This window comes from Burkholderia sp. Cy-637 (assembly GCF_011753175.1).
In the GTDB taxonomy this organism is placed as follows: domain Bacteria; phylum Pseudomonadota; class Gammaproteobacteria; order Burkholderiales; family Burkholderiaceae; genus Burkholderia; species Burkholderia gladioli.
Genome location: NZ_VWWC01000035.1, coordinates 1 through 50,643 on the forward strand (window position 1 = coordinate 1; position 50,643 = coordinate 50,643).

The 50,643-nt window shown below is 67.8% G+C and carries 47 protein-coding genes and 1 pseudogene; 17 read left to right on the forward strand and 31 right to left on the reverse strand.

Translation table 11 applies throughout. The features are described from left to right. On the forward strand, positions 1 to 676 hold a 676-nt coding region (locus F3J10_RS12545), incomplete at its 5' end, for an FAD-binding oxidoreductase (RefSeq protein ID WP_167242232.1). Between the two features lie 106 nt (positions 677 to 782). Here F3J10_RS12545 and F3J10_RS12550 read toward each other — a convergent pair. The 8 genes from F3J10_RS12550 to F3J10_RS12585 all read right to left on the reverse strand — a co-directional run bounded on the left by F3J10_RS12550 (position 783) and on the right by F3J10_RS12585 (position 7,777). Continuing rightward, positions 783 to 1,793, reverse strand: coding sequence for an inorganic phosphate transporter (locus tag F3J10_RS12550; protein WP_025097619.1), 1,011 nt, complete (start codon positions 1,791 to 1,793; stop codon positions 783 to 785). A gap of 10 nt (positions 1,794 to 1,803) precedes the next feature. Beyond that, positions 1,804 to 2,430 carry a DUF47 domain-containing protein gene (locus F3J10_RS12555; RefSeq protein ID WP_013698298.1) on the reverse strand — a complete coding sequence of 209 codons (627 nt, stop codon included), beginning with the start codon at positions 2,428 to 2,430 and terminating at the stop codon, positions 1,804 to 1,806. A gap of 137 nt (positions 2,431 to 2,567) precedes the next feature. Then, on the reverse strand, positions 2,568 to 4,991 hold the full coding sequence (gene dnaB, locus F3J10_RS12560; protein WP_167242233.1) for a replicative DNA helicase: 2,424 nt from the start codon (positions 4,989 to 4,991) through the stop codon (positions 2,568 to 2,570). Positions 4,992 to 5,142: 151 nt separating this feature from the next. Further along, on the reverse strand, positions 5,143 to 5,595 hold the full coding sequence (gene rplI / locus F3J10_RS12565) for a 50S ribosomal protein L9 (protein ID WP_025097617.1): 453 nt from the start codon (positions 5,593 to 5,595) through the stop codon (positions 5,143 to 5,145). A gap of 28 nt (positions 5,596 to 5,623) precedes the next feature. Continuing rightward, positions 5,624 to 5,899 (reverse strand): 30S ribosomal protein S18, encoded by a 276-nt coding sequence (rpsR, locus tag F3J10_RS12570; protein WP_006486248.1) that lies wholly within the window; start codon positions 5,897 to 5,899, stop codon positions 5,624 to 5,626. Positions 5,900 to 5,902: 3 nt separating this feature from the next. Then, positions 5,903 to 6,202 carry a primosomal replication protein N gene (gene priB / locus F3J10_RS12575; protein ID WP_166913170.1) on the reverse strand — a complete coding sequence of 100 codons (300 nt, stop codon included), beginning with the start codon at positions 6,200 to 6,202 and terminating at the stop codon, positions 5,903 to 5,905. 39 nt (positions 6,203 to 6,241) lie between these two features. Next, on the reverse strand, positions 6,242 to 6,616 hold the full coding sequence (rpsF, locus tag F3J10_RS12580; protein ID WP_013698302.1) for a 30S ribosomal protein S6: 375 nt from the start codon (positions 6,614 to 6,616) through the stop codon (positions 6,242 to 6,244). A 249-nt stretch (positions 6,617 to 6,865) separates the two neighbouring features. Next, complete coding sequence (locus F3J10_RS12585) at positions 6,866 to 7,777, reverse strand: LysR family transcriptional regulator (RefSeq protein ID WP_025097615.1); 912 nt, start codon at positions 7,775 to 7,777, stop codon at positions 6,866 to 6,868. 166 nt (positions 7,778 to 7,943) lie between these two features. Here F3J10_RS12585 and gcl point away from each other — a divergent pair, with 166 nt between their 5' ends. The 3 genes from gcl to F3J10_RS12600 all read left to right on the forward strand — a co-directional run bounded on the left by gcl (position 7,944) and on the right by F3J10_RS12600 (position 11,527). Beyond that, positions 7,944 to 9,719, forward strand: a complete 1,776-nt coding sequence (gcl, locus tag F3J10_RS12590) for a glyoxylate carboligase (RefSeq protein ID WP_025097614.1) — start codon at positions 7,944 to 7,946, stop codon at positions 9,717 to 9,719. Positions 9,720 to 9,806: 87 nt separating this feature from the next. Beyond that, positions 9,807 to 10,604, forward strand: coding sequence for a hydroxypyruvate isomerase (gene hyi, locus F3J10_RS12595; protein WP_025097613.1), 798 nt, complete (start codon positions 9,807 to 9,809; stop codon positions 10,602 to 10,604). 35 nt (positions 10,605 to 10,639) lie between these two features. After that, positions 10,640 to 11,527 (forward strand): 2-hydroxy-3-oxopropionate reductase, encoded by an 888-nt coding sequence (locus F3J10_RS12600; RefSeq protein WP_013698306.1) that lies wholly within the window; start codon positions 10,640 to 10,642, stop codon positions 11,525 to 11,527. A gap of 354 nt (positions 11,528 to 11,881) precedes the next feature. Here the strand turns inward: F3J10_RS12600 and F3J10_RS12605 are convergent, their stop codons facing one another. Continuing rightward, on the reverse strand, positions 11,882 to 12,904 hold the full coding sequence (locus tag F3J10_RS12605; protein WP_167242234.1) for an asparaginase: 1,023 nt from the start codon (positions 12,902 to 12,904) through the stop codon (positions 11,882 to 11,884). Positions 12,905 to 13,118: 214 nt separating this feature from the next. Here F3J10_RS12605 and F3J10_RS12610 point away from each other — a divergent pair, with 214 nt between their 5' ends. The 3 genes from F3J10_RS12610 (at position 13,119) to F3J10_RS12620 (ending at position 14,973) form a co-directional block, all read left to right on the forward strand. After that, positions 13,119 to 13,409 carry a PsiF family protein gene (locus F3J10_RS12610; protein ID WP_025097611.1) on the forward strand — a complete coding sequence of 97 codons (291 nt, stop codon included), beginning with the start codon at positions 13,119 to 13,121 and terminating at the stop codon, positions 13,407 to 13,409. Positions 13,410 to 13,645: 236 nt separating this feature from the next. Continuing rightward, positions 13,646 to 14,104: a hypothetical protein gene (locus tag F3J10_RS12615; RefSeq protein ID WP_166913167.1), complete on the forward strand. Its 459-nt coding sequence runs from the start codon at positions 13,646 to 13,648 to the stop codon at positions 14,102 to 14,104. A 281-nt stretch (positions 14,105 to 14,385) separates the two neighbouring features. Beyond that, entirely contained in the window at positions 14,386 to 14,973 is a 588-nt protein-coding gene (locus F3J10_RS12620; RefSeq protein WP_047836534.1) for a YSC84-related protein, read from the forward strand. 109 nt (positions 14,974 to 15,082) lie between these two features. Here F3J10_RS12620 and F3J10_RS12625 read toward each other — a convergent pair whose 3' ends face one another. From F3J10_RS12625 to mltG, 9 genes are all read right to left on the reverse strand, one after another. Further along, entirely contained in the window at positions 15,083 to 16,147 is a 1,065-nt protein-coding gene (locus F3J10_RS12625; protein WP_167242235.1) for a glycosyltransferase family 4 protein, read from the reverse strand. A 201-nt stretch (positions 16,148 to 16,348) separates the two neighbouring features. Beyond that, positions 16,349 to 17,518 carry an AAA family ATPase gene (locus F3J10_RS12630; protein WP_025100278.1) on the reverse strand — a complete coding sequence of 390 codons (1,170 nt, stop codon included), beginning with the start codon at positions 17,516 to 17,518 and terminating at the stop codon, positions 16,349 to 16,351. A 76-nt stretch (positions 17,519 to 17,594) separates the two neighbouring features. Next, a complete protein-coding gene (locus F3J10_RS12635; RefSeq protein ID WP_167230025.1) occupies positions 17,595 to 18,785 on the reverse strand; it encodes a mechanosensitive ion channel domain-containing protein in 1,191 nt (396 codons plus the stop codon). 135 nt (positions 18,786 to 18,920) lie between these two features. Further along, positions 18,921 to 19,277: a Rap1a/Tai family immunity protein gene (locus F3J10_RS12640; protein ID WP_013698314.1), complete on the reverse strand. Its 357-nt coding sequence runs from the start codon at positions 19,275 to 19,277 to the stop codon at positions 18,921 to 18,923. Between the two features lie 78 nt (positions 19,278 to 19,355). Then, complete coding sequence (locus F3J10_RS12645; RefSeq protein WP_013698315.1) at positions 19,356 to 20,087, reverse strand: ankyrin repeat domain-containing protein; 732 nt, start codon at positions 20,085 to 20,087, stop codon at positions 19,356 to 19,358. A gap of 43 nt (positions 20,088 to 20,130) precedes the next feature. Continuing rightward, complete coding sequence (locus tag F3J10_RS12650; RefSeq protein WP_017920195.1) at positions 20,131 to 20,910, reverse strand: TatD family hydrolase; 780 nt, start codon at positions 20,908 to 20,910, stop codon at positions 20,131 to 20,133. 39 nt (positions 20,911 to 20,949) lie between these two features. Beyond that, positions 20,950 to 21,978 carry a DNA polymerase III subunit delta' gene (locus tag F3J10_RS12655; RefSeq protein ID WP_025100281.1) on the reverse strand — a complete coding sequence of 343 codons (1,029 nt, stop codon included), beginning with the start codon at positions 21,976 to 21,978 and terminating at the stop codon, positions 20,950 to 20,952. Between the two features lie 23 nt (positions 21,979 to 22,001). Further along, complete coding sequence (gene tmk, locus F3J10_RS12660) at positions 22,002 to 22,622, reverse strand: dTMP kinase (RefSeq protein ID WP_013698318.1); 621 nt, start codon at positions 22,620 to 22,622, stop codon at positions 22,002 to 22,004. Then, on the reverse strand, positions 22,622 to 23,638 hold the full coding sequence (gene mltG / locus F3J10_RS12665) for an endolytic transglycosylase MltG (protein WP_167242244.1): 1,017 nt from the start codon (positions 23,636 to 23,638) through the stop codon (positions 22,622 to 22,624). The genes tmk and mltG overlap by 1 nt, the downstream gene beginning before the upstream one ends. 78 nt (positions 23,639 to 23,716) lie before the next feature. Here mltG and F3J10_RS12670 point away from each other — a divergent pair, with 78 nt between their 5' ends. After that, positions 23,717 to 24,757, forward strand: a complete 1,041-nt coding sequence (locus F3J10_RS12670) for a folate-binding protein YgfZ (RefSeq protein ID WP_096748710.1) — start codon at positions 23,717 to 23,719, stop codon at positions 24,755 to 24,757. Between the two features lie 88 nt (positions 24,758 to 24,845). Continuing rightward, the gene (locus tag F3J10_RS12675; RefSeq protein ID WP_017918817.1) at positions 24,846 to 25,691 is read left to right on the forward strand and encodes an NRDE family protein; all 846 of its coding nucleotides are present in this window, start codon (positions 24,846 to 24,848) and stop codon (positions 25,689 to 25,691) included. Positions 25,692 to 25,758: 67 nt separating this feature from the next. On the opposite strand, the gene F3J10_RS12680 is transcribed toward F3J10_RS12675, so the two are convergent. The 8 genes from F3J10_RS12680 to F3J10_RS12715 form a co-directional block, all read right to left on the reverse strand. Continuing rightward, entirely contained in the window at positions 25,759 to 26,211 is a 453-nt protein-coding gene (locus F3J10_RS12680; RefSeq protein WP_167242236.1) for a GNAT family N-acetyltransferase, read from the reverse strand. A 36-nt stretch (positions 26,212 to 26,247) separates the two neighbouring features. Next, positions 26,248 to 27,207 (reverse strand): alpha/beta hydrolase, encoded by a 960-nt coding sequence (locus F3J10_RS12685; RefSeq protein ID WP_167242237.1) that lies wholly within the window; start codon positions 27,205 to 27,207, stop codon positions 26,248 to 26,250. A gap of 149 nt (positions 27,208 to 27,356) precedes the next feature. Then, positions 27,357 to 28,355 (reverse strand): NADP-dependent oxidoreductase, encoded by a 999-nt coding sequence (locus F3J10_RS12690; RefSeq protein ID WP_167242238.1) that lies wholly within the window; start codon positions 28,353 to 28,355, stop codon positions 27,357 to 27,359. A 130-nt stretch (positions 28,356 to 28,485) separates the two neighbouring features. Then, positions 28,486 to 28,968, reverse strand: a complete 483-nt coding sequence (locus tag F3J10_RS12695; protein WP_013698325.1) for a PaaI family thioesterase — start codon at positions 28,966 to 28,968, stop codon at positions 28,486 to 28,488. Positions 28,969 to 29,295: 327 nt separating this feature from the next. After that, positions 29,296 to 30,474: an acetyl-CoA C-acyltransferase gene (locus F3J10_RS12700; protein WP_025100287.1), complete on the reverse strand. Its 1,179-nt coding sequence runs from the start codon at positions 30,472 to 30,474 to the stop codon at positions 29,296 to 29,298. A 54-nt stretch (positions 30,475 to 30,528) separates the two neighbouring features. Beyond that, positions 30,529 to 31,152: a bifunctional nicotinamidase/pyrazinamidase gene (gene pncA, locus F3J10_RS12705; protein ID WP_166913159.1), complete on the reverse strand. Its 624-nt coding sequence runs from the start codon at positions 31,150 to 31,152 to the stop codon at positions 30,529 to 30,531. A 20-nt stretch (positions 31,153 to 31,172) separates the two neighbouring features. After that, on the reverse strand, positions 31,173 to 33,257 hold the full coding sequence (locus tag F3J10_RS12710) for a 3-hydroxyacyl-CoA dehydrogenase NAD-binding domain-containing protein (protein WP_167242239.1): 2,085 nt from the start codon (positions 33,255 to 33,257) through the stop codon (positions 31,173 to 31,175). Between the two features lie 269 nt (positions 33,258 to 33,526). Next, positions 33,527 to 35,209, reverse strand: coding sequence for a 3-(methylthio)propionyl-CoA ligase (locus tag F3J10_RS12715; RefSeq protein ID WP_025100290.1), 1,683 nt, complete (start codon positions 35,207 to 35,209; stop codon positions 33,527 to 33,529). Between the two features lie 119 nt (positions 35,210 to 35,328). Between F3J10_RS12715 and F3J10_RS12720 the strand changes: the two genes are divergently transcribed. The 7 genes from F3J10_RS12720 to F3J10_RS12750 all read left to right on the forward strand — a co-directional run bounded on the left by F3J10_RS12720 (position 35,329) and on the right by F3J10_RS12750 (position 40,106). Further along, on the forward strand, positions 35,329 to 36,894 hold the full coding sequence (locus F3J10_RS12720) for a protein adenylyltransferase SelO (protein ID WP_017918820.1): 1,566 nt from the start codon (positions 35,329 to 35,331) through the stop codon (positions 36,892 to 36,894). 34 nt (positions 36,895 to 36,928) lie between these two features. Further along, entirely contained in the window at positions 36,929 to 37,357 is a 429-nt protein-coding gene (gene msrB, locus F3J10_RS12725; RefSeq protein WP_025100291.1) for a peptide-methionine (R)-S-oxide reductase MsrB, read from the forward strand. 156 nt (positions 37,358 to 37,513) lie between these two features. After that, on the forward strand, positions 37,514 to 38,044 hold the full coding sequence (locus F3J10_RS12730; protein ID WP_013698332.1) for a septation protein A: 531 nt from the start codon (positions 37,514 to 37,516) through the stop codon (positions 38,042 to 38,044). Continuing rightward, positions 38,041 to 38,355 carry a BolA family protein gene (locus F3J10_RS12735; RefSeq protein ID WP_013698333.1) on the forward strand — a complete coding sequence of 105 codons (315 nt, stop codon included), beginning with the start codon at positions 38,041 to 38,043 and terminating at the stop codon, positions 38,353 to 38,355. The genes F3J10_RS12730 and F3J10_RS12735 overlap by 4 nt, the downstream gene beginning before the upstream one ends. Before the next feature lie 25 nt (positions 38,356 to 38,380). After that, the gene (locus F3J10_RS12740; protein ID WP_025100293.1) at positions 38,381 to 39,160 is read left to right on the forward strand and encodes a peptidylprolyl isomerase; all 780 of its coding nucleotides are present in this window, start codon (positions 38,381 to 38,383) and stop codon (positions 39,158 to 39,160) included. 179 nt (positions 39,161 to 39,339) lie between these two features. Further along, on the forward strand, positions 39,340 to 39,822 hold the full coding sequence (locus tag F3J10_RS12745; RefSeq protein WP_167242245.1) for a DUF2778 domain-containing protein: 483 nt from the start codon (positions 39,340 to 39,342) through the stop codon (positions 39,820 to 39,822). Between the two features lie 20 nt (positions 39,823 to 39,842). Continuing rightward, the gene (locus tag F3J10_RS12750; protein WP_240155551.1) at positions 39,843 to 40,106 is read left to right on the forward strand and encodes a hypothetical protein; all 264 of its coding nucleotides are present in this window, start codon (positions 39,843 to 39,845) and stop codon (positions 40,104 to 40,106) included. Positions 40,107 to 40,252: 146 nt separating this feature from the next. On the opposite strand, the gene F3J10_RS12755 is transcribed toward F3J10_RS12750, so the two are convergent. The 4 genes from F3J10_RS12755 to purL form a co-directional block, all read right to left on the reverse strand. After that, the gene (locus tag F3J10_RS12755; protein ID WP_167242241.1) at positions 40,253 to 40,867 is read right to left on the reverse strand and encodes a hypothetical protein; all 615 of its coding nucleotides are present in this window, start codon (positions 40,865 to 40,867) and stop codon (positions 40,253 to 40,255) included. Continuing rightward, positions 40,864 to 42,021: an AAA family ATPase gene (locus tag F3J10_RS12760; protein WP_167242242.1), complete on the reverse strand. Its 1,158-nt coding sequence runs from the start codon at positions 42,019 to 42,021 to the stop codon at positions 40,864 to 40,866. Before F3J10_RS12760 ends, F3J10_RS12755 begins: the two co-directional genes overlap by 4 nt. Positions 42,022 to 42,525: 504 nt before the next feature. Beyond that, positions 42,526 to 44,385: a dihydroxy-acid dehydratase gene (gene ilvD, locus F3J10_RS12765; protein ID WP_025100296.1), complete on the reverse strand. Its 1,860-nt coding sequence runs from the start codon at positions 44,383 to 44,385 to the stop codon at positions 42,526 to 42,528. A 371-nt stretch (positions 44,386 to 44,756) separates the two neighbouring features. Then, the gene (gene purL / locus F3J10_RS12770) at positions 44,757 to 48,827 is read right to left on the reverse strand and encodes a phosphoribosylformylglycinamidine synthase (RefSeq protein ID WP_167242246.1); all 4,071 of its coding nucleotides are present in this window, start codon (positions 48,825 to 48,827) and stop codon (positions 44,757 to 44,759) included. A 298-nt stretch (positions 48,828 to 49,125) separates the two neighbouring features. On the opposite strand from purL, the gene F3J10_RS12775 reads away from it, so the two are divergent. Next, on the forward strand, positions 49,126 to 50,430 hold the full coding sequence (locus F3J10_RS12775) for an FAD-dependent oxidoreductase (protein ID WP_167242243.1): 1,305 nt from the start codon (positions 49,126 to 49,128) through the stop codon (positions 50,428 to 50,430). A gap of 87 nt (positions 50,431 to 50,517) precedes the next feature. Here F3J10_RS12775 and F3J10_RS12780 read toward each other — a convergent pair. Continuing rightward, a pseudogene (locus F3J10_RS12780) lies at positions 50,518 to 50,643 on the reverse strand (EscU/YscU/HrcU family type III secretion system export apparatus switch protein); the annotation flags it as partial.

Below are 50,643 nucleotides of genomic sequence, written 5' to 3' on the forward strand. Positions count from 1 at the left end.
TCTGCATGGCGGCACGCCCGTGCTCGGCCTCGAGCGCGAGGGTGCCGGCTGGCGCCTGCGCACCGCGCAGGGCGCGACGATCCGCGCCGCCCAGGTGCTGATCGCGACCAATGGTTATACCGACGGCCTGTGGCCGGGGCTGCGGCAGTCGATCATCGCGGCCAACAGCTTCATCGTCGCGACCGCGCCGCTGCCCGACGAGATCGGCCGCGGCATCCTGCCCGGCGGCGAGGTGGCTTCCGATTCGCGGCGCCTGCTGCTGTATTTCCGCAAGGACGCCTCGGGCCGCCTGCTGATGGGCGGGCGCGGGCCGTTCAGCGAACCGGGTGCCGCCGCCGACTGGGCCCATCTCGAACGCGCGGCGGCCCTGATGTTTCCGCAGTTGCGCGGCATCGGCTACGACTATCGCTGGGCGGGACGGATCGCGATCACCCGCGATTTCCTGCCGCACCTGCATCGCCCGGCGCCGGGCCTGACCATCGCGCTCGGCTACAACGGCCGCGGCATCGCGTTGGCCACCACGCTGGGCCGCCATCTCGCCGACGCGATCGACGGCAGCGCGCCCGAGCTGCCGCTCGCGCCCGCGCCGATCCGGCCGATTCCGCTGCACGCGTTGCAGCGGCTCTACATCAGCGCCGGCGTCGCCTGGTACGCGCTGCTCGACGCGCTGTCCTGAGCGCCACGCGCGTTTCGTCGCGCCCAAAACGAAGCGCCGCGGCCTTTCGGCTCGCGGCGCTTCGTTTTTGCGGAGCGAGGCGGCGGCATGCCGCCTCGTGCCGGGATCAGAACACGCGGTGCCCGACCCACCAGCCGGCCGCGGCGATCAGGGCCGAGGCCGGGATCGTCAGCACCCAGGCCCAGACGATATTGCCGGCCACGCCCCAGCGCACGGCCGAGAGCTTGCGGGTGGCGCCCACCCCGACGATCGCGCCGGTGATGGTATGCGTGGTGGAGACCGGGATCCCCATCCAGGACGCCGAGAACAGCGTCAGCGCGCCGCCCAGCTCGGCGCAGAAACCGCCGACCGGCTTGAGCTTGGTGATCTTCTGCCCCATCGTGCGCACGATCCGCCAGCCGCCGAACAGCGTGCCCAGGCCCATCGACAGGTAGCAGGCGGCGATCACCCAGACCGGCGGCGCATCGGCCGTGGTCGAGGCGTAGCCGGTGGCGATCAGGAGCATCCAGATCATGCCGATGGTCTTCTGCGCGTCGTTGCCGCCGTGGCCCAGGCTGTAGAGCCCGGCCGACACCAGTTGCAGGCGCCGGAAGCGCCGGTCGACCTTGCTGGGCGGTGTGCGGAAATACAGCCAGGACACGCCGAGCATGAACAGCGAGCCGAGCACGAAGCCGAGCAGCGGCGAGATGAAGATGAAGGCGACCGTCTTCATCAGCCCGTCGAGGTTCAGCGAGCCCCAGCCCGACTTGGCCACCGCCGCGCCCACCAGGCCGCCGATCAGCGCGTGCGAGGAGCTCGAGGGGATGCCGTAGTACCAGGTGATGATGTTCCAGCCGATGGCGCCCACCAGCGCGCCGAATACCACGTAGTGATCGACGATGGACGGATCGATGGTGCCCTTGCCGACCGTCTGCGCGACCTTCAGGTGGAACACGAAATAGGCGATGACGTTGAACATCGCGGCGAAGGCGACGGCCTGTTGCGGCTTCAGCACGCCGGTCGACACGACGGTGGCGATCGAGTTCGCCGCGTCGTGGAAACCGTTCATGAAGTCGAACACGAGCGCGACCATGACCAGCGTCGCGACGGCCCAGATGGCGAGTTGTATCGAATGCATCGTGTCGGGCTCAGGCGTTTTCCAGCACGATGCCTTCGATGATGTTCGCGACGTCCTCGCACTTGTCGGTGATCTCCTCGAGCAGCTCGTAGACCGCCTTCAGCTTGATCAGGTTCTTGACGTCGTTTTCCTCGCGGAACAGCTTGGACATGGCCGAGCGCAGCACGCGGTCCGCCTCCGACTCCCAGCGATCGATTTCCTCGCAGGCCTTGAGGATCCGCGCCGACTGCTTCATGTCGGACAGCAGCGCCACGGCGGCCTGCACGTGCTGGGCCGATTCGAGCACGATGTGCGCGAGCTGGCTGGCCTCGGACGTGACGGCACGCACGTCGTACAGCGACACGGCCGTGGCGACGTCCTCCATCAGGTCGAGGATGTCGTCCATGGTGGTGATCAGCTTGTGGATTTCGTCGCGGTCGAGCGGCGTGATGAAGGTCTTGTGCAGCAGGTCGATCGCTTCATGGGTGAGCTTGTCGGCGGACTTCTCCGCGGACTGGACCTTCTGCTTGTGGATCTCGGCATCGGCGAGATTGTCGATCAGCAATTCGAGCTCGCGGCCGCCGGCCACGATGAAGTTCGCGTGCGAATTGAAGATTTCGAAAAACTTGCCCTCGGTGGGCATGAATCGACCGAACATGAATTTTCCGGGTGTTTGTCAAATGACTGTCATAAAAAGCGGCGTCATTGTACCGTTTCCCGGAAATACGGATGAAGCGATCGCCTGGGCTGCGACGAGATACAACGCTTCGCGGCCCAGGGCTTTACAAGCGGGGCTTAGTCGCTCTGGAAATGCTGCGAACCGGCAAAATTGTCGAACTTCGTGTAAGGCCCCAGGAACGTGAGCCGAACCGAGCCGATCGGGCCGTTACGCTGCTTGCCGATGATGATCTCGGCGGTGCCCTTGTCGGGGCTGTCCGGGTTGTACACTTCGTCGCGGTAGATGAACAGGATCACGTCCGCATCCTGTTCGATTGCGCCCGATTCGCGCAAGTCGGACATCACCGGGCGCTTGTTGGGCCGCTGCTCCAGGCCGCGGTTGAGCTGCGAGAGCGCGATCACCGGCACGTCGAGTTCCTTGGCCAGGCTCTTCAGCGAACGCGAGATTTCGGAGATTTCCGTGGCCCGGTTCTCGCCCTGCGAGGAACCCGTCATCAGCTGCAGGTAGTCGACCACGATCAGGCCGAGCTTGCCGCATTGCCGTGCCAGGCGTCGCGCGCGCGAGCGCAACTCCATCGGGTTCAGGCCGCCGGTCTCGTCGATGAAGAGCTGCGCCTCGCTCATCTTCTGCACCGCGTGCGTGAGCTTCGGCCAATCCTCGTCGGTCAGCCGCCCGGTGCGCATGCGGTGCTGGTCGAGCCGGCCGACCGAGCCGAGCATACGCATCACCAGCTGGCTGCCCGGCATTTCCATCGAGAACACCGCCACCGGCAGGCCGTATTCGACGGCCACATATTCGCCGATGTTCATCGAGAAGGCGGTGTTGTGCGTGACGACGTAGTCGTCGGTGATATACAGCCGGGTCGGATGCGAGACCGAGATGCACTGCGTTTGCGTGACGCGGGTCGGCTCGATCGAGACGATCACCGGCATCTTGTGCCGCGTGCGACCTGCCGTCAGTCGCTCGCGCTTGCCCTCGAACAGGAACAGGCTCTGCGGATCGGGGTGGCTGATGGTGCAGACATAGGCCGTCACGCCGTCGCGGCGCTCGCCCTGGCAGGTATAGGCGGTCGCCTTCTCGCTGATCGAGCACCAGGCGCCGAGCGAGCGCGCCAGTTCGCAGACGTCGCGCGCCAGTTGCGGGCTCGCCGTCGAATAACGGACCGTGCCCGAGGACTCGACCCAGCCGTCGGTATCGAGCAGGCCGCGCAGCAGGTCCAGGCGCACCGATTTCTCGGCGTCCAGGTAGGCGCGCGGGATGAACTGGTCGTGGCTCGCGCAGCCCCACAGGCCCAGCGCCTCGAGCGCCTCCTTGAGCGGATTGACGGGCGGCCGCTCGATCTCCCCGCCGGCTGCCCGGCGCTCGATGCGCCAATCGTATTGACCGCCGTGCTCGAGTTCGAGGCAGGCGTCGACGCGCTCGCGCATCCGCGCCAGGGTCGCCTCGGCCTTCACGCTGAAGCGCACCGCCGTGCCGCCCAGCGCGCCGTCGCCGAGCAAGGCGCCCAGCACCCAGCCATCGACCGGCAAGGGCTCGGCGCGCCCGAATTCCCCTTCGTGCAGGTCGATCCACAGCCGGTTGCGATAGCGCTCGCGCGTCAGCAGGCTGCGGATCTCGGCCGTGTTCAGCACGCGCGGCTTGTCCCAGCCGCGGTAATGGACGCGCCAGAGGTGCTCGTCGCAGCACTCGGTCGAGCGGCCGTCGGAGAAGCGCACGCGATGCACCTGGCGTTCGCCCTGCGGATAACGGCCGGTGACGAAGGAAGGCCTGCCGTCGATCGAGGCCAGCATGTCGCCCACCCGCAATTCGCCCATCGCCTTCCAGCCGGTCAGGGTCCTGACGCGGGCATCGAGCGGCTGCGCCTTGCCCATCGACGGCCGGCCGGCCACGATGATCAATTCCCCGCCATGCATCCCCGAGGTCATCCGGTCCAGGTCGACAAAGCCGGTCGGCGTGCCGGTCACGTCGCTCGGATTGGCCGTGTGATACAGCGTGTCGATCCGCTCCACCACTTGGGTCAGCAACGGCCCGATCTCGAGGAAGCCCTGGGTGCCGCGCGCGCCGTCCTCGGCGATCGAGAACACCTTCGACTCGGCCTCGTCCAGCAGCTGGCGGACTTCCTTGCCCTGCGGATTGAAGGCGTCGGCCGAAATCTCGTCGGCCACCGACACCAGCCGGCGCAGCACCGCGCGGTCGCGCACGATTTCCGCGTAGCGGCGGATGTTGGCCGCGCTCGGCGTGTTCTGCGCCAGCGCGTTCAGGTAGGCCAGGCCGCCCACGTCGTCGGCCTTGCCGGCCGTGACCAGCGCCTCGTAGACGGTCACCACGTCGGCCGGGCGCGTGCCGGCGATCAGCCGGCCGATGTGCTCGTAGATCAGCCGGTGGTCGTAGCGGTAGAAATCCTGTTGGGACAGAAAGTCGGCGATGCGGTCCCAGGCTGCGTTGTCGAGCAGGAGGCCGCCCAGCACCGATTGCTCGGCCTCGACCGAGTGCGGCGGGACTTTCAGCGATTCGAGTTGGGGATCTTGCGGCGCGTTCATGGCTTGGGATTATCGCGAAATGCGAGGGGGGGCGCCAGCGTCAGGCGGATGAAATGCGGCGGAAAACAAAAAAGGCAGGGCCGGTTTCCCGGACCCTGCCCTTTCGCGGCGCGGGGCGATGGAGGCTGCCCGCGCCTGAACAACGTGACGCTTAGGCGTGGTCGCCGATCACGTTGATCGTGACGTCGACGACGACGTCCGTGTGCAGCGCGACTTGCACGCCGTGCTCGCCGATCATCTTCAGCGGGCCTTCCGGCAGGCGCACTTGCGCCTTCTCGACGTCGTAGCCTGCCTTCTTCAGCAGTTCGGCGATGTCGCCGTTCGTCACCGAGCCGAACAGACGGCCGTCGACGCCCGACTTCTGCGTGATCTCGAACGACTGGCCAGCCAGCTTCTCGCCGACTGCCTGCGAGGCGGCCAGCTTCTCGGCGGCGACCTTCTCGAGTTCCGCGCGGCGGACTTCGAATTCAGCGATCGCGTCCTTGGTCGCGCGGCGAGCCTTGCGATTCGGGATCAGGAAGTTGCGTGCGTAGCCGTCCTTGACCTTGACGATGTCGCCGAGGTTGCCCAGGTTCGCGACTTTTTCCAACAGAATGATTTGCATTCGAATTCTCCTTATTGCGTCGCCGGCCTTAGGCCTTGTGCTGATCCGTGTACGGCAGCAGCGCGAGGAAACGCGCACGCTTGATTGCCGTGTCGAGCTGGCGCTGGTAGTGCGCCTTGGTACCCGTCAGACGCGCCGGCGTGATCTTGCCGTTTTCGCCGATGAAGTCCTTCAGCGTTTCCGTGTCCTTGTAGTCGATCTGCTCGACGCCGGCTGCCGTGAAGCGGCAGAACTTCTTGCGCTTGAAGAGCGGGTTTTGTTGCTGACGACGCTTGTCGAATTTCTTGCCAGTGGGACGGGGCATGATTCAGTCCTTTCCTATGTCCTGCAATGCTGTGATGTGAAACACCAGGGTTCGCGCGTTGCGGCTCTTTTTCGCCAGGAAACCGCTGAAGAGCGTCTCGACGCCCATCTCGCAGGCTTCCAGCTTGCCGCTGGCCTCGCCGGCCGCCATCGCCTCGATCGTCATTTCGACCTGTCGGCGGATGCCTGCCTCGACGACCTCCGTGCGGTGTTGCAGGGTGCAGCTCGCGATCGGAACGCCGGCGGGGGTGTAGCGCACCGCCTGTCGCTCGACGACGCTTGCCGTCAGTTGCAGCCTGTTCACGGGGTTGACGCGATCCTTGGTGGCTTGACCTTGTGAGTCTTAAGCCTGCGCTTCGGTCGGCTGGGCAGCAGCCGCCTTCTTGGCTTCTTCGCGCTGAACTTCCTTCATCATCGGCGACGGGCCGGTTTCGGCCTTCTTCATCTTGACGATGAGGTGACGCAGCACCGCGTCGTTGAACTTGAACGCGTGTTCGAGTTCGTCGAGCGTAGCCTGGTCGCACTCGATGTTCAGGCAGACGTAGTGAGCCTTGGCGAGTTTCTCGATCATGTAGGCCAGTTGACGACGGCCCCAGTCCTCGACGCGGTGGATCTGGCCGCCGCGCGTGGTGATCGTGGACTTGTAACGCTCGATCATGGCGGGCACTTGCTCGCTCTGATCGGGGTGCACGATAAAGACGATTTCGTAATGACGCATACACACTCCTTGTGGATTGAAGCCACCCGGGCGTCGGAACCGGTGTGGCAAGTGAGAAGCCGAAGATCATAACCCGAATGAGGGGCGCACGCAATGGTTTCCCTGCTTTCGTGGCGCGAATCGGCCGTGTTTTCAACGACTTGAGGCTCCTGTCTCCCTCCTGACCCGCTTCTGGCCCGCTTCTGGTCCGCTATCGGGCCGCCGCAGGCGCGCCGCGCGGGCCCGCCGATCCGGCCCCGAACCGCCGCCTCAGGGCGTGCCGCCCCAGTAGCCGGGCCGCGCATAGACCTCGCGCAGGTAGTCGATGAAGTAGCGCACGCGGGCCGGGACGTAGCGCTGCTGCGGGTAGACCGCGAGGATGTCGTAGTCCGGCAGCGCGAATTCGTCGAGCACCGTCTCCAGCTCGCCAGTCTCGAGCTGGCGCGCGATCTCCCAGGTCGAGCGCCAGCCCAGCCCGCGCCCTTCCGAGGCCCAGCGGTGCAGCAGCTCGCCGTCGTTGCAGTCGAGATTGCCGGCCACGCGGATCGTCGCCAGCTTGCCGTTGCGCCGGAAATACCAGCCGCGGTTCTGGCCCCCTTGCAGGTTGAAGGCCAGGCAGTTGTGGCGCAGCAGGTCGTCGAGCGACTTCGGGCGGCCATGGCGGCGAAAATACTCGGGCGTGCCGCACACCACGCGGCGATTGGTGGCCAGCTTGACCGCCACGAAGTTCGGGTCGACCGCGCCGCCGATCCGGATCGACAGGTCGTAACCCTCGCGCACCAGGTCGACCACGCGGTCGGTCAGGTTGAAGGACAGTTGCAGGTCCGGCTTGTCGGCGATGAACTCCGGCGCGAGCGGCGCGACGTGCTTGCGGCCGAAGGCGGCCGGCGCCGACACGATCAGGTGCCCGTTGACGGCGCGGCGCCCGGCCGCCAGCTCGTTTTCGGCCTGGTCCCAGTCGCCCAGCAGGCCGCGGCAGCGCTCCAGGAAGGCCGCGCCCTCCTCGCTGACCACCAGCCGCCGCGTCGAGCGGTACATCAGCTTGACGCCCAGGCGCTTTTCCAGCGCGTCGATGCGCCGGCCCAGCACCACCGGCGAGACGCCCTCCTCCAGCGCCGCCGCGGCCAGGCTGCCGGCATCGGCCACCTTCACGAAGGTTTCGATCTGCTTGAAGCGGTCCATGCGCCTGCCTGCCTCCTTGTGCCTCGAAGCGCCGCCGCGCCTGGACGCAGCCGCAATTCGATACTTTTAGTTTCGAAATAAGCGACGAGAGCCGATCTTATCAAAGCTTTCACGTAACCATAAAGTGTCTCCGACTACCTGATCCGCCATTCCCAAGGAGACATGCATGGCCAAGATGAGAGCCGTCGACGCCGCCGTCCTGGTGCTCGAGAAGGAAGGCATCCAGACCGCCTTCGGCGTTCCCGGTGCCGCCATCAACCCGTTCTACTCGGCGCTGCGCCGCTCGGGCGCGATCGGCCATGTGCTGGCGCGCCACGTGGAAGGCGCCTCGCACATGGCCGAGGGCTACACGCGCGCCGCGCCCGGCAATATCGGCGTGTGCATCGGCACCTCGGGGCCGGCCGGCACCGACATGATCACCGGCCTCTACTCGGCCTGGGCCGATTCGATCCCGATCCTCGCGATCACCGGCCAGGCGCCGCGCGCGCGGCTCTACAAGGAAGACTTCCAGGCGGTCGACATCGAATCGATCGCCAAGCCGGTCACCAAGTGGGCGGTCACGGTGCGCGAGCCGGCCCTGGTGCCGCGCGTGTTCCAGCAGGCCTTCCACCTGATGCGCTCGGGCCGCCCGGGCCCGGTGCTGGTCGACCTGCCGATCGACGTGCAACTGGCCGAGATCGAGTTCGACATCGACACCTACGAGCCGCTGCCGGTCTACAAGCCCAAGGCCAGCCGTAAGCAGGCCGAGGCCGCGATCGCGATGCTGGCGGCGGCCGAGCGGCCGCTGATCGTGTCCGGCGGCGGGGTGCTGAACGCGGTGGCGGAGGACCTGCTGGTCGAGTTCGCCGAGACGGTCGGCGTGCCGGTGATCCCGACCCTGATGTCCTGGGGCGCGATTCCCGACGACCATCCGCTGATGGCCGGCATGGTCGGCCTGCAAACTTCGCATCGCTACGGCAACGCCACCCTGCTCGCCTCGGACTTCGTGCTCGGCATCGGCAACCGCTGGGCCAATCGCCATACCGGCAGCGTCGAGGTCTACACCAAGGGCCGCAAGTTCGTGCACGTCGATATCGAACCGACCCAGATCGGCCGCGTGTTCGGCCCCGATCTCGGCATCGTCTCGGATGCGAAGGCCGCGCTCGAGCTGTTCATCGAGGTGGCTCGCGAATGGAAGGCGGCCGGCAAGCTGCCGGCGCGCGACGCCTGGGTGGCCGAATGCCAGGAACGCAAGCGCACGCTGCAGCGCAAGACCCACTTCGACGAGGTGCCGGTCAAGCCGCAGCGCGTCTACGAGGAGATGAACAAGGCCTTCGGCCGCGACACCTGCTACGTCAGCACCATCGGCCTGTCGCAGATCGCCGGCGCGCAGTTCCTGCATGTGTACCAGGCGCGCAACTGGATCAACTGCGGCCAGGCCGGGCCGCTGGGCTGGACCATCCCCGCCGCGCTGGGCGTGCGCGCGGCCGACCCGTCGCGCCCGATCGTGGCGCTCTCGGGCGACTACGACTTCCAGTTCCTGATCGAGGAGCTGGCGGTGGGCGCGCAGTTCAAGCTGCCCTACGTGCACGTGGTGGTCAACAACGCCTACCTCGGGCTGATCCGCCAGGCGCAGCGCGCCTTCGACATGGACTACTGCGTGCAGCTCGCCTTCGAGAACGTCAACGCCCCCGAGCTCGGCAGCTACGGCGTCGACCACGTCGCGGTGGCCGAGGGCCTCGGCTGCAAGGCGCTGCGCGTGTCGAAGCCCGAGCAGATCGCGCCGGCCTTCGAGCAGGCCAAGCAGTTGCTCGCCGAGTTCGGCGTGCCGGTGGTGGTCGAGGTGATCCTGGAGCGCGTCACCAATATCGCGATGGGCGCCGAGATCGACGCGATCAACGAGTTCGAGCCGCTGGCCGAACGCGCCGAACATGCGCCGACCGCGATCACGCTGCTCGACTGAGCGTGCCCCGGGGCGCGCGGCGGGCTGATCCAGCCCGCGCCGCGCACCCGCTTCCCCAACCCAGCTGACCGACCGGATTCCATCGCCATGCCGAAATTCGCCGCCAACCTGACCATGCTGTTTACCGAGCTGCCCTTCCCCGACCGCTTCCAGGCGGCCGCCGAGGCCGGCTTCGACGCCGTCGAGTTCCTGTTCCCCTATCCCTACGACAAGGCCGAGCTGGCCGAGCGGCTCGCCGCCAACCGGCTCAAGCTGGTGCTGCACAACCTGCCGGCCGGCAACTGGGAGCAGGGCGAGCGCGGCATCGCCTGCCTGCCTGATCGCCGCGCCGAATTCGAGGACGGCGTGGGCCGCGCGATCGACTACGCGAAGGCCTTGCAGGTGCCGCAGCTGAACTGCCTGGTGGGCATCCCCTCGGCCAGCGCGCCGCGCGACACCACCCTGGTGACGATCGTCGAGAACCTGCGTTTCGCCGCACGCGCGTTGCAGCAGGAAGGCATCCGCCTGCTGGTGGAGCCCTGCAACCATTTCGACATCCCGGGGTTCGCGCTGAACCGCTCGTCGGAGGCGCTCGACGTGATCCGCGCGGTGGGCTCCGACAACCTGTTCCTGCAATACGACATCTATCACATGCAGCGCATGGAGGGCGAGCTCGCGGCCACGCTGCGCGCGAACCTGCCGTCGATCGCGCACGTCCAGCTCGCCGACAACCCGGGCCGCCACGAGCCCGGCACCGGCGAGATCCGCTACGACTACCTGTTCGCGCTGCTCGACGAACTCGGCTACGACGGCTACGTCGGCTGCGAGTACAAGCCGCTCAAGGGCACGCGCGAAGGCCTCGGCTGGCTGCGCGAGGCCAAGCAGCGCAGCGCCGAATACGCCTGAGCCCCACCCACCCCTCATTCAGGAGACATCCACACATGGCAACGATCGGTTTCATCGGCCTCGGCATCATGGGCTCGCACATGGCCCGCAACCTGCTGAAGGCCGGCCACTCGCTGGTGGTCAACGGCGCCTTCCCGATCCCCGACGACCTGCGCGAGCGCACCCGCGTGGTGGCCAATTCGAGCGCGGTGGCCGACAGCGCCGAGATCATCATCTCGATGGTTCCGGACACGCCCGACGTGCGCAACGTGCTGTTCGCCGAGGACGGCGTGGCCAAGGGGCTGACGGCCGGCAAACTGGTGATCGACATGAGCTCGATCTCGCCGCTCGACACGCAGGAATTCGCCCGGCAGATCAACGCGCTCGGCTGCGACTACCTCGATGCGCCCGTCTCGGGCGGCGAGGTGGGCGCGCGCGACGCGACGCTGACCATCATGGTCGGCGGCCCGGAGCAAGCCTTCGAGCGCGCCCGGCCGCTGTTCGAGGCGATGGGCAGGAATGTCTCGCTGGTCGGCGACAACGGCGCGGGCCAGACCACCAAGGTCGCCAACCAGATCATCGTCGCGCTGAACCTGGAGGCGGTGGCCGAGGCGCTGCTGTTCGCGGCGCGCTCGGGCGCCGATCCGGAACGCGTGCGCCGCGCCCTGATGGGCGGCTTCGCGGCCTCGCGGATCCTGGAGCTGCACGGCGAACGGATGACCAAGCGCACCTTCGACCCCGGCTTTCGCATCGAACTGCACCAGAAGGACCTGAACCTCGCGCTCGACGGCGCGCGCCGCCTCGGCCTGGCGCTGCCGCACACGGCCAGCGCCCAGCAGTTGTTCAGCGTGTGCGCCGCGCATGGCGGCAAGGCCTGGGATCACTCGGCGATCGTGCGCGCGCTCGAGATCATGTCGAACCTCGAGATCGCCGAGGCGAAATAAGCCGAGGAGGAATAAGCCGAGGAGAAGCGCCGGGGGCAATCCCGAGGCAGGCGCGAGACACGGGCGGCCACGCCGCCCGAACCGTGGGGCGCCCGCCGGATAGCGATCCGGCGGGCGGTTTGAAGGCCGCTCTGGGCTGAGAGCGGCTGGTGGGGTCCGCAGCGGCACCCGGCGACGCCGGGGAAGCCTTGGTCGGTCAGACGTCGTCGTCGGGTGTCCGCCTGTCGGATCCGCATCCTCAAGCAGTCCGTAGCAAGCGGGCGGCACGCGCCGCCCCTGCCTGATCTCCCTGCGCATCATGAAAAAACGGGCCGAGCGGCCCGTTTGCTTTTCGCGACGAAGCCGCGCCCCGTCTCAATACGTATCGAAGACCGCCTGCAGGCGCGCCGCGTCGTCGATGCCGGCCGCCAGCGCCAGCATCAGCAGCACGCGCGCCTTGAACGGGTTCAGCGAACCGGCGCTGACGAAGCCGAGCGCCTCGTCGTTGGCCGCGCCGTTGCGCATCACGTGGCCCGAGCCGGCGCGCGAGGCGCGCACCACCGCCACACCACGATGTGCCGCCTCCAGCAGCGCGGCCTGCAGCGTGGCATGGATCGAACCGTTGCCGGTGCCCGCCACCACGATGCCCTTCACGCCGGCGGCCACCAGCGCGTCGACGCCGATGCGCGAAGCCCCCGCGTAGCTGCTGACGATCTCCACCGCCGGCCAGGCGCCGATGCTGAAGCGCGGCGCGCTGGCCGCATCGCGCACGATGCCGCGCGCGAACTCCACGCGGCCGTCCTGCACCCAGCCGAGCACCCCGGTCTCGGGCGACTGGAACGCGTCGACGGCATAGGTGCTGGTCTTCACCACGTCGCGCGCGGCGTGGATCTTGTTGTTGAACGCGACCAGCACGCCGCGGCCGCGCGCAGCCGCGCTGGCCGCGACCGTCACCGCGTTCAGCAGGTTCAGCGGGCCGTCCGGCGAGAGCGCGGTGGCCGGGCGCATCGCCGCCGTGATCACCACCGGCTTGGGGGTCGCCACGCACAGATGCAGCAGCGCGGCGGTTTCCTCCAGCGTGTCGGTGCCGTGCGTGATCACGATGCCGTCGATGCGCGGATCGGCGGCCAGCGCCTCGATACGCTGCACCAGGGTGGCCCACAGCGCCGGCTCGAGATCCTTGCTGTCGATGCTGGCCACCTGCTCGCCCTCGATCTGCGCGACGCGCGCCAGTGCCGGCACGGCGTCGAGCAGCGAGGCGAGGCCCAGGGCGCCCGCCTGGTAGCCGGCGGTGTTGGTGGCATCGGGCGCGGCGCCGGCGATGGTACCGCCGGTGGCCAGGACCGCGATGCGCGGCAGCGTGGCCGGGGAGGTGGGGAGCGAAGTCGTATGTGTCATGGCCGCGATTGTAATCGCACTGAATCGCCGCCGGCCACGCTCGGGCGCGCCGACTTCGGCAGGCGGCCCGCGTCAACGCCCCGGCCGCCCCGCGCGTTAGTGCGGAGGTAGTTCTGGTGTTTTCGAGACGATTTGCCATAATGGCCCGGCGATCGTCGCAGCCGCGCGTCGCAAGGTGTCAACGACAGGGCCAATTACCCAACGGGAGTGTCCAATGAAAATCCGATCGCTGATGGCCGTGCTGCTGCTCGGCGGCATGCTGGCTTCACCCGCCTTCGCCGCGAACAGCCAGCAGGACAAGATGAAGGCCTGCAACACGCAGGCAGCCGGCAAGTCCGGCGACGAGCGCAAGGCCTTCATGAAGGACTGCCTGTCCGCCAAGCCGGCCGGCAAGATGTCGCAACAGGACAAGATGAAAGCCTGCAACACGCAGGCGACGGGCAAGAAAGGCGACGATCGCAAGGCCTTCATGAAGAGCTGCCTGTCGAACCAGCCGGCGGCCTGAGGCTCCACCGCCCGCACCACGATGCCGCGCCCTGCTGCTCGCAGGCGCGGCATTTTTCTTTGGGGCACGCCGTCGCGCGTCCGCCAAGCCGCCCTGCCCGGCCGGCACCGTCGCCGGCTCGATTTTCTCCTATGATGGATGAGCGCCACGCGGCCCCGCCGTGCCGGCTTCCCCCGGCCCCCGCGTCGCCCATCCCGCCACGCCCGCGCATCGAACGGGCAAGCCTGGAGACAAGCATGGCAAGCACGAGCAGACGTCGTCGCTGGATCCGTCGCTGGTTGATCGTGGTGGTGTTCTGGGCCGTGCCGGTCGCGATCGTCGCGGTGCGCGAGATCCAGGACGAATCGGCCTACAACCGCGCCGAACTCGAACGCGCGCTCGACACCTGGCAGCTCGGCGATGCGCAGCAGGCCGCCGGCCTCGCCACGCGTTGCCGCGGCACGCCCGATGACGCCCGCGCGGCCGGCTGCCCGGCCGAGGTGCTGGCCGCCAATGCCGCGCGCCGGCAGGACGCGCAGGCCGACTACGCGATGCGACGCCACACGCTGGCCATCTACCTGCTGCATGCGCTGATCGGCTACTGGGTGGCACCGGCCGCGCTGCTGTTCGCCTGCGGCGCGCTGGTCGGCCTGTTGCGGCGCGCGCTGGGCCGCGCCCCGGCGCCGCCCGTCGATCCCCCCGCTGCCGCGCACTAAGCACGCCCCATGTTGCGGCGCATTCAAACGCCGGCCGCCGAAATCCTCGCGCCGGCCCGCCGTGAAGGCCCGTGGCAGGCCCTTCCCGAGCTTCTTTACAAGCAATCGGAATTCACTGATTCAATTCGGAAAATGGCAATTTAAAGAATTTCAACGATTTGACGCTTTTTTACTTAAATGCCGAAAAAAGTCGCAGATCGCTGTGATATAACTCCCGACGCATTGCCCAGTTTTGGCGGGACGACCCTCAAGACCACACCTGATGGAGAAGGAGAAAAACGATGCAAAAACGCAATCTCGTGTTGAAAGCCGCCGCCGCGCTGATCGTCGGCAGCCTCGCGCTCACCGGCTGCACCACCACGCCGGACAAGCCCGACAGCGCGTCGACCAACGCATCGAAGCGCCAGGCGATCGACGCCAGCGTGAACGCCACGCTCTCGCGCCTCTATTCGACCGTGCCGGGCTCGCGTGAGCTGGCCGCCAAGTCGCGCGGCATCCTGGTGTTCCCGAGCGTGCTGCAGGCCGGCTTCATCGTCGGCGCGCAGACCGGCAACGGCGCGCTGCGCGTGGGCGGCAGCACGGTCGGCTACTTCAACACCTCCTCGCTGTCGGTCGGCCTGCAGGCCGGCGCGCAATCGAAGGCCGTGGTGTTCCTGTTCATGACGCAGGACGCGCTCGACAAGTTCCGCGCCACCAACGGCTGGTCGGCCGGCGCCGACGCCTCGGTCGCGCTGGTGAAGATGGGCGCGAACGGCGCGATCGATTCGAACACGGCCACCGCGCCGGTCGAGGTGATCGTGCTGACCAACGCCGGCCTGATGGGCGACGTGTCGATCAACGGCACCAAGGTCACCAAGCTGGACCTGTAAGACAGGCAGCAAGGCCGCGCGGCCTCTGCCAGGGCCGCGCAACCGCGGACATGAAAAAGGCGCCTCGCGAGAGGCGCCTTTTTTGCCATGCGGCGGCCGGATCGAATCCTCAGGTGGCCGAATCGATGACCTTGAAGCGCGAGCGCTTCTGCGCGCGGATCAGCGCCTGGTAGACGTCGACATACTGCTGGGCCATGCGCCGCGAGGTGAAGCGCTCCTCGAAGCGCTGCCGCACGCGCGTGCGCGAGAGCGCCGAGAGGCGGTTCACGGCCGCCACCGCGCCGATCTCGTCCTCCACGATGAAGCCCGTCAGCCCCTCCTCGATCACCTCGGGCACCGCGCCGCGATTGAAGCCGATCACCGGCGTGCCGCAGGCCATCGCCTCGATCATCACCAGGCCGAAGGGCTCGGGCCAGTCGATCGGGAACAGCAGCGCATGCGCGCCGGACAGGAATTCGGCCTTCTGCTCGTCGGCGATCTCGCCGATGAATTCCACATGCGGCAGCGCGAACAGCGGCTTGATGCGGCGCTCGAAATACTCCTCGTCGGCCGCGTCGATCTTGGCGGCGATGCGGATCGGCAGGCCGCAGCGCTCGGCGATCCGGATCGCGCGATCGACACGCTTTTCCGGCGAGATCCGGCCCAGGAAGGCGAGGTAGCGCTGCTCCACCGGCTGCGGCGTGTAGAGCGTGTCGGGCAGGCCGTGCAGCACCGTGGTCAGCCAGTTGGCGCGCGGCAGCGGTTGGCGCTGCGAATTCGAGATCGAGACCACCGGCGCGGTATTGAACAGGTCGAACACCGGCTGCTGCTCGAGCAGGTCCAGGCGCCCGTGCAGCGTGGTGAGGAACGGCGTGGGCTGGCGCTGGAATACCGAGAACGAGTAGTAGTCCATGTGGAAATGCAGCACGTCGAACTCGGCGGCGCGGCGCGCCACGCGCTCCATCAGCAGCATGTGCGGCGCCACGCGATCGCGGATCGACACGTCCAGGCGCATCGCGCGCGGCCACACCGCGTCGAGCTTGGCCTTGGTGTGCGAGTCCCCGCTCGCGAACAGCGTCACGTCGTGCCCCAGGTCGACCAGCGCCTCGGTGATGTAGGACACGACACGCTCGGTGCCGCCGTAGAGCTTCGGCGGCACCGATTCCGTCAGAGGCGCGATCTGAGCAATCTTCATCGTTATGTTCTCCAGGAACGCCCATGGGCCGCGGCACAAAGCCGCGCTACCGCTAATCCGACATTATTCGCGATCCGCCCCGGGGGTGGCAGGGAGATTGCATTTTCTGGACCTTGTTACAGCACGGATACATTCGGTTTCGGCAAGACTTACCGCATCGCAACATGGCTTGCCTCCCCGCCTCGCCCAGGCCGTTTCCGCTCAGCGCGCGGGCCATTTCCAGGCCGGCCGGTCGAGCTGCTCGTCGTCGACGCGCGTCTCGCCGAGCCGCTTGTCGAGCACCAGCGACAGGCTGCCGGCCTCGCGCTCCAGGGTGGAAACCAGGCGCGCCGCATGCGAGACCACGATCACCTGCGAGCGCGCCGCCGCGCGGGCAATCAGGCGCCCCAGCGCCGGCAGCAGGTCCGGATGCAGGCTGGTTTCCGGTTCGTTGAGCACCAGCAGGGCCGGCGGGCGCGGTGTCAGCAGCGCGGCGGCCAGCAGCAGGTAGCGCAGCGTGCCGTCCGAGAGCTCCGCCACGCCGAGCGCGCGCAGCAGCCCCGGCTGCTGCATCGTCACCTCGAAGCGGCCGCGCCCGCCGGTCTCGACGGCCAGGCGCGCGCCCGGGAAGGCGTCGTCGATGGTCGAGTCGAGCGCCTCGGCGTCGCCGATCTCGCGGATCGTCTGCAGCGCGGCGGCCAGGTCGGCGCCGTCGTCGGCCAGCACCGGCGTGTGCGTGCCGACCTGCGCCTGGCGAGCCGGCGCGCCGGCATCGGTGCGGAAATGGTCGTAGAAGCGCCAGGAGCGGATCCGCTCGCGCATCGCGATCATCTCGGGCGCGCCGGAAGGATCGACGAATTCGGTCAGCATGCTGTCGAACGAGGCGACCGGCTGCGGCACGCTGCGCCAGTCGCCGGCCGCGTCGCGGGTGCGGATCTGCGCGCCGTGCCGCTCGACCAGCAGCGTCGAGGGCCGCAGCATGGCGCCGCTCCACAGGCATTCGCGCTTGATCACCGGATCGAGGCCGAAGGCCGAATGGGAAACGATCGGCAGGCCCAGGTCGATGGCGTAGCCGAAATCCTCGCAGGCGAAGCCGAGCTTGAGCGAGACGGGATCCTTGCGCGCCAGCGGCTGGACCGGCACCTCGCCCGCCAGCATCGCGCGCGAGAAGCGCTCGGGGCCCGCCCACAAGGTCGAGGCCAGGCCGCCCTCGCGCGCCAGCGAGGGAATCGCGCGCCCCTGGGCGGTATCGGCCAGCAGACGCAGCGCGCGGTAGACGCTGGACTTGCCGCTGCCGTTCGGTCCCGTCACCACGTTGAGCCCGGCCAGCGGCACGATGAAGTCGCGCAGCGAGCGGTAGTTGGCGACCGCCAGCGCGGTCAGCGGCGGCATCGAGGGGCCGGCGCCCGGCTTCGGATCGGTCATGCGGGGCTCGCTCGGCGAAGGAGGAAGGACCCGGCGGCGGCGCTCAGCGCACCGCCTCCGGCGCGGGCGCCTCGGCGGCGGTCGGATCGGCCGCCGTGTTGGCGGCCGTGCTGGCCGCCGGCTCGTGCGGCATCCACGAAGGCAGCACCGGCTCGCGCCCCTGGTCCGGCGTGGCCAGCTCCATCCGGCCGCGCGGCAGGCTGTCCGGGTAATTGGCCTGCAGGAAGGCGATCAAGCCCTCGCGCACGCGGCAGCGCAGGTCCCAGGCCAGCGAGGAATCGGGCGCGCTGACCAGCGCGCGCAACTGGATCGAGCGCTCGGTGGCGTCGGTCACCTGCAGCACCTGCACCCGGCCGTCCCATTCGGGCGCGGCGCTGACGATGCGCGACAGCTCGTTGCGCAGCGGCTCCAGCGGCGTGCGGTAGTCGACGAACAGGAACACCGTGCCGATGATCTCGGCGCTGTTGCGGGTCCAGTTCTGGAACGGATTCTCGATGAACCATTGCAGCGGCACCACCAGCCGGCGCTGGTCCCACAGCCGCACGGAAACATAGGTGCCAGTGATTTCCTCGATCCGGCCCCACTCGCCCTGGATCACCACCACGTCGTCGAGCCGGATCGGCTGCGAGATGCCGATCTGCAGGCCGGCGATCAGGTTGCCGAGCACCGGCCGCGCGGCGATACCGGCCACCAGCCCGGCCACGCCGGCCGAGGCCAGCAGGCTCGCGCCGATCTGCCGGACATTGGGGAAGGCCATCAGCGCGGCGCCGGTGCCGATGATCACCACCACCACCATCGCCGAGCGCGCCAGCACGCGCGCCTGGGTGTGGATGCGGCGCGCCTCCAGGTTGTTGGGCCGGTCGACCGGGTTGGCCTGCACGATCGCCTCGCCGACCGCCGCCGCCAGGCGCATCAGCAACCAGGTCAGCGCGATGATCAGGCCGACCGCCGCGAGCGTGCGCAAGCCGCCGGCGTGGCTCAGTTCGTCGGCCACCTGCAGGGACAGGAATTCGAGCGCCAGGAAGGCCAGCACCGCGAGCGCGGGCCGGTCGATATAGCGCACGATCACGCTCATGAAGGGATAGGGGCGCGCCAGCGGGATCAGGATCCGCGCGCCGAGCCAGTGGATGCCGGTCACGACGGCCAGCAGGAGCGCGGCAACGAACAGCGTGCCGGGCCAGGAGTGGAGCGGCGCATCGGCGATGGCCGCGAGTTGATCGATGGTCATCGTCATCGCGCGGGAGTCGTCGTCTGGGGCGGGGGCGGCGGGATCCGCGGATCCCGCTTCCGCCGGGGTTGCTTGGAACAGGACAGGGGGCCGGGAGCCGCCCTCGCCTTCAGTTCAGCTCGGGCGCGGCGGCCTCGAGCCTCAATTGCCGTTGCGGCAGGGAAACGCCTTGCCGAGCCCGAGCGAGACGGCCGTGCTGGCGTTGTAGTCGACGATCTTCGGGTTCTCGGCGACGTACTTGCGCACCGCGTCCGTCATCTGCTGCGCCTTGATGTCGGGCGGCAGGCAGAAGTACTGGCCGACGCGCGGCCCGGTGGTGCCGCCGATCGCGTCGATCGTGTTGTACACGCCGTCGGCGGCGCCCTCGATATACGCGCCGCACGAGGCGCGCGACTTCACGTCGGTCTTCGCACAGAGCTTGTCGAGATCACCGGCCGTGAAAGCGTGCGCCGACAGCGGCGCGACGAACGCGGCGGCAAAACACAGAGCCCGCAACATTGGATCTTCCTTATGTCAGGTCGGCGGCCTCAGGCCGGTACGACGAAAGCGGCGCGGCGAAGGCCGCGCCCAAAACCGCTATTTTGCACTGTTTTGGCCACCCGCCCCACTGGCGGGGCGGCCGTCGCCGATCCGCACGGTGCGCGTGGACAGGATCTTGACCGCGTCGGGCGCCTGGTAATGCTTGGCGAACTCCAGCGCGGTGACGCCGACCTGGTTCTTGATGGCCGGATCGGCGCCCTGGTCGAGCAGCAGGGTGACGGTGGTGTCGTGGTTGCCGCGCGCGGCCATCATCAGCGGCGTGGTGCCGTTGGGCGAGCCCGCGTCGATGTAGGCGGACTTGTCGAGCAGGTAGCTGACCACGTCGTCGTGGCCGTTGGTGGCCGCGTAGTGCAGCGCCGTCCAGCCCTTCTTGCTGACCTCGGCGCCCTTGTCGACCAGGAACTTCACCAGCGGCAGGTCGCCGTTGAGCGAGGCCATCATCAGCGCGTTCTCGCCGGCCGGATCGGTCTTCTCCAGGTCGACGTTGGGTGCCGAGGCCAGCGCCTCGGCCACCTTGTCCGACTTCTCGCGCGCGGCGATCACGATCAGCGGATTGCCGCGCTCGTCGGTCAGGTTCGGGTCGAGCCCGTTCTTGAGCTGCTTGCCGATGTCGGCGATGTCGTCGAACTTGACGGCCTTGACGATCGCGTCGCGCGATTCGGCATGCGCGAGCGTGGCGGCGAAGCCGGTGCCGCAGGCGGCGGCGAGGACGAGCGCGCGCAGCGCGGCGCCCGGGCGGATCATGGACAGACCGTTGATCGGTTTCATATTGTTAGGCTCCTACCCTGGGTTGCTCCGGCCGACGATCGCATCAGGCGGCGATCTTGAACAGCCGGAAAAAGTTCTGCGTGGTCGCGGCGGCCAGCGCCTCATCGCTGATGCCGCGCTGTGCCGCGATAAAGCGTCCGACATAACTGACGTACGCAGGTTCATTCGGCTTGCCGCGATACGGCACCGGCGCCAGGTACGGCGAGTCCGTCTCGATCAGCAGGCGCTCGATAGGCACGCGCCGCGCCACGTCCTGCACTTCCTCGGCCTTCTTGAAGGTGACGATCCCCGACAGCGAGATATGGAAGTCCTGCGCCAGCGCCGCCTCGGCCACGTGCCAGGGCTCGGTGAAGCAGTGCATCACGCCGCCCGGCACCGAGGCGCGCTCCTCGGCCATGATCCGCAGCGTGTCCTCCGAGGAGGCGCGCGTGTGGATGATCAGCGGCTTGGCGGTGGCGTGCGCGGCGCGGATATGCGTGCGAAAGCGCTCGCGCTGCCATTCCATGTCGGCGATCGTGCGCTCGCCGAGCCGGTAGTAGTCGAGGCCGGTCTCGCCGATCGCGACCACCTTCGGGTGCGCCGCCAGTTCGACGAGTTCGGCGAGCGTCGGTTCCCGCACCTCCTCGTGATCGGGATGCACGCCCACCGAGGCGTAGATGTGCTCGTGCCGCTCGGCGATCGCGAGCACCTGCGGCAGGGTCTCCAGGTCGACCGAGACGCACAGCGCATGCGTGACCTGGTGCTCGCGCATCTTGTCGAGCACCTCGGGCAGGCGCTCGGCGAGCCCTTCGAAATTGATGTGGCAATGCGAATCGACGAACATCGGTGCTTCCTGTCTGGGCTCAGGCCTGGGCGGCCGGGCTCATGCGTAGAGCTCGCGATAGCCGAGGAACAGCTCCTCGAACACGAGCCGCGCATTGAGCGGGTGGTTCTCGACCGCGCGCTGGCGCGTCACGGTCTTCATGAAACGCGCGAAGGCGTTGGCGTCGAGCGCGGCCGCGCAGCGCTCGAGCGCCGCGCGCTGCGCGGGGAAATAACGCGGCTGGCCGGCCGCGCGCTGCGCCAGCAGGTCGTAGAGCCAGCGCTGCAACCAGCCCAGCACCACCGGCACCGGCAGCTTCTGCAACGACTCGCCGCAGGCGAACGGATCGCAGCCCGCGCCGGCCGCCAACTGCGCCAAGGTCCAGTCGCGCAGCGGCCGGTTCTCGTCGGCGGCCAGCGCCAGCGCGGCCAGCGGCGCGCCGCCCGCCTCGGCCAGCAGCGCCGCCGCGTCGGATACCTGTTGCGTCGCCAGCCAGGCTTGCGCGTGCGCCGCCGAGGGCAGCGTCATCGGCCATTGCCGGCAGCGGCTGATGATGGTCGGCAGCAGGCGGTCGAGCCGCGCCGACACCAGCAGGAACAGCACGCCCGAGGGCGGCTCCTCGAGCGTCTTGAGCAGCGCGTTGGCGGCCGCCACGTTGAGCGCCTCGGCCGGGTACAGCACCACCACGCGCGCGCCGCCGCGATGCGAGCCGACGCCGACGAAGTCGAGCAGGCCGCGCACCTGCTCGATCTTGATTTCCTTGCTCGGCGTGCGGGTCTTCTTGCCGCCCTCGTCCGCGTCAGCCTTGGGCTCGTCGGCGGCCGCGCCGGGCGCCTCGCCGGCCAGCGCCTCGGGCAGCACGATCCGGTAGTCGGGATGGTTGCCTTGCTCGAACCAGGTGCAGGCCGCGCACTTGCCGCAAGGCTCGCCCTTGGGCAGCGGCGCTTCGCACAGGAAGCCCTGCGCCAGGTGCTGGGCGAAGCGCAGCTTGCCGATGCCGGCCTGGCCGTGCAGCAGCAGCGCATGCGGCCAGGCCGCGCGCAGCGCCTGCAGGCGGTCCCAGTCCTCGGTTTGCCATGGATAGATCATCGGGTCGGCCCTTTGCGGGTGGATCAGAGCGAAGCCAGCACGCCTTCGAGCTGGCGCTGGATCTGGGCGATCGACTGGCTGGCGTCGACGATCAGGAAACGATACGGCGCCTCTTCGGCGCGGCGCAGGTACTCGGCGCGCGTGCGCAGGAAGAAGGCATCGCTTTCCGCCTCGAACTTGTCGGGCGCGCGCGCCGCGCCGCGCCGCTCGCTGGCCACCTCGGGCGGCACGTCGAACAGGATCGTCAGGTCGGGCTGGAAGCCGCCCTGCACCCAGCGCTCCAGCGTTTCCAGCTTGTCGCGCGGCAGGCCGCGGCCGCCGCCCTGGTAGGCGAAGGTCGCGTCGGTGAAGCGGTCCGAGACCACCCAGTCGCCGCGCGCGAGCGCCGGCTCGATCACGCGCGCCAGGTGCTCGCGACGGCTCGCGAACATCAGCAGGGCCTCGGTTTCCAGGTCCATCGCCTGCTCCAGCAGCACCGCGCGCAGCGACTCGCCCAGCGTGGTGCCGCCCGGCTCGCGGGTCTGCACCACCTGGCGGCCGCTGGCGGCGACCTGCGCGCGCAACTGCTCGCAGAACCAGGCGAGGTGCGTGGTCTTGCCCGCACCGTCGATCCCTTCGAACGTGATGAATTTACCGCGCGCCATCATTGACCTCGTAGGTATTTGTCCACGGCCTTGTTGTGATCGCCGAGCGTATCCGAGAAGACGCTCGTGCCGTCGCCCTTGGCGACGAAATAGAGCGCCGGGGTGGCGGCCGGGTTCACGGCGGCCTGCAGCGACGCCGCGCCCGGCAGGGCGATCGGCGTCGGCGGCAGGCCGCGGCGCGTGTAGGTATTGTAAGGAGTGTCCATCTGCAGGTCCCGCTTGCGCAGGTGCCCGTCGTAAGCGTCGCCGAGGCCGTAGATCACGGTCGGATCGGTCTGCAGCGGCATGCCGATCCGCAACCGGTTCGCGAACACCGCCGCCACGTAGGCGCGGTCGGCCGCGTGGCCGGTTTCCTTCTCGACGATCGAGGCAATCGTCAGCATTTCGTAAACCGAGCGATACGGCAGCCCGGGAGCGCGCATGCGCCATGCTTCGTCCAGCCGCGTCTGCATCAACTGGTAGGCGCGCCGGTAGAGGTTGATATCGCTGGTGCCCTTGTCGAACAGGTAGGTATCGGGGAAGAACAGGCCCTCGCCGCTGCCCCGCTCGATCTGAGCGGGTGTCGCGCCGATCGCGCGCAGCAGCTCAGCATCGCTCATGCCCGCCGTGCCGTGCACGAGGGCCGGATTGCCGTCGAGCTCGGCGCGCATACGCTTGAAGGTCCAGCCCTCGATGATGGTCGCGACGTATTCGTTGACGTCGCCGCGCGCCAGCTTCTGCAGCACCTCGTACGACGTCAGTCCGGTCTTGAACTCGTAATTGCCCGACTTGAGCCGGCTGTCCAGCCCGAGCACGCGCGTCATCAGCACGAACAACTGCGGCTGCAGGGGCACGCCGCCGCGCACGAGCTGCTGCGCGACGCCCTTGACGCTGCTGTGCGGCTTGATCGTGACATCGACGGTCGGTGACGGTAAGGCAAGCGGCTGGTTCGCCCAGTAATAGCCGCCGCCCGCCAGCGCAGCGGCCAGGACGACGGCCGCCGCCGCGAGCGCGGCGCATTTCGAGAGTAGGGACATGCGGAACGGGACTCGGTGAAGGTCCATATAATACTTGCTTGTCTTCGCCAAAGTCAGGATTGACTGTTCCCCGTTTCCATGAGCACACCGATCGTCAACGGGGCGCCGACCGCGGCTGCCCCCGCCCTGCCCGTCCTGCCGCGTCCGGCGGCCGCCGAATTCGAGGCGGCGCTCACGCGCGGCGTCTACGCGCCGCTGCCGCAGTTCGGCATCATCGATGTCGCCGGCGACGATGCCGCGACCTTCCTCCATAGCCAGCTGACCAACGACATCGAGCATCTCGACGCGGCCGGCGTGAAGCTGGCCGGCTACTGCACCGCCAAGGGCCGCCTGCTGGCCTCGTTCCTGGCCTGGCGCAGCGAGTCCGGCGTGCGCCTGCTGGTCTCGAAGGACATCCAGCCCGCCGTGCAGAAGCGCCTGTCGATGTTCGTGCTGCGCGCCAAGGCCAAGCTGAGCGACGCGGCCGGGCTGGTCGCCGTCGGCATCGCCGGCGAGGCTCGCGAGGCCTTGTCGGGCCTGTTCGAGGCGCTGCCCGACGGCGTCCATACCAAGCTCGACGGCCCGGCCGGCACGCTGATCCGGCTGCCCGACGCCGACGGCCGCGCGCGCCACCTGTGGATCGCCAGCCGCGAGCAGTTCGAGGCCGGCGCCGCGGTGCTCGACGGCAAGCTCGCGCGCGTCTCGCCGGCCGTGTGGGACTGGCTCGAGATCCGCGCCGCCGAGCCGCGCATCACCCAGCCGGTGGTCGAGCAGTTCGTGCCGCAGATGCTCAACTACGACGTGATCGGCGCCGTCAATTTCCGCAAGGGCTGCTACCCGGGCCAGGAAATCGTCGCGCGCAGCCAGTATCGCGGCACCATCAAGCGCCGTGCCGCGCTGGTGCACGTCGAGGGCGAGACCGACACGGTGCGTGCCGGCGTCGAGCTGTTCCACAGCGAGGATCCGGGCCAGCCCTGCGGGATGATCGTCAACGCGGCGGCCGCGCCGGCAGGCGGCGTCGACGCGCTGGCCGAGATCAAGCTGGCCGCGCAGGAATCCGGCACGGTCCACCTCGGGGCCGCCGACGGCCCGGCGCTCGCCTTCCTGCCGCTGCCCTACGGCATCCCCACCGAAGTCTGAGCGCGCGTGCTATCGTGGCGCGCGGACCAACGCGAGCCACGGCGCGTGCCCGGTCCGCGCACCCCGATCCCAGTGAGGGAATCACCCGATGTGCCTGATCGTATTCGATTGGCAGCCCGAGGCCGAGGACGGCCCGGTGCTGACGCTCACCGCGAACCGTGACGAATTCTTCCGCCGCACGAGCGCGCCGCTGGCCTGGTGGGAGGATGTGCCCGGCGTGCTGGCCGGGCGCGACCTGGAAGGCGGCGGCACCTGGCTCGGCGTGTCGCGCGACGGCCGCTTCGCCGCGCTGACCAACTACCGCGCCCCCTTCGACATCCGCGCCGGCGCCCCGACGCGCGGCAAGCTGGTATCGGACTTCCTCGGCGGGCGCAACCTCGCGCCGCTCGACTACCTCGAGCAGATCGCCGGCACCGCCGCGCTCTACAACGGCTTCAACCTGCTGGTCGGCGACTGCCGGCGCCGCGAGCTGGCCTGGTACTGCAACCGGCCGGCCGAGCCCGATACCGCGCTCGACGCGCCGCTGCGGCTGGCCGCCGGCGTGCACGGGCTGTCCAACGCGCGGCTCGACACGCCCTGGCCCAAGCTGGTCCACAAGCGCAGCGAGCTCGGCACCCTGCTGACCTACGAGGCCGCGCCCTCGCTCGACGCGCTGATCGAGATCATGCGCGACACGCGCACCGCCGCCGACGAGGCGCTGCCGCATACCGGCATTCCGCTGGAGCGCGAGCGCGCGCTGTCGGCCGCCTTCATCGAGACGCCCGAATACGGCACGCGCGGCACCACGGCGCTGCGCGTGACGGTCAAGGAGCGTTCGCGGCTGACGGTCGAGATCAAGGAGCGCTGCGACGACGACGGCTCGCACCGGATCGTGCGGCCCGGCGCCTTCGAGCGCGCGATGAGCTTCGACGTGGAGCTGGGCGGCACGCGTTGAGGCCGGCAGGCGCCGTTTCGACGCGCAGCCTCTCGCAAGGATTCGCATAGATCGACGCGCCTACCCGCTAGGGCGCGCGTGCCATCTCGATGTGGATCACGCCGGCCGTGTCGAAAGGCTCGCCGACGATGTCGAAACCGCGCTGCCGATAGAACGGCACCGCCGCCGGCTGCGCGTAGAGCGTCACGCGTGCCTCGCCGCGCGCGCCGGCTTCCGCCACCAGCGCGCCCAGCACGCGCGTGCCGATGCCGCGGCCGCGCGCTTCCGGCAGCACCGACAGGCGGCCGATGGTGGCACCGGCCAGCAGGCGCGCGGTGCCGACCGCGTGGCGCCCGCCTGGCTCGTCACCGGCCTCACCTCGCACCAGGTAGGCCACCGCGTGATGCGCCAGCGGGTCCTCCTCGTCGAGCTCCAGCTCCGGCGCGATGCGCTGCTCGCGCACGAACACCGCGTCGCGGATGCGCGCCGCATCGGCGCCGAGCCGCGTCCAGTCGCCCGTTTCCACCTCGATCCGCTCCATCGCTGCGCCTCGTCGACCTGATCGGCGCGGCGGCGCTCAGTCCTGCTCGAACGCCCCGCGCAATGCCCGCACCGCGTCCGCATGCGCCTGCCGGACCGCCGGAACGTACCCGCCCATCTTGAAGAATTCGTGAATCATGCCCGCGTAGCGGACCAGCTCGACACGATTGCCGGCCGCGCGCAGCTTGTCCGCGTAGGCGATGCCCTCGTCCGAGAGCGGATCGTATTCGGCCACCGCGATCCAGGCCGGCGCGAGGCCCGCGAAGGATGGCGCGCCGCGCATGCCGTCGAGCGGCGCGAAACGCCAGTCCTCGCGATCGGCCGGGTTCGGCACGTACTGCGAGAAGAACCACTGGATGGTTTCGGCCGTCAGCAGGTAGCCGCGAGCGAGCCGCGCGTGCGAGGCCGTCTGCTGGTGCGCCGTGAGCCCGGGGTAGATCAGCAGTTGCAGTCGCGGCGCGATCCCTCGATCGCGCGCCAGCACCGCCACCGCGGCGGCCAGCGTGCCGCCCGCGCTGTCGCCGCCCACCGCCAGGCGCGCCGCGTCGACGCCGAATTCGCTGGCATGCGCGTGCAGCCAGGCATAGGCGTCCTCGGCATCGTCGTGCGCGCTCGGGAAGCGCGCCTCGGGCGCGAGCCGGTAGTCGATCGACAGCACCGCGCAATGCGCGTCGCGCGCGAACATCCGGCACAGCGCGTCATGCGTGTCGAGGCTGCCGACCGTGAAACCGCCGCCGTGGTAATAGACCAGCGCCGGCAGCGGCTCGCCCAGGCTCGGCATCTCGGGCAGGTAGAGCCGCGCGCCGATCGTGGCGCCGTCGCGGGTCGGCACGCGCAGATTCTCCACCGAGGCCATCGGCGCGGGCGCGAGATCGAGGATCGGCGCGCTGCGCTCGTAGGCGGCACGCGCGGCCTGCGGCGTCTGGGAGGCGTAGGCGGGACGTCGGGCGCGCTCGATCATGTCGAGCACCTGGGCGATTCCGGGATCGAGCGGCATCGGGGCGGCGGTGGATGGGCGGAGGGTGGACGATAGCGGCACATGATGCCACGCGCCGGCCAGGCAGCGGTCAGGCAGCGGCTTGCCTGCGCAGGATGGGGCGGCGCTGCCCGCGCGCCGCTCTTTCGCATTGCGCGCCGAGGCGCGGCTCAGCCCAGCGCGACCAGCTGCTTGCCGAAGTTGTGCCCCTTGAGCATGCCGAGGAAGGCTTCGGGCGCGCGCTCGATGCCCTGCGCGATGGTCTCGCGATAATGCAGCTCGTGGCGCGCCACCAGCTCGCCCAGTTCGGCCAGCGCGGCCGGCCAGACCTCGGGATGCTCGGTGACGATGAAACCCTCCACGCGCAGCCGCGCCCTGAGGATCGGCCCGGGCTGCCGGATCGGCGCGGCCTCGCCGTCGTAGCCGGCGATCATCCCGCACAAGGCGACGCGGCCGAATGCGTTCATCAGCGCCAGCGTCGCGTCGAAACCGGGGCCGCCGACGTTCTCGAAACAGAGATCGATGCCGTCGGGCGCGGCGGCCGCCAGATCCTCGGCCAGGCGCCCGGCCTTGTAGTCGACGCAGGCGTCGAAGCCGAGCGTGTCGCGCACGTAGTGGCACTTGTGCTCGCCGCCGGCGATGCCGATCACGCGGCAGCCGGCGCGCCGGGCGAGCTGCCCCACCACGCCGCCGACCGCGCCGCTGGCCGCGCTGACCAGCAAGGTCTGTCCCGCGCGCGGCTCGAGCAGGCGATTCACGCCGTACCAGGCCGTCACGCCCGGCATGCCCACCACGCCGAGATGAGCCGACAGCGGCACCTGCGACGCATCGACCTTGCGCAGCCCCTTGCCGTTCGAGACGCCATGCGTCTGCCAGCCGAACATGCCGACCACATGATCGCCGACCGCATAAGCGGCATGACGCGACTCGATCACCTCGCCAGCCGTCTCGCCGATCATTACCTCGCCGAGCGGCTGCGGCGCCGCGTAGGATTTCGCTTCGCTCATGCGGCCACGCATGTAGGGGTCCAGCGAGAGGAAGCGGCTACGCACGCGCAGTTCGCCCTCGCGCAGCGGCGCGAGCGGCGTTTCCACGAGCCGGAAATTGTCGAGGCTGGCCGCGCCCTCGGGGCGCGACACGAGCAGAACCTGCCGATTGATGTCGGTCATCGCTGTCTCCTGTCTCCATGTCATGACGCCCGCCTGGCCGAAGAGGAACTTCCCGGCCTCGTCCTGGCGCGAGCCCAACGCGATTCGGCCCCGCCGTCGCCGGTCGGGGCCGTTGCTGCCACGGGGGCCGTCAGGCGTCGCTCGGCCCCGGATTCGCGCCCGGATCGGTGCGCGAACGCTGCCGGGCGATATCGCGGCCCACCGCCAGCCGCTTCATGTACTTGAAGGTGCCGATCGCCTTGGCGACGAAATTGCCCTGGCTGTCGCGCACCTCGCCCTCGCAATAGGCCATGGTGGTCGAGCGGTGCATCACGCGGCCATAGGCGCGCAGCTCGCCGCGCCCCGGCTGCATGAAGTTGACCTTCATCTCCACCGTCACCACGCCCACGCCGTCGTCGGTCAGGCTGCGCGCGGCCATCGCCAGCGCCACGTCGGCCAGCGTCATGGTCACGCCGCCGTGGGCGATGCTCCAGGTGTTCATGTGCTGCTCGGCCAGCGGCAGCGCGATCTCGCTGGCGCCATCCTTGGCCGAGACGAGTTGCACGCCGAGCGCGTCGACGAAGGGGCTCTCGATGGTGGGCGGCGCCTTGCGCGGGCTGCTGTCCTGGCTCATCGCGCGCCTCGCGCCGTCTGGCCGATCAATCCGCGCGACTCGCGCGCCGCGGCGTGTGCCGATGCCTTCTGTGTCATGTTGCCTTCTTGCCTAGCGATCAAGGATTCAGTGAATGTCGATGCGGGTGCGCGCCGGCTCGGGCCGCGCGCCCCTGATCCAGAACCGAAGCCTACCAAACTTGCGGGCCGGACGATTCGGCGAATTCAGCGGCGTGTCGTCGAATACGGGGCCTGAAAGGCGATCGTCAAGCACCAAGCACAAAGGGCGGGCGACGCCGCAGCGCCGCCCGCCCTTTGCCTTCATGCCGATCGGCTCGCCGTCACGCGATCATGCGATCTCGAACAGCCCCGCCGCGCCCTGCCCGCCGCCGATGCACATGGTGACCACCACGTATTTCGCGCCGCGGCGCTTGCCCTCGATCAGGGCATGGCCGGCCAGGCGTGCGCCCGACACGCCATAGGGGTGACCCACCGCGATCGCGCCGCCGTTGACGTTGAGCCGGTCGGCCGGAATCCCGAGCGTGTCCTGGCAGTACAGCACCTGCACCGCGAAGGCCTCGTTGAGCTCCCACAGATCGATGTCGGACACCTTCAGGCCCGCCTGCTTGAGCAGCTTGGGCACCGCGAACACCGGGCCGATGCCCATCTCGTCGGGCTCGCAGCCGGCCACCGCGAAACCGCGGAAGATGCCCAGCGGCGCCAGCCCCTCGCGCTCGGCGAGCTTCGCGTTCATCACCACGCAGGCCGAGGCGCCGTCCGAGAACTGGCTGGCGTTGCCCGCCGTGATCACCCCGCCCGGCACCGCCGAGCGGATCTTCGAGACGCCTTCCAGCGTGGTGTCGGGGCGAATCCCCTCGTCGGACGAGAGCGTGACCTCGCGCGTGTGGAGGCGGCCCGTGGCCTTGTCGGCCACGCCGGCCAGCACGGTGATCGGCACGATCTCGGCGTCGAAGCGGCCGGCCTCGCGCGCGGCCGCCGCGCGCAGCTGCGATTGCACGCCGTATTCGTCCTGGCGCTCCTTGGCGATGCCATAGCGCTTGGAGACATTCTCGGCGGTCTGCAGCATGCTCCAGTAGATCTCGGGCTTGTGCTCGCGCAGCCAGCCTTCCTGCAGCATGTGGTGGTTCATTTCGTTCTGCACGCAGGAGATCGACTCCACGCCGCCCGCCACGAACACCTCGCCCTCGCCGGCGATCACGCGCTGCGCGGCCAGCGCGATGGTCTGCAGTCCGGAGGAACAGAAACGGTTGATGGTCATGCCCGGCACCGACACGGGCAGGCCCGCGCGCAGCACCACCTGGCGCGCGATGTTGGCGCCGGTGGCGCCTTCCGGATTCGCGCAGCCCATCAGCACATCCTCGACGCGCGCCGGATCGAGCTTGGCGCGCTCGACCGCGGCGGCCACCACATGGCCGCCCAGCGTCGCGCCGTGCGTCATGTTGAGCGCGCCGCGCCATGATTTCGCCAGCCCGGTGCGGGCGGTGGATACGATTACGGCTTCGTTCATGCCAGTCTCCTGGTTCGAATTGCTTGTAGACGGTTGTCGACGCAGGCGGCTCGCTCAGGCGAGCACCGCCTGCGCCTGGACGCGGGCCACGCCCGCGGCCTGAAGTTCTTGCCATGCCCGCGCCAGCGAGCCGTTCAGGTCGATCGCGCGGCAGGCATCCTCGATCACGGCGGCCTCGAAACCGGCCGCGCGCGCATCGAGCGCGGACCAGGCCACGCAGTAGTCGGTGGCCAGCCCGCAGCACCAGACGCGTTTCGCGCCGAGCGCGGCGAGATAACCCGCCAGCCCGGTCGGCGTGCTGCGATCGGCCTCGACGAAGGCCGAATAGCTGTCGACCGAGGCGTCGAGGCCCTTGCGGATCACCAGCCGCGCCTGCGGGATGTCGAGCTCGCGATGCAGCGCCGCGCCCTCGCTGTCCTGCACGCAATGCACGGGCCACAGCACCTGTTCGCCGTAAGGCAGGGTGATGGTCGAGAACGGCTCGCGGCCCGGGTGGTTGGCGGCGAACGACACGTGCGCGCGCGGATGCCAGTCCTGCGTGATCACCACCTGCTCGAAGCGCCGCGCGAGCCGGTTGATCACCGGCACCACCGCGTCGCCGTCGGCCACCGCGAGCGCGCCGCCCGGCATGAAATCGTTCTGCACGTCGATCACGAGCAACACATCGTCGCTACGCATGCTGGTATCCTCCGCGCGCCTCAGCCGTTGAAACCCTTGCCGGCCGCCGCGAGCTTCGCGATCGACGGTGCCGGCTGCCAGGCATCGCCGTTCGCGCCCGCCGCGTAGCGGCGCATCGCGCGCTCGACGTTGTAGAGACCGACCGTGTCCGCGTACAGCATCGGGCCGCCGCGCCAGAGCGGGAAGCCATAGCCGGTCAGGTAGACCATGTCGATGTCGGAAGCCTTGGAGGCAATGCCTTCCTCGAGGATCTTCGCGCCTTCGTTGACCAGCGCGTAGACCAGCCGCTCGACGATCTCCTCGTCGGCGATCTTGCGGCGCTCGACACCGGCTTCCTTCGAATAGGCCAGCACCATCTCGTCGACCAACTTCGAGGGCTTGGCGCGCCGCTCGCCGGCCTGGTAGTCGTACCAGCCGCCGCCGGTCTTCTGGCCGAAACGGCCCAGTTCGCAGAGGCGATCGGCGATCTTCGAGTAATGCAGGTCGGGCTGCTCGATGTAGCGGCGCTTGCGGATCGCCCAGCCGATGTCGTTGCCGGCCAGGTCGCTCATGCGGAACGGCCCCATCGCGAAACCGAAGGCCTCGATCGCGCGATCGACCTGGGCGGGCAGCGCGCCCTCCTCCAGCATGAACAGCGCCTGGCGGATGTACTGCTCGACCATGCGATTGCCGATGAAGCCGTCGCACACGCCCGATACCACCGCCGTCTTGCGGATCTTCTTGGCGAGCTGCATCACGGTGGCCAGCACGTCCTTGGCGGTATGCTCGCCGCGCACCACCTCGAGCAGCTTCATCACGTTGGCCGGGCTGAAGAAGTGCATGCCGACCACGTCCTGCGGCCGCCCGGTGAAGGCGGCGATCTTGTTCACGTCGAGCGTGGAGGTGTTCGAGGCGAGGATCGCGCCGGCCTTGGCCACCTCGTCGAGCTTGCGGAACACCTGCTCCTTCACGCCCAGTTCCTCGAACACGGCCTCGATGATCAGGTCCGCGTCTTTCAGGTCCTCATAGGACAGCGTCGGCGAGATCAGCGCCATGCGCGCCTCGAGCTTCTCCTCGCTGAGCTTGCCTTTCTTGACCTGCGCCTCGTAGTTCTTGCGGATCGTGGCGAGGCCGCGCTCGAGCGCCTCCTGCTTCGTTTCCAGCAGCGTGACCGGCAGCCCCGCGTTGAGGAAGTTCATGGTGATGCCACCGCCCATGGTGCCCGCGCCGATCACGCCGAGCTTGCGGATCTCGCGCACGGGCGTATCGGCCGGCACGTCGGGGATCTTGCTGGCGGCGCGCTCGCCGAAGAAGGCATGGCGCAGCGCGCGGCTTTCCGGCGTCTGCACCAGCGCCACGAAACCGTCGCGCTCGTCGATCAGGCCCTGGTCGAAACCCTTCAGCACGCCGGCCTCGATCGCGTCGATGCACTTGTGCGGCGCCGGGTATTGCGGCGCGGCGGCGCGCGCGCTGTTGCGCGCGAACTGGACGAAGCCGGCCGCGTTCGGGTGCTCGATCTTGCGGTCGCGCACGCGCGGATGCGGGGCCGCCTTGGCGCCGACGCGCCTGGCCAGCGCCACCGCCGCTTCCAGCAGGTCGCCCTCGGCCATCTCGTCGAACAGGCCGCTCTTGGCGAGCTGCTCGGAAGGCACGGCCGCGCCCGACACGATCATGTTCAGCGCGGTTTCCAGCCCGAGCGCTCGCGGCAGCCGCTGGGTGCCGCCCGCGCCCGGCAGCAGGCCGATCTTGACCTCGGGCAGGGCCACCTGGGTGCCCGGCGCGGCGATCCGGTAATGCGCGCCCAGCGCCAGCTCCAGCCCGCCGCCCATCACCACGCTGTGCACGGCGGCCACCACCGGCTTGGCGCTGGCCTCGACGGCCGCGATCAGGGTGTGCAGGCTCGGTTCCTGGAGCGCCTTGGGGGTATTGAATTCGGTGATGTCGGCGCCGCCCGAGAAGGCGCGGCCCGCGCCGGTGAGCACGATGGCCGTCACCGCCGGGTCCTGCAGCGCGCGATCGAGGCCGTCCATCACCCCGGCGCGCGTCGAATAGCCGAGCCCGTTGACGGGCGGATTGTTGAGCGTGATGACGGCCACGCCGTCACGAGTCGTGTAGTCCACTGCCATCTGTCTGCCTCCATGCGGTTGCGCGAGCCGCCAGGCCGCGCTTCGTCAGCGTCGACGGTGATTGTGCGCGCGCGACGCCGTGGCCGCACGCGAGGAAACCGGGGCAGCATACAACAAAAAAGAACGATCGTTCAATTACAACTTGAAGGTGCCGGATGCAGGCCGAAACGGCGCCGTAAACGACCTCGGCGGCCGGGTCGCGCCGCAGCGAAACCCGGCCGCCGATCGTTGCGGATACGGCAATGCAGCGCCGCGCGATCCGGGTCGGCTCAGAGCCCGGCCGGGCGCAGCGGCTCGCCCTCCAGCGGGCATTCGCCGGCCACGATGCCGGGCAGCACATGCTCGCGGAATATCTCGCGCAGCTTGAGCTTCTGCAGCTTGCCGGTAGCCGTGTGCGGCAGCGTCTCGACGAACACCACGTCGTCGGGGATCCACCATTTCGCGACCTTGCCCGCGTAGAAGGCCAGCAGCTCCTCGCGCGTGACGTCCATGCCGGGCCGCGGCACCACCACCAGCAGCGGCCGCTCGGTCCATCTCGGATGGGCGCAGGCGATGCAGGCCGCCTCGGCCACGGCCGGATGCGCCACCGCGACGTTCTCCAGGTCGATCGAGCTGATCCACTCGCCGCCCGACTTGATCACGTCCTTGCTGCGATCGGTGATCTGCAGGAAACCGTCGGCATCGATGGTGGCGACGTCGCCGGTGGGGAACCAGCCATCGACCAGCGGCGAGCCGCTGCCGTCGAAATAATGCTCGACCACCCAGGGCCCGCGCACCTGCAGCTCGCCGAACGCGATGCCGTCCCAGGGCAGCTCGCGGCCGTCCTCGCCGACGATGCGCATGTCCACGCCGTAGATCACGCGCCCCTGCTTCTCCAGCGAGCGGCGCCGCTCGGTCTCGTCGCGCTGCGTCTGCTCCCAGGTCAGCCGCGCCAGGGTGCCCAGCGGCGACATTTCCGTCATGCCCCAGGCGTGGATCACCTGCACGCCGTAATCGTCCTCGAAGGCGCGCAGCATGGCCGGCGGGCAGGCCGAGCCGCCGATCACCGTGCGCTCCATGGTCGAGAAGCCGGCGCCCGATTCGCGCAGGTGGTTGAGCAGGCCCAGCCAGACCGTCGGCACGCCGGCCGAGCAGGTCACGCGTTCGGCCTCCATCAGCTCGTGCAGCGACTTGCCGTCCAGGTCCTTGCCCGGCATCACCAGCTTCGCGCCGGTGAGCGGCACGGCGTAAGGCAGGCCCCAGGCGTTGACATGGAACATCGGCACCACCGGCAGCACCGAATCGAGCGCCGACAGGCCCATCGCGTCGGGCAGCGCGGCCGCGTAGGCGTGCAGCACGGTGGAACGATGCGAATAGAGCACCCCCTTCGGGTTGCCGGTGGTGCCCGAGGTGTAGCAGAGCGAGGACGCCTGGCGCTCGTCGAGCAGCGGCCATTGATAGTCGCCGTCCTCGGCCTCGAGCAGCGTTTCATACGCCAGCAGCGGCGTGGCGGCGGCCGGCAGGTGCGCCTCGTCGGTCATCGCGATCCAGCCGCGCACCTGCGGGCACAGCGGCGCGAGCCGGTCGACCAGCGGCGCGAAGCTGATGTCGAACAGCACGAAACGGTCATCGGCGTGGTTGATGATGTAGACGAGTTGCTCGGGAAACAGGCGCGGATTGATCGTGTGGCAGACCGCGCCCATCCCGCTGATGCCGTAATAGGCTTCCAGGTGGCGATAGCCGTTCCAGGCCAGCGTGCCGACCCGCTCGCCCGGCTCGACGCCGGCGCGCAGCAGGGCCTGCGCCAGTTGCCGGGAACGCCGTTCGCAATCGCGGTAGGTGTAGCGGTGGATATCGCCCTCGAGCCGCCGCGATACGATCTCGGCATGGCCCATGTGGCGCGCCGCGTGCGTGATCAGGGACGACACCAGCAAGGGTACGTCCATCATCTGGCCCAGCAGCGGCGGGTTCATCTTGGTGCTCATCGTCCAGCTCTCCCGGTTGGATCCGACTACGACAGATGCCTCTTCCTCGCCGCAAGCGGCCCGCGCGGCGCGGATTTACAATACCGACTTGTGACTCGTCGTTCAACTTGCCGTTATCCAGAAGCGAATCCGATTTGGCTGCCACCCTCCCCGATCTCGCCGCCTCGCTCGCCGCGCCGCGCGACGATGCCTTCCTCAAGCTGGGCGCCGCATTCCTGACGCGCCTGCCCGCCGCGCCCCTGCCCGCGCCTTACGTGGTCGGCTTCTCCGACGACGTGGCCGCGGAACTGGGCCTCGATCCCGCGATCCGCGCGCTGCCCGGCTTCGCCGAGCTGTTCTGCGGCAACCCGAGCCGCGACTGGCCCGCCGAGGCGCTGCCCTATTCGAGCGTTTACTCGGGACACCAGTTCGGGGTCTGGGCCGGCCAGCTCGGCGACGGCCGCGCGCTGAACATCGGCGAGATCGAGCACGAAGGGCGCCGCTTCGAGCTGCAGTTGAAGGGCGCCGGGCGCACGCCCTACTCGCGCATGGGCGACGGCCGTGCCGTGCTGCGCTCCTCGATCCGCGAATTCCTGTGCTCGGAAGCGATGCATCATCTCGGCATCCCGACCACCCGCGCGCTGACCGTGATCGGCTCCGACCAGACCGTGATGCGCGAGACCGTCGAGACGGCCGCGGTGGTCACGCGCGTGGCCGAGAGCTTCGTGCGTTTCGGCCATTTCGAGCATTTCTTCTCGAACGACCGGCCCGACCTGCTCAAGCAGTTGGCCGACCACGTGATCGACCGCTTCTACCCCGCCTGCCGCGAGGCCGAGGACCCGTACCTCGCCCTGCTGGAAGCCGTGATGCAGCGCACCGCGAAGATGGTCGCGCAATGGCAGGCGGTCGGCTTCTGCCACGGCGTGATGAACACCGACAACATGTCGATCCTCGGCCTCACGCTCGATTACGGCCCGTTCGGCTTCGTCGATGCCTTCGACGCCGGCCACATCTGCAATCACACCGACCAGCAGGGCCGTTACGCCTATCGCATGCAGCCGCGCATCTCGCACTGGAACTGCTTCTGCCTCGCGCAGGCGCTGCTGCCGCTGATCGGTCAGCAACGCGTCGACCTGGAAGACGACCCGCGCACCGAGCGCGCCGTCGAGGACGCCCAAGCGGTGCTGTCGCGCTTCCCGGAAACCTTCGGCCCGGCGCTGGAAGGCGCGATGCGCGCCAAGCTCGGGCTCGCGCTCGAGCAGGAAGGCGATGCCGCGCTGGCCAACCGGCTGCTCGAGATCATGCACGGCAGCCACGCCGATTTCACGCTGACCTTCCGGCGCCTCGCGCAGCTCTCGAAGCACGACGCGAATTCGGATGCGCCGGTGCGCGACCTGTTCATCGACCGCGAAGCCTTCGACGGCTGGGCCGCGCAATATCGCGCGCGCCTGGCCGACGAGACGCGCGACGACGCCGAGCGCGCCGCCGCGATGAACCGCGTGAACCCGAAGTACGTGCTGCGCAACCACCTGGCCGAGACCGCGATCCGTCGCGCGGCCGAGAAGGACTATTCGGAAGTCGAGCGGCTCGCGGCGATCCTGCGCCGGCCGTTCGACGAGCAACCGGAACACGAAGCCTACGCCGCGCTGCCGCCGGACTGGGCCGGCACGCTCGAGGTCAGCTGTTCGTCCTGAGCGACGGCGCCCCGATTCCCCTGGAGAGACCCACATGTCCCACGATCACAACGACCGCGATTACCCGTACGAGAAGGACGAGGCCAAGCTGCGCGAGCGCCTCACGCCGATGCAGTACGAGGTCACCCAGCACGCCGCCACCGAGCGCGCCTTCACCGGCGAATACACCGACCTGGAGGATGCCGGCATCTATCACTGCGTGGTCTGCGACACGCCGTTGTTCGAATCCGGCGCGAAGTACCACTCGGGCTGCGGCTGGCCCAGCTACTTCAAGCCGCTCAACGGCGAGGTGATCGAGGAGAAGATGGACCGCACGCACGGCATGATCCGCGTCGAGGTGCGCTGCAACAATTGCGGCGCCCACCTGGGACACGTGTTCGAGGATGGCCCGCGCGACAAGACCGGCCTGCGTTACTGCATCAATTCGGCTGCGTTAAACTTCGAGCCTGACGCCGGCAAGTGAGGCCGTCGCCCGGGCTGGCCCGGGCGCTTCGGCCACACGGAAACAGCCGCCGGCGGAAACCCGTCTTGCGTGCCGCCACGGCCCGCCGGGCGGGGCCCCTAACGGTGGCGCAGCCCGGGCGCCTCGAACCCGGTCCGCCACGCAGCCCCGATCACCATGAAATTCCTGTTCGATCTGTTTCCGATCATCCTGTTTTTCGCTGCCTTCAAGGTCTGGGGCATCTTCACCGCCACCGCCGTGGCGATCGTCGCGACGCTGTTGCAGGTGGCCTGGGTGGCCTTCCGCCACAAGAAGGTCGACACCATGCTGTGGGTCAGCCTGGGCGTGATCGTCGTGTTCGGCGGCGCGACCCTGGTACTGCACGACGAGAAGTTCATCCAGTGGAAGCCGACCGTGCTGTACTGGCTGTTCGCCGTGATCCTGGTCGCCGCGCGCTACCTGTTCGGCAAGAACCTGATCGAGAAGATGATGGGCAAGCAACTGAGCCTGCCGCATCCGATCTGGGACAAGCTCAACCTGGCCTGGGGCCTGTTCTTCGCCGTGCTGGGCGTGGTGAATCTCTACGTGGTGAATCACTACACGCCGTCGCAGTGGGTCAACTTCAAGCTGTTCGGCACCACCGGCGCGATGTTCGTGTTCATCATCCTGCAGAGCCTGTGGCTCGCGAAATACCTGAAAGACGAATGACGATGTCCGACGATTTCCTCAGCGCCTCGCCCGAAGGGCGCATCGCGCTGATCGAAGCGCGCCTGAACAGCGCGCTCTCCCCCGAATCCCTGCATGTCAGCGACGACAGCGCCGAGCATGCCGGTCACGCGGGTGCCGCGGCAGGCGGGCACTATACGGTGACGATCGTGGCCGCCGCGTTCGCCGGCAAGTCCCGCGTGGCGCGGCATCGGCTGGTGTATGATGCGCTCGCTGATGCGATGCGGCGCGGCATTCACGCGCTCGCGATCGTGGCTTACACGCCCGATGAGTTCAACGTGTCTTCACAATAATTCGTTTCACTAGGAATTCTTCCCGATGATCCTGAAATCCCCCCGCCTGTGGGTCGCGGCTGCCGCATTCGTCGCCGCACCGGCCTTCGCCCAGAACGTCGCCGTGGTGAACGGCACGCCGATCCCGAAGTCGCGCGTCGACGCGATGGTCGCTCAGCTCGTCCAGCAAGGTCAGCAGGATTCCGATCAGCTGCGCAAGATGGTCGGCCAGGAGCTGATCAACCGCGAAATCCTGATGCAGGAAGCGCTCAAGGAAGGCCTGCCGAACCGTGCCGACGTGAAGCAGCAAGTGGCGATCGCCCAGCAGACCGTGGTGCTGCGCGCGCTGATCGAGGACTTCGTGAAGAAGAACCAGCCGAGCGACGCCGAGGTCAAGGCCAAGTACGACGAGCTGGCCAAGGGCGCGACGGGCAGCGAGTATCACCTGCATCACATCCTGGTCGACAACGAGCAGCAGGCCAAGGATCTGATCGCGAAGATCAAGGCCGGCGCCAAGTTCGAGGACCTGGCCAAGCAATTCTCGAAGGACCCGGGCTCGGCCAAGAACGGCGGCGATCTGGATTGGGCGGATCCGAAGTCGTTCGTGCCGGAATTCGCGAATGCGGCCACGCACCTGCAGAAGGGGCAGATGACGGACGAGCCGGTGAAGACGCAATTCGGCTGGCACATCATCCGCGTGGATGATGTTCGCCCGATCGCCCCGCCGCCGTTCGAGCAGGTGAAGGCGCAACTGGCGCAGCAGATGGTGCAGCAGAAGCTGCAGGCGTTTGAAGAGAAGCTGCGCGCTCAGGCGAAGATTCAGTAAGGTTCGTTTGATGTGCTTGGGCTGGCTTTTGAGAAGCTGGTCTGGTGAAAAAATGCCGTCCCTTGGGACGGCATTTTTTATTGGGCTGTTGTTGTCGCACCTGGGGAAAATGGCGGGTCGGAGCGATCTGCTTGGCCGATACACTGCGCGGATTTGAAACCCTTGCAAAGGGAGCAGTCATGCCGATCCGATGCACATTCGATTTGAACAAGGAGCGCGTTTCGACCTTGAACTGTCCGGGATTCGGGGCGATTCCGGCTTTCTCCGGCAAGGGGCGCGCCCGTGACAATCCCGAGGCAACAGGCTTGAAGGGAGTCGGGCCGATCCCGAAAGGGATGTACTACATCGTCGATCGGCAATCAGGCGGCCATTTCGGCTGGTTTTACGACGCTTGGGGCAAGCAGCGTTGGGGTACCACCGATCACACCAAGTGGTTTATGTTGTGGAATGCGAAAACCGGCGACACGACCTTTGTCGGGAAAGTAAGGCGCGGGCGTTTTCGGATTCACCCGATGGGGCCGCGCCGTTCCAGCGAAGGCTGCATCACCGTCATGAACCCGGTTACGTTCGATCGATTCTCGGAATTTCTGAGGAAGAAAGGCGCCGATTTGCCGGTGCCTGGATCAGTGCTCAAGGCCTATGGCACGGTTGAGGTGAAATGAAGAGGATCGGGATATTTGCGTTGAACCTCGTCGTGACGCTCGTCGGTGGGTGGGTTCTTGCGCATATCGTCGTCGGGCTGTCGGCGGAGATGCCTGCTCCGCTCGAAGATGCATTGCGGGTTTTGCTGCGCATCACGGGGCATGAAGAGTTCGCCAATGAGGACGATTTGCCGGCGCTCGGGATGATGGCGGTTTTGATCGCCTCGATTGTCGTCGTTGGGGGGCTTGTTTGGGTAGCGAAGCTTATCGTCCGGGGTCGATCGCGTCGGGGCGGGGAATTCTGATAGATATGTTTCGAACACGAAAATTCTGACAGCCCCGTTCCACCCGATAACATCCATCCGTCGGCGCCCCACTCGATGCATCGTGAATTCATATCAGAGACTCTAAGCCGTCGTCCGAATTTCAATACATTAGCTATCCATACAACTCACTCTTCTACGCCATCCTGCAACAAAGAGGCAACTCTTGGAATTGCCCGGGCCAAACTTGGTGCTCGATCAATAGCCCGACCTATGTTCCAGTAGTTTTTGACGAAATCTGTCATGTGAACGTTATAGCCTAGGCCAACGGGTGATGTAGCCCCTTTGCCAGGCAGCATCTCATCTCGCAATTCTCGTCGCTTACTCTTCTTGACGAGGGCGAGCAGCGCTTGCTTCGGGTCGGGCACGGCCTCTGGCTGTGTCGGAAACAAGTCCTTGCTAACGGTAGCAAAATTTGAGAATCCCACATGGTCTGCAAGAACCCAAGCCTCCGCCTCCTTCACAGCAAGTCGCATTGAAAGCCTTTGACTGACATTCGGCGGAAGCCACGAATTGCGCTGCGTTACCACGCATGGGGCTTGGTCCGCATCGGCGACCATTAATACAGGCATCACATTTTTTGCGACATTGTTCATAGCCGGAATTTTTTGCCTGAATGGGGCCTCTCCTCCGGCGACGATTCTCTGCTGGACATCTACAGCTATGCCGCTATGCGCGATTAGGGCGTCGGCTATAGCGCAGCACAATTCGTCCTCGCCTACGATGAAAACGGTCCGGGTCATGCGAACAACCCAAGCTGATCGATTCCTTGTGGATGTGTCTTGGGCAATAAAACGTCTGCAGGAGACAGTCCCGATGACATCAACTGGAGTTCCGTCTCGTTCGCGATACGAGCGCGGGTGCCGTCGCTCGCCGGCTCAAGCAAAAGAATTGCCCTGCCGTCAAGGGGATTGCGCAACAGCGCCTCACTGTGAGTCGTGATAATCACTTGCCGCCCAAAGGTCTTTTGTTTTCGGAGCACGCGGTCAATCATCAACGGGATGTGCGCCACAATCGAGTCGTTTAGGGAAAGCTCAGGCTCTTCCAGCAGCAACAGCGAATTGCTCTCTTGCAGCATCCAAAGCAGCCCAAGTAGCCGCAATGTGCCATCGGAGAACTGGTCCTCACGCTGCCATGCACCGTGAATGCGCCAATGCTGGTAGGACGCCATCAAGTGCGGCAAGCCAGTGATTTTGTCTTGTTCGAACTTGAGTTGATTGAATTGCGGTACTGCTTTCTCCAGAGACTGTTGTATCCGACGCAAGCGGGCATCACGAGTCTTTTGTGATGTCTTCGCAATGCGCTGCAGCAAACCTTGTCCGAATGGATCGCCTTCCAATATGCGTGCACCAATCTCGGTATGCTTGAGAAGCTGCGGCACCAAATGGAGATACGTAGTTTCACGAAAGAAATCGGCAATTTCCCGGAAATCAGTATTTGAATTAATTTGCTCGATAGCGGTTTGAGTCAATCGCAGCAAGTCCCCTTTGTCTTTATTATCTGGGCGACTAAGAACAGGGGTCGTCCGCCCTGTGCGCTTCACAATTTCTCGCGTAATCAGGACGCGGTGCAAGCCTTTTCCCTCGGGTTTAAACGCGAGCGTATATTCCCACACCGGGTCCGAGTCGGCGTCCTCCGAAATGGCTACATGTATTTCGACTTCGTTGTCTGTCCGCGCTTGCAAGCACCGCAATTTCGTCAAGCCCCCTCGGTCCTCGATGGCTTTTTGCAACCCGCCGCCTGCGGGTTTGCAGATATCTCGCAAAAAGCGAAAGACATCGAGCAGATTTGATTTTCCGGAGGCGTTGGCGCCGATTACGTAGGTTCGACTTCTTAGTGGTACGTCAAGATTCTTGAAATTGCGCCAATTCTTTAGTCTTAGTCGGGTAATCAGCATATATGGACTGTTCAATAGTTTTTGCAGCGCCGGAACGGCAAATTGTCCTACGCCCTCGTTGAGGACGCCAGCAGCCAGTATAGCGCGGCCCCCGATAACTCGAAAAACCTCGTCGGTTTCTTCGCATCGTCTTAGTTGAAAACAATCATCAACTCCCGAACTGCTACCCGATCGGTTCCGCCATCTCGGTCGTTCTGCCGCGACCATCTGTTCCGGCCGATGCATCGCCAGAGGCCACCACGGCACCGAAGGGCGGCTCGTCCCTCGTGACCGAACGTAAGTAAACGGATGGTAACGGATCGCTCCTAGCCGAATTCAGACTGTCACAGAATATCTTTGCATCGCAGCAAACCAATCAGGCAACAGACGACGGCTCATGATATCCAGAACAACCGCCCGCCCCACCACCACAGAAAAAATGCCGCCCACAGGGCGGCATTTCTTCACAACCTACCGAACAGATCCCCCGATCCCAAAACCGGGCAACCCATCCGCCAACCAACCTCAATCATCCAACAACGACAAATCCCTCACCGCGCCCTTATCCGCCGACATCACCAGCTTCGCATAAGCCTTCAACGCCGCCGACACCTTGCGCGGCCGCGGCAGCACCGGCTTCCAGCCCTTCGCATCCTGCTCGACGCGACGCTTGGCGAGTTCCTCATCGCTCACCAGCACATCGATGGTCCGATTCGGGATATCGATCCGAATCCGATCGCCATCGCGCACCAGGCCGATCGCCCCACCCGCCGCCGCTTCCGGCGAGCAGTGCCCGATCGACAGCCCGGACGTGCCGCCCGAGAACCGCCCATCGGTCAGCAACGCACAAGCCTTGCCCAAGCCCTTCGACTTGATATAGCTGGTCGGATAGAGCATTTCCTGCATGCCTGGCCCGCCCTTCGGCCCTTCGTAGCGAACGATGATCACATCGCCTGCCTTCACCTTGTCGGCCAGGATGTTCTCGACCGCCTCGTCCTGCGATTCGACCACATGCGCCGGACCTTCGAACACGAGAATCGAGTCATCAACACCGGCCGTCTTCACCACGCAGCCGTCCTTGGCGATATTGCCGGTCAGCACCGCCAGCCCGCCTTCCTTGCTGAACGCGTGCTCATACGAGCGAATACATCCCTCGGCCCGATCCAGATCCAGGCTCGGCCAACGCGCATCCTGGCTGAACGCCACCTGCGTCGGAATCCCGCCCGGCCCAGCCATGTAGAACTTCCTCACGGCCGCATCATCGGTCAGCGTGATATCCCACTGCTTCAACGCATCGCCGAGCGTCTTCGCATGCACGGTCGGCACATCCGTGTGCAGCTTGCCCGCCCGCTCGAGCTCGCCCAGGATCGCCATGATCCCGCCGGCGCGATGCACATCCTCGATGTGATACTTGTTCGTGTTCGGCGCCACCTTGCACAGCTGCGGCACCACGCGCGAGAGCCGGTCGATATCGCGCATCGAGAAATCGATCTCGGCTTCCTGCGCGATCGCCAGCAGGTGAAGAATCGTGTTGGTCGAACCGCCCATCGCGATATCGAGCGTCATGGCGTTCTCGAACGCCTTGAAGCCGACCGAGCGCGGCAGCACCGTCACGTCTTCCTGCTCGTAATACTGGCGCGCCAGTTCGACGATACGGCTGCCCGCGCGCTTGAACAGTTGCTCGCGGTCCGCGTGCGTGGCCACCACCGTGCCATTGCCCGGCAGCGACAGGCCCAGCGCCTCGGTCAGGCAGTTCATCGAGTTCGCCGTGAACATGCCCGAGCAGGAGCCGCAGGTCGGGCAGGCCGAACGCTCGACTTCCGCCACCTCGGCATCGCTGACCTTGCTGTCGGCGGCCATCACCATCGCGTCGATCAGGTCCAGCTTCTTGATCTGGATGGTGTTGGTGCCCGGCACGGCCAGCTTGGCCTTGCCGGCTTCCATCGGGCCGCCCGACACGAAGATCACGGGGATGTTCAGGCGCATCGCGGCCATCAGCATCCCGGGGGTGATCTTGTCGCAGTTAGAGATGCAGACCATCGCGTCGGCGCAGTGCGCGTTCACCATGTACTCGACCGAGTCGGCAATGATGTCGCGGCTCGGCAGCGAATAGAGCATGCCGTCGTGGCCCATCGCGATGCCGTCGTCGACGGCGATGGTGTTGAATTCCTTGGCGACGCCGCCGGCCGCCTCGATCTCGCGCGCGACCAGTTGGCCGAGGTCCTTCAGGTGGACGTGGCCGGGCACGAACTGCGTGAACGAGTTGACGACCGCGATGATCGGCTTGGAGAAATCTTCATCCTTCATGCCGGTGGCGCGCCAGAGCGAACGCGCGCCTGCCATGTTGCGGCCGGCCGTGGAAGTTTTGGAACGGTATGCGGGCATTGTTGTGGTAGCGAAACAGAAAGTGACCGGGGAAAGCGGCGGCCTCGTCGACAAACGCCTTTGGGCTCGTCGAGACACGCCTGCGCGCACCACAACAGGCGCCTCTTGAGCGCCCGCCGATGCAAACCTGACGATTATGCCGTACCGCGCGCAGGGTTGCGCGCGCGGCCCGGCGGCTCGAGGCCCGGCGGCGCGGCGCCGGCCGAGGCCATCTCGACGCGATCGTCGGCGCGTCGAATCGAGCCCGATGAATCAAGCCCGATGAATCGAGCCTGGAAAACGAACTCGACAACGGTAATCAAACAACGCGGCGCGGCGCGAGGCAGTTGCCCCGAGCCACGCCGCGTATCAAACCTCGAACTTCATCGATCTCAACCAAGCCAGCGACGCGCGTTGCGGAACACGCGCATCCAGGGGCTGGCCTCGCCCCAGCCTTCGGGCGCCCAGCTCATCTGCACGGTGCGATGCACGCGCTCCATGTGCGGCATCAGCACGGTGAAGCGGCCATCGGCCGTGGTGACCGAGGTAATGCCCTGCGGCGAGCCGTTCGGGTTGAACGGATAACGCTCGGTGGCCTGGCCGCGATGATCGACGAAGCGCATCGCCACGGCCACGCGGTCGGCATCGCCCTGCTGCGAGAAATCGGCGAAACCTTCGCCGTGCGCCACCGCCACCGGGATGCGCGAGCCTTCCATGCCGGCGAAGAAGATCGACGGCGAGGACTGCACCTCGACAAACGAGAAACGCGCCTCGAACTGCTCGGACTTGTTGCGCGTGAACTTCGGCCAGGCTTCGGCGCCGGGGATCATCGACGCCAGGCTCGACAGCATTTGGCAGCCGTTGCAGATGCCGAGCGCGAAGGTGTCGGGACGCGCGAAGAAGGTCGAGAACATCTCGGCCAGGCCGTCGTTGAAGCGGATCGTCTTGGCCCAGCCTTCACCGGCGCCGAGCACGTCGCCGTAAGAGAAGCCGCCGCAGGCCACCGCGCCGGCGAAGTCGGCCAGGTTGGCGCGGCCGGCCAGCAGGTCGCTCATGTGCACGTCGTGCGCGTCGAAGCCGGCGCGATCGAAGGCATAGGCCGTTTCGAGGTGCGAGTTCACGCCCTGCTCGCGCAGGATCGCGACGCGCGGACGCGCGCCGGTGGCGATGAAGGGCGCGGCCACGTCCTCGGCGGCGTCGAAGCCCAGCACCGGCTGCATGCCCGGATCGGCCGCGTCGAGCAGCGCGTCGTATTCGGCATCGGCGCAGGCCGGGTTGTCGCGCAGGCGCGCGATGCGCCAGCTCACGTCGGTCCAGGCGCGCTGCAGTTCCGAGCGCGGCGCGTCGTAGATCTTCTTCGCGTCGCGGAACACCTCGATGCTATCGCGCTCGTTGACCGAGCCGATCACGTGCGAGCAGGTCGACAGGCCATGTTCGCGCAGCGCGGCCAGCACGGCGTCGCGATCCGCGGCGCGCACCTGCACCACCGCGCCGAGTTCCTCGCTGAACAGCGCGCGGATCGTACGGTCCTCGCGGCGGCCGCTGGTCTGCTTGGCCCAGTCCTTGGCGTCGCCGTAATCGGATTCGTGGTTCGGGTCGAGCGTCAGCATGTCGACGTTGATCGACACGCCGGCGTGGCCCGCGAAGGCCATTTCGCAGACGGTCGCCCACAGGCCGCCGTCCGAGCGGTCGTGGTACGCGAGCAGCTTGCCCTGCGCGTTCAGCGCCTGGACCGCCGTGAAGAAGCGCTTGAGATCTTCCGCGTCGTCGACGTCAGGCACCGAATCGCCCACCTGCTGCGTGACCTGGGCGAGGATGCTGCCGCCCATGCGGTTCTTGCCGCGGCCCAGGTCGATCGAGATCAGCACGCTGTCGCCGACGTCGGCCACGCGGCGCAGTTGCGGCGTGAGGTGGCGGCGCACGTCCTCGACCGGCGCGAACGCGGAGATGATCAGCGACACCGGCGAGACCACTTCCTTGGCCACGCCACTGTCGTTCCACTTGGTCTTCATCGACAGCGAATCCTTGCCGACCGGGATGCCGATGCCCAGCGCCGGGCACAGCTCCATGCCGATCGCCTTGACCGTGTCGTAGAGCGCGGCGTCCTCGCCGGCGGTGCCGCACGAGGCCATCCAGTTGGCCGACAGCTTGAGCTTGTCGAGCGAGGCGATCGGCGCGGCGGCGATGTTGGTGATCGCCTCGCCCACCGCCATGCGGCCCGAGGCGGGCGCGTCGATCACGGCCAGCGGCGTGCGCTCGGCCATGGTCATCGCCTCGCCGGCGAAACCGGCATAGTCGAGCGCGGTGACGGCGCAGTCGGCCACCGGCACCTGCCAGGGGCCGACCATCTGGTCGCGCACCGAGGTGCCGCCGACCGAGCGGTCGCCGATCGTGATCAGGAAGGACTTGCTGGCCACAGTCGGGTGCTTCAGCACGCTCACGGCCGCATCGGCCAGCGACACGCCGGTCACGTCGACCGGGATGCGCTCGACCGCCACGCGCGCGACGTCGCGATGCATCTTGGGCGGCTTGCCGAGCAGCACGTCCATCGGCATGTCGACCGGGAAGCCGTCCTGGCCTTCGGCGAGATCGTCGACCAGCTTCAGCTCGCGCGCCTCGGTGGCCACGCCGATCACGGCGAACGGGCAGCGCTCGCGCGTGCAGATCGCCTCGAAGCGCGCCAGGTCAGCCGGCGCGATCGCCAGCACGTAACGCTCCTGCGATTCGTTCGACCAGATCTCGCGCGGCGACAAGCCGCTTTCCTCGAGCTGGATCTTGCGCAGCTCGAAGCGCGCGCCCTTGTCGGCGCCGTCGACCAGCTCGGGGAAGGCGTTCGACAGGCCGCCCGCGCCCACGTCGTGGATCGACAGGATCGGGTTGGCCTCGCCGAGCTGCCAGCAGCCGTTGATCACTTCCTGGGCGCGCCGCTCGATTTCCGGGTTGCCGCGCTGCACGGAATCGAAGTCGAGCTCGGCCGTGTTGGCGCCGGTGGCCATCGAGCTGGCCGCGCCGCCGCCCATGCCGATGCGCATGCCGGGGCCGCCGATCTGGATCAGCAAGGTGCCGGCCGGCAGGTCGTGCTTGTGGGTGTGCGCGTCGGAGACGTTGCCGATGCCGCCGGCGATCATGATCGGCTTGTGATAGCCGCGCACGGTGCCGCCGACGTTCTGCTCGTAGACGCGGAAGTAGCCGCCCAGGTTGGGACGGCCGAATTCGTTGTTGAAGGCGGCGCCGCCGAGCGGGCCGTCGATCATGATCTGCAGCGGCGAGGCGATGCGGTCGGGGCGGCCATAGGGCGCGTGGGCGTCGGCCGGGTTGCGCTCGGCTACCGGCTGGGCGGCGTCGCGTGCGTTTTCCCAGGCTTCGCGCGCGCCGGGAAGGTCCAGGTTCGAGACCGTGAAGCCGGTCAGGCCGGCCTTCGGGCGGGCGCCGCGGCCGGTCGCGCCTTCGTCGCGGATCTCGCCGCCCGCGCCCGTCGCGGCGCCGGCGAACGGCGAGATCGCGGTCGGGTGGTTGTGCGTCTCGACCTTCATCAGCGTGTGCGTCAGCTCGCTGTGGCGGCCGTATTGCTCGGCGGGCGTGCCGTCGACGCCGGCGCCGCGCGGGAACCAGCGCTCGGCCTGCGCGCCGCGCATGATCGAGGAATTGTCCGAATAGGCGACGATGGTGCCCTGCGGACTCATCTTCTCGGTGTTGCGGATCATCGCGAACAGCGACATGTCCTGCTTCGCGCCGTCGATGGTCCAGTCGGCGTTGAAGATCTTGTGGCGGCAGTGCTCGCTGTTGGCCTGCGCGAACATCATCAGCTCGACGTCGGTCGGGTTGCGCTCCAGCTTCGTGAAGGCATCGACCAGGTAGACGATCTCGTCCTCGGCCAGCGCGAGGCCCAGCTCGAGGTTGGCCGTCTCCAGCGCGGCGCGGCCCTGGCCCAGCACGTCGACGCGGCCCAGCGGCTTGGCCGGCAGCTCGTCGAACAGGTGGTGCGCGTCCTCGCGCGCGGCCACCACGCTTTCCGTCATGCGGTCGTGCAGGGCGGCGGCCACCGCGGCGCGCACCTCGGGCGAGAGCGCCTTCTTGCCGCCCATGCCGAGCAGGCCGGCCTTCAGCGTGACCGTGAATTCGACGCCGCGCTCGATGCGGCGCACCGAGGCGAGGCCGCAATGCAGGGCGATGTCGGTCGCCTTGCTGGCCCACGGCGACACCGTGCCGATGCGCGGCAGCACGATGAAGGTGTCGGTCGCGCCCTTCTCGGCGGCCGGCTCGAACGGCGCGCCGTAGTGCATCAGCGCGTCGATGCGGGCCGACTCATCGGCCGACAGCGGCTCGGACGCGTTGACGAAGTGCAGGTACTGGCCGCGGATTGCGACGATATCGCCATCGATCTGCTTGAGCGTGTCGAGCAGGCGAGTCTGGCGGAAATCGGAAAGGGCGGCGGCGCCGGGAAAACACGAGAAGTGAGCCATGGGCTGGACGGACATCGATGAGTCGCGCGAGTCGGCGACATTGGGGCGAAAGGAAGACCGCAATTATACCCGGAAGTCATGCCGCCGAAGCCGTCCGCAAGCCTTTCCGAGGCCAGCGCGCCACGCCGGATCCGGCCACGGCGGGCTGCCGCGCCCGGGGCCGGCGCTCCCGCGGCGGCGGCCGGGCGCCGCCGCGAGCGCCCGGTTTGGCGCTATCATTCGCGGTTCACCGGGTTCCACACGGCCCGCACGGAAGACCAGACCCGGGTCGCGACGCGGCCCGTTTTCGAATCACAACATGGATGTCATCGTCATCGGCGGCGGGATCGGCGGCGTCGCCACCGCCTACCAGTTGCGCGCCGCCGGCCACCGCGTCTGCATGGTCGAGCGCCACGCCACCGTCGCCCAGGGCACCACCTACGGCCATGGCGGCCTGGTGCTGCCCACCCCGCTCGACGTCTGGTTCGGTCCGACCTTCATGCACCACCGCCGCGCGCTCAGGAGCGGCGTGGTCTACAAACCGGGCCTGAACGGCCCGCTGCGCCGTTTCACGCGCGAGCTGGCGAAACTGCGCGCGCCCGAGGCGTTCGCCGCGCATTACGCGAAACTCAAGCCGCTGGTCGACCTGTCGCGCGAATCGATCGCCGATATCGAGCGCCGCTTCGGCCTCGAGTTCGAGCAGCGCCCCGGCGTGCTGCACGTGATCCGCGAGCCGCAGGAATGGGCCGCCGCCCAGCCCGCGCTGGAGTTGCTGCGCGCCTACGAGGTCCCGCACCAGATCCTCGACGCCGAACAATGCGCGGCGCTCGAGCATTCGGTGCCGGCCGACCCGCCCTTCGCGGGCGGCGTGCTGCTCGAGTTCGAGCGCACCGCGAACTGTCCCCTCTTCTCCAAGCTGGTCAAGCAGACGCTCGACGAGCACGGCGTGCAGTTCTGCTTCGGCCGCGCCGTCACGGCGATCCGCGTCGAGGCCAACCGCGCCGCGGTGGAGCTGGCGCCGGAGCCGGGCGACCGGCTCGGCGCGCGCGGCAAGGAAGTCGACGTGATCTCGGCCGACGCGGTGGTGATCGCCGCCGGCACCGGCAGCGTGCCGCTGCTGGCCCGGCTCGGCATCACGCTGCCGCTGCACCCGGTGCGCGTCAATGCGCTGACCGCGCCGGTCGCCTACGAGGAACACGCGCCGCATTTGACCGTGGTCGATTCGATCAAGCGCATCACCATGACGCGCATGCACCAGCGCGTGCGGATCAGCGGCGCGCCGGTCCTGCAGAGCGAGAAGGACATCGCCAGGCCGCTGCCCGAGGCGCTCAACGACGAGGCGCTGGCCCTGCTCGGCCAGGCCACCCACGACTGGATCCCGGGTGCCGCGAAGATCTCGGCCGCGCTGCCCTGGCAGGCCACGCGGCTGTTGTCGCCGGACGGGCTGCCGGTGGTCGGGCCGACGCGCCACCCGCGCGTGTTCGTCAATCTCGGCCATGGCCCGGCCGGCTGGGGCCTCGCCTGCGGCTCTGCTAAAGTGGTGAGCGATTATCTCGGCGGCACGCCGCATCACGTGCCGGCCGACACGCTCGCCGCGCTCCACGTGGACCGCTTCGCCACCTGACGCCGCCCTCGCGCGGCGTCTCGACCGGCCGCCCCGGCGGCTCTCCCGACATGACGCCGCTCGCCCCGTCCGCCTCGCTGTCCGCTGCCCCTGCAGCGAGAAGATCCGGCCCAGCCCGCTGATCGGGTTGAGGCGGTCGAACTTGAAGCCGATCGCCTTGCCCGACAGCAGCCAGCCGCCCAGCGCGATCGGCGCGGCGAGCGCGGCCAGGCC

Coding starts and splice junctions, on each gene's coding strand:
- F3J10_RS12550 (WP_025097619.1), bottom strand. CDS start 1,793: ATGCATTCGATACAACTCGCCATCTGGGCCGTCGCGACGCTGGTCATG.
- F3J10_RS12555 (WP_013698298.1), bottom strand. CDS start 2,430: ATGTTCGGTCGATTCATGCCCACCGAGGGCAAGTTTTTCGAAATCTTC.
- dnaB (WP_167242233.1), bottom strand. CDS start 4,991: ATGAACGCGCCGCAAGATCCCCAACTCGAATCGCTGAAAGTCCCGCCG.
- rplI (WP_025097617.1), bottom strand. CDS start 5,595: ATGCAAATCATTCTGTTGGAAAAAGTCGCGAACCTGGGCAACCTCGGC.
- rpsR (WP_006486248.1), bottom strand. CDS start 5,899: ATGCCCCGTCCCACTGGCAAGAAATTCGACAAGCGTCGTCAGCAACAA.
- rpsF (WP_013698302.1), bottom strand. CDS start 6,616: ATGCGTCATTACGAAATCGTCTTTATCGTGCACCCCGATCAGAGCGAG.
- F3J10_RS12585 (WP_025097615.1), bottom strand. CDS start 7,777: ATGGACCGCTTCAAGCAGATCGAAACCTTCGTGAAGGTGGCCGATGCC.
- gcl (WP_025097614.1), top strand. CDS start 7,944: ATGGCCAAGATGAGAGCCGTCGACGCCGCCGTCCTGGTGCTCGAGAAG.
- hyi (WP_025097613.1), top strand. CDS start 9,807: ATGCCGAAATTCGCCGCCAACCTGACCATGCTGTTTACCGAGCTGCCC.
- F3J10_RS12600 (WP_013698306.1), top strand. CDS start 10,640: ATGGCAACGATCGGTTTCATCGGCCTCGGCATCATGGGCTCGCACATG.
- F3J10_RS12605 (WP_167242234.1), bottom strand. CDS start 12,904: ATGACACATACGACTTCGCTCCCCACCTCCCCGGCCACGCTGCCGCGC.
- F3J10_RS12610 (WP_025097611.1), top strand. CDS start 13,119: ATGAAAATCCGATCGCTGATGGCCGTGCTGCTGCTCGGCGGCATGCTG.
- F3J10_RS12615 (WP_166913167.1), top strand. CDS start 13,646: ATGGCAAGCACGAGCAGACGTCGTCGCTGGATCCGTCGCTGGTTGATC.
- F3J10_RS12620 (WP_047836534.1), top strand. CDS start 14,386: ATGCAAAAACGCAATCTCGTGTTGAAAGCCGCCGCCGCGCTGATCGTC.
- F3J10_RS12625 (WP_167242235.1), bottom strand. CDS start 16,147: ATGAAGATTGCTCAGATCGCGCCTCTGACGGAATCGGTGCCGCCGAAG.
- F3J10_RS12630 (WP_025100278.1), bottom strand. CDS start 17,518: ATGCCGCCGCTGACCGCGCTGGCGGTCGCCAACTACCGCTCGCTGCGC.
- F3J10_RS12635 (WP_167230025.1), bottom strand. CDS start 18,785: ATGACGATGACCATCGATCAACTCGCGGCCATCGCCGATGCGCCGCTC.
- F3J10_RS12640 (WP_013698314.1), bottom strand. CDS start 19,277: ATGTTGCGGGCTCTGTGTTTTGCCGCCGCGTTCGTCGCGCCGCTGTCG.
- F3J10_RS12645 (WP_013698315.1), bottom strand. CDS start 20,087: ATGAAACCGATCAACGGTCTGTCCATGATCCGCCCGGGCGCCGCGCTG.
- F3J10_RS12650 (WP_017920195.1), bottom strand. CDS start 20,910: ATGTTCGTCGATTCGCATTGCCACATCAATTTCGAAGGGCTCGCCGAG.
- F3J10_RS12655 (WP_025100281.1), bottom strand. CDS start 21,978: ATGATCTATCCATGGCAAACCGAGGACTGGGACCGCCTGCAGGCGCTG.
- tmk (WP_013698318.1), bottom strand. CDS start 22,622: ATGGCGCGCGGTAAATTCATCACGTTCGAAGGGATCGACGGTGCGGGC.
- mltG (WP_167242244.1), bottom strand. CDS start 23,638: ATGTCCCTACTCTCGAAATGCGCCGCGCTCGCGGCGGCGGCCGTCGTC.
- F3J10_RS12670 (WP_096748710.1), top strand. CDS start 23,717: ATGAGCACACCGATCGTCAACGGGGCGCCGACCGCGGCTGCCCCCGCC.
- F3J10_RS12675 (WP_017918817.1), top strand. CDS start 24,846: ATGTGCCTGATCGTATTCGATTGGCAGCCCGAGGCCGAGGACGGCCCG.
- F3J10_RS12680 (WP_167242236.1), bottom strand. CDS start 26,211: ATGGAGCGGATCGAGGTGGAAACGGGCGACTGGACGCGGCTCGGCGCC.
- F3J10_RS12685 (WP_167242237.1), bottom strand. CDS start 27,207: ATGCCGCTCGATCCCGGAATCGCCCAGGTGCTCGACATGATCGAGCGC.
- F3J10_RS12690 (WP_167242238.1), bottom strand. CDS start 28,355: ATGACCGACATCAATCGGCAGGTTCTGCTCGTGTCGCGCCCCGAGGGC.
- F3J10_RS12695 (WP_013698325.1), bottom strand. CDS start 28,968: ATGAGCCAGGACAGCAGCCCGCGCAAGGCGCCGCCCACCATCGAGAGC.
- F3J10_RS12700 (WP_025100287.1), bottom strand. CDS start 30,474: ATGAACGAAGCCGTAATCGTATCCACCGCCCGCACCGGGCTGGCGAAA.
- pncA (WP_166913159.1), bottom strand. CDS start 31,152: ATGCGTAGCGACGATGTGTTGCTCGTGATCGACGTGCAGAACGATTTC.
- F3J10_RS12710 (WP_167242239.1), bottom strand. CDS start 33,257: ATGGCAGTGGACTACACGACTCGTGACGGCGTGGCCGTCATCACGCTC.
- F3J10_RS12715 (WP_025100290.1), bottom strand. CDS start 35,209: ATGAACCCGCCGCTGCTGGGCCAGATGATGGACGTACCCTTGCTGGTG.
- msrB (WP_025100291.1), top strand. CDS start 36,929: ATGTCCCACGATCACAACGACCGCGATTACCCGTACGAGAAGGACGAG.
- F3J10_RS12730 (WP_013698332.1), top strand. CDS start 37,514: ATGAAATTCCTGTTCGATCTGTTTCCGATCATCCTGTTTTTCGCTGCC.
- F3J10_RS12735 (WP_013698333.1), top strand. CDS start 38,041: ATGACGATGTCCGACGATTTCCTCAGCGCCTCGCCCGAAGGGCGCATC.
- F3J10_RS12740 (WP_025100293.1), top strand. CDS start 38,381: ATGATCCTGAAATCCCCCCGCCTGTGGGTCGCGGCTGCCGCATTCGTC.
- F3J10_RS12745 (WP_167242245.1), top strand. CDS start 39,340: ATGCCGATCCGATGCACATTCGATTTGAACAAGGAGCGCGTTTCGACC.
- F3J10_RS12755 (WP_167242241.1), bottom strand. CDS start 40,867: ATGACCCGGACCGTTTTCATCGTAGGCGAGGACGAATTGTGCTGCGCT.
- F3J10_RS12760 (WP_167242242.1), bottom strand. CDS start 42,021: ATGCTGATTACCCGACTAAGACTAAAGAATTGGCGCAATTTCAAGAAT.
- ilvD (WP_025100296.1), bottom strand. CDS start 44,385: ATGCCCGCATACCGTTCCAAAACTTCCACGGCCGGCCGCAACATGGCA.
- purL (WP_167242246.1), bottom strand. CDS start 48,827: ATGGCTCACTTCTCGTGTTTTCCCGGCGCCGCCGCCCTTTCCGATTTC.
- F3J10_RS12775 (WP_167242243.1), top strand. CDS start 49,126: ATGGATGTCATCGTCATCGGCGGCGGGATCGGCGGCGTCGCCACCGCC.